Source organism: Klebsiella sp. D5A (assembly GCF_001620885.1).
GTDB lineage: Bacteria > Pseudomonadota > Gammaproteobacteria > Enterobacterales > Enterobacteriaceae > Klebsiella > Klebsiella variicola.
On sequence record NZ_LOAR01000012.1, the window covers coordinates 57168 to 114457 of the forward strand.

Sequence of the window (57290 nt, forward strand, 5' to 3'; positions counted from 1 at the left end):
GCATCCTCCGGCGGGTAGCTGGTAAACGCCGGCCGACAGGCGGCCATCCCCAGCAGATGTCCCCCCGCCGAAAAACCGAGCACGCTGACCTGCGATTCCCGGGCGCGGATCAGCCGCAGGGCCCGCTGCGCATCCTGCAGCGGCGCCAGCGCACCGGCCTGCCAGCCCTCCCCCGGCAAGCGGTAGCTCAGGACATAGGCGGTATAGCCGTGCGCCGTCAGCCAGTGCGCCGCAGGCCAGGCCTCACTGCCCATCTCGATCCGCTGGTATCCGCCGCCGGCCGCCACCAGCACTCCGTGGCCAGTGGCCCGGGCGGGTTGCCAGACCGTCAGCACAGGACGAGGGATATGGCTCAGCGCGCCGCGGGCGGATAACCGAGCCTCGCCCCCCGGCCCGCCTCCCCCCGGCGGTTGATCCGGCCACAGCGGCAGCGTCAGCGCCGGAGCAGTGGCCGCCGCGCCCAGCACCGCAGACAGCGCAGCGGCGCTAAACAGCAGAAATTGACGTCGATTCATGACTGGCTCCCGGGCGCGTTGGCTTGCCTGTAAACCAAACCGCTTTGCCGGTGGTTATATCAGAAAACCTGGCAGGTAAATCCTCTGTTTTCGCGCAAAATGTTACCCCTGACACGCGCAGCGGCAGATATTCGTCTAAGGTTTCTGGATGGCCAAACGTCGTGGCCCGCAGTCGATAATGATAAGGAGAACTCCCCATGACGAGTACTGATGCACATCGTCCCGCTGCTTTGCCCTGTACCCTGCGCCTGGCGATCGGCGGCGCCCTGCTCGCCCTGATGAGCCTGAATGTCCAGGCGGAAGACGGCAAAACCGCGCCGCCCCCCTCGCCGGATATTCTGCTGGGCCCGTTGTTCAATGATGTCCAGAGCGCGAAGCTCTTTGCCGATCAAAAAACCTTCGCCGACGCGATCCCTAACAGCGATCCGCTGATGATCCTTGCCGATTACCGGATGCAGAAAAACCAGGCCAGCTTTGACCTGCGCCACTTCGTCGAGCTGAACTTCACGCTGCCGAAAGAAAATGACACCTATGTGCCGCCTAAAGGGCAAACCCTGCGTCAACATATCGATGGCCTGTGGCCGGTCCTGACCCGCAGCACCGTCGAGGTGGAAAAATGGGACTCGCTGCTGCCGCTGCCTAAGCCCTACGTGGTCCCCGGAGGACGCTTTCGCGAAGTCTATTACTGGGACAGCTATTTCACCATGCTGGGTCTTGCCGAAAGCGGTCACTGGGATAAAGTCGAAGATATGGTCGCCAACTTCGCCGCGGAAATTGACACCTGGGGCCATATCCCCAACGGCAACCGCACCTATTACCTCAGCCGTTCGCAGCCCCCCTTCTTCTCCTTTATGGTGAGCCTGCTGGCGACGCACGATGGCGACCAGGTACTGAAAACCTACCAGCCGCAGCTGGAGAAGGAGTATCGCTACTGGATGGCCGGAGCGGACGCGCTGGCCCCCGGCAGCGCTGACAAACGGGCGGTGCGGATGGCGGACGGCGCGCTGCTCAACCGCTACTGGGACGATAACGACACCCCGCGCCCCGAGTCCTGGCTTGACGACGTCAAAACCGCCAAAAGCAACCCGAATCGTCCGGCAACCGAGATCTATCGCGACCTGCGCTCCGCCGCCGCCTCCGGCTGGGATTTCAGCTCCCGCTGGATGGATAATCCGCAGCAGCTCGCCACCATTCGCACCACCTCGATTGTCCCGGTCGATCTCAATGCCCTGATGTTCCATCTGGAGAAAACCCTCGCCCGCGCCAGCAAGGCATCCGGGGACAGCGCCGGCGCTACGCAGTACGATGCGCTGGCTAATGCCCGCCAGCAGGCCATCGAGAAATATCTGTGGAATGATAAAGAGGGATGGTACGCCGATTACGATCTGAAAACCCACAAGGTGCGCAATCAGCTGACCGCGGCGGCGCTGTTCCCGCTGTACGTCAATGCGGCGTCACGCGAGCGGGCGACGAAAGTGGCCGCCGCCGCTGAGTCGCGGCTGCTCAAACCCGGTGGGCTGACCACCACCACCGTCAACAGCGGTCAGCAGTGGGACGCCCCGAACGGCTGGGCGCCGCTGCAGTGGGTGGCGGTCGAGGGCCTGCAAAACTACGGCCAACAAAAGATCGCCATGGAGGTCAGCTGGCGCTTCCTGAGCAACGTTCAGCATACCTATGACAGCAAGCAAAAGCTGGTGGAGAAGTATGACGTAAGCTCGACCGGGACCGGCGGCGGCGGTGGCGAATATCCGCTACAGGATGGCTTTGGCTGGACCAACGGTGTCACCCTGAAGATGCTGGATCTGATCTGCCCGCAAGAGAAACCCTGCGATGCCCTGCCCGCCACGCGCCCGGCGGCGGCCCCTTCCGCGCAGAGCAAGCCAGCCGCCAACGACCCCGCACCGGCGGCAGCGCAAAAAACCGGCGCCTGACGCTTTTCCGGCCCGTCCCTCCCCCTACCAAAATCAGTAGGGGGAGTTATCTCCCTGCTGACAACGTCCCCGTGCAGCCCCGCTCTGCGGCCCGCGGGAAGCATGTCACTCCCCCCATCGCCCTGAACCGGTCACCTTTCGCTTGATCACATAAATACAAACAATAATAATTCGCATTACTTTTTAACGAACAATGACAGATTCGTTTTTCCCGCGGCGGCGTACAGGAGTACCAGACCGCGTTGGTTCAGGATGATCTTATGAACGTGGCTATTTTCCGAAAACGCCCGAGGCTGCTGTACGCCCTCGTGGTCGCCCTTCCCCTCACCGCGCAAGCTGAAGAGACCGTGGTGGTCACTGCCAGCCCGCCGGCGTCCGCCAGCGCGCCGACTGAAGGCTACAGCGCCAGCACTTCGCTCGGGGCGACGAAAACCGACCAGCCGTTAATCACCACCGCCCAGTCGGTATCGGTGGTCACCCGCCAGCAGATGGCGGACCAGGGGGCGAATACCATCAGCCAGGCGCTGGAATATACCCCGGGGGTCTACTCCAGCTTCGGCGGCGGCGCGACCCGGTTCGACGCTATCTCCCTGCGCGGCTACCACGGCGGCGACGTCGATAACCTGTTCCTCGACGGTATGCGCCTGATGAGCGACGGCGGCAGTCATAACGTTGTGCAAATCGACCCGTGGTTTATCGAACGCGTCGATGTGATCCGCGGCCCCTCCTCCGCGCTCTACGGGCAGAGCGTGCCGGGCGGCGTGGTCAACCTGACCTCCAAACGCCCGCAGTTTAGCCAGCAGGGCCACGTCCGCCTGACCGGCGGTACGCAAAATACCAAAGGCGCGGCCTTCGATTACACCGACGCCATCAACGAGCAGTGGGCATGGCGGCTGATCGGGATGACCCGCAGCAGCGACACGCAGTATGACCATACCCGCGAAGAGCGCTACGCGATTTCGCCTTCCCTGCTATGGCAGCCGGACAGCGACACCTCGCTGCTGCTGCGCGCCTATCTGCAAAAAGATCCTTCCGGCGGCTACCACGGCTCTTTGCCGCTGGACGGCACCCGCTACGCGCATAATGGTCGTAAGCTCTCCCCCAGCACCAACGAGGGCGATCCGGGAGATGGCTATCAGCGCCGCCAGCAGATCTACAGCTATGAGTTTGACCACCAGTTCACCGACGTCTGGTCGGTCTATTCCGCCGGGAGCTACACCCACACCAACGTCTCCCTCGATCAGGTCTACCAGGTCGGCTGGATAGATGACAGCGACATGCTGACCCGCGGCTACAGCGGTTCGCGCGGTTCGCTGGACGGCTGGTCGACCGATAACCGCCTGCGCGCCGATTTCAATACTGGCGACCTGGCGCATACCCTGATCCTCGGCGCCGAATATCATCGCTTCCGCAACGATCTGTGGACCGGCGCCGGCGGTGCGGCGCCGCTAAACCCGTTTACCGGCTATACCGCGCAGACCGGGCATACAGTTACCTACAGCGACGACAATAATCGCCGCTACTACCAGACCGGGCTGTATCTGCAGGATGAGATGGTCTGGAACCGCTGGCATGTGGATGTTTCCGCACGCTACGACCGCATCGTTTCCCAGCAGGTCAGCGATACCTTCGGCACCTCAAACCGCCGTTCAGACGACCATATCAGCGGCCGCGCCTCGCTGTTGTACGCCCTGGATAATGGCCTTTCGCCTTATCTGAGCTACAGCCAGGCGATCACCCCGGCGATGCTGCCGGGCGCGGACGGCAAACCGCTGAAACCGACCACCGCCGAGCAGGTCGAAGCCGGTCTGAAGTTCCAGCCGCCGGGCAGCCGCGACCTCTATAGCATTGCAATTTACGACCTGACGCAAAAGGATGTCGCCACCCGCGACCCGAACATCGCCACCGCCACCTATATTCCGGCGGGTAAGGTCCATTCCCAGGGCGTTGAGCTGGAAGCACACCACCAGATCACCCCGCAGCTGAGTACTATCGCCTCGTATACCTGGAATCGTCTGCGCTTCCAGGACACCAGGGACGGTACCGATAACAACACGCCGCAGCTGACCCCGGATCAGATGGCCTCCTTCTGGGCGCGCTATCAGTTCCCGGCGGGGATCTCGGTGGGCGCTGGCGTCCGCTACATCGGCAAACAGTGGGCGGATGATGCCAACACCGCGCGGCTGCCGTCGGTCACGCTGATGGATGCCATGATGCGGGCCGACCTCGGTGTCTGGTCGCCAACGCTGAAAGGCGCTTATGTGCAGGTTAACGCCAACAATATCGGCGACCGCGAGTATATTTCCGGCTGCTACGGCACCGGCAACTGCTACTGGGGAGCAGAGCGCAGCGTCATGGCCACCGTGGGCTACGACTTTTAACTGACCGCAGCAATATAAGCCTCCGGCCATGACGGCGGAGGCTTTCATGAAGACTTTTGTCTCGCTTTTATTGCTGAAATTAACTTAAAAATGCCACCCCATTATTTCACTTGCCCCCCGTGGATGAGAAAGCTTACTATGCTGGCGCAAACCGGTTATAGCGCTCACAAGGAATAAAAGTGAACCCCGTCATTAGCTATATCGCCAATTTACACCCGTTATCATTTATGGGTTATTATGTATTATCCACCACAGTGATATATATTCTGCTGAATATGATTATTGTGAAGACCCGCCCCGCTAAAAATACCACCGCCGTTCCGGCGCCCTATTCTATCTCCCCCTCTTTTTTAGCCTGGCTACGTCATCGCGCCACCCGCGTCATTCAGCTGGCCATGTTCCGGCTGTTAAGAAAAAACTATGTCACCCTCATCCATTCTGCTGAAGATATTCAGCTCTGCGCCAATCAGCAGTATGCCGAATGCAAAATGACCTGCGTGGAAAAAATACTGTTTGACCATTTCGCTACGCCAAAATCCTGTCACCAGGATCTCCCGCTTTCTCTGCACGTCGCTGAACAAAACCACTGGGCTACCGATCCCCACAGCAGTGGACTACGGCTAAGCCCAACGCACCAAACGTGGAACATGATAGTGATTGCCGCCCCCTCCCTGCTGTTAATCGCTGTGCTCGTCTGGAAAACACTATTTGATCATCAGGCGATAATTCACTCCAGCGTATTGAGCTGGCTGGTGATGTTTATGGTTTCCGGACTGTGGTGGCTGTGGCTATTATGCATCACCTTAAATGCCACCCGGCTCGACCGGGAGGGGATCGCTATTAATATTCTTCACCACTATATTGATACCCTGAAAGAGACGCTTATTGCTGACGCAGATACCCTGACCGATGAAAACGCCGATTATTGCGTGGCGATTGGTACAACCACCCTGCTTCCCGAAAGATTTGCTGAATATGTAAAAATCATCAACCTTATTCAGTATCCCTTTTGTCTGCAGCGCCTGGATTAACGAGGGGACAGTATGTGGAATTTTATGATGCATCTGCATCCACTGCTGTTTCTTGGCGGATTTATGTTTATCGTCCCGGGTATCTATATTGCTATCGGTACGACGATCGTCGTGACACGGCCAGCGGCTCAGCCCCAGCCGCACGCGACGGAGGTCAGTCCATGGCTGCTGGCCTGGCTGACCGGAGAAGGGACCCGGGTGATCCAGCTGGCGATGTTCAGCTTACTCAGTAAAAAGTATCTGTGGATCCCGGAGGCCGGGCAGGTTTTGGCCAACGGACGCTATGCAAACCAGGAAATGAACGTCATTGAAAGAATACTGTTTGACCATTTTGAGGTGCGAAAGCCGTGTCATGAAGATCTGCCCTGCAGCCTGAGTATTGCCGGACGTAACCTCTGGCAGGAACAGATAGCGAGCGCGGGCTTAGCCTTAAGTCCGCTGCGCCGCGGGTGTAATATGCTGGCCATCAGCATCCCTTCGCTCGCCCTCGGCATTATCGTTTTCAGTAAGACCTTTATCTGGCTCGACTTCACCGCGTACAGCATCTTTAGTTGCCTGCTCATGCCCACGGGTTGCGTTTTGTGGGGCGGGTTATGGATAGAAGCCATTAGCAAAACCATTCGTCTCGATATCTGCGGCATCTCACATCATGACGCCCATGCCTGCATCGATGCGTTACGAGAAGCGTTAGCGCTGAAAGGCGATCAGGAAGATGACGCGACAGCCATGCTCTGCGTGGCGGTGAACGGCCCAGGATCCCTTCCCGAGCGCTACCGGGACTATAAAACGCTCATTGCGCCGATGAGCGCTATCTCCTCGCTGCGTACCGAGGATTAGGCGAGTGAGAAGCACTCACCCCGCCAGGTCAGCGGGGTGAGCGTAGGCCTACATGGCGTCCAGCGCTTTCTGCAGTTTCCAGATATAGCGCGGCGCCTGCGGTGCCGGGTGTTTTTTCACCACATGCTCGAAGAACTCATCGGCGTCGAGATCGTTAATCTCATCGATGGCGTCCTGGCGATCCGACGAGAAGGTGCGCAGCAGGGCGCCGGCACCGTTGGCATAGGAGACCACCACCGCGTAGCGCATCACCTGCGGGTCTTTGATCCCCGCCAGCGGACCGTTCTCCAGAATGCTCAGATAGGCGGCCCCCATCGAGATATTACGTTCCGGGTTTTTCAGCTCACTGACCGACGGCTCGCCGCGCCAGCCCATCCGCCGGTAGACATCGCGTCCGGAGGTCGACGGCTTGAGCTGCATCAGCCCGACGGCGCCGGATTTACTCACCACCGCTGGATTACCGCCCGACTCGATGGCGATGATCGCCGTGATCAGCTGCGGGTCCACGCCCCAGGCGGCGCCGGCTTTTTCACTGATCGGCATCCACTGCATCGCCCGCTTCACCGGGACCTCGGGGTTCCACGGCGGGTTAGTGTAATCATGTTTCGAACTACAACCGGCCAGAAAAACGACTAAAATAAGCAACCATCTCAATTTCACACATCTATCCTTATCTACCCAAACGCCATCATGCTGCAGAACGACGGCAGCGGTACGTCCCCCGCCGGCCGACAACCTGAAGGATGACGGGTGCGGACTGAAGTTAGCCACCTGGAGATGACAATCGCCATTCCAGGCGGCATCATAACCCTTTCATTCATAGCAAGGAATTATCATGTCTCAGTTTTATCTGGTCGCGCCATCGGGTTATTGCATCAACCAGCAGGCGGCAGCCCGCGGCGTCGAGCGTCTGCAGCAGGCCGGACATGAGGTGGCCCACCAGCAGGTCATTCCCCGCCGGCAGCAGCGTTTCGCCGGGACTGAACAGGAACGCCTGGCCGATATTAACCAGCTGGCCCAGCTGCCCGGGCGCAACCGTATCGTCCTCGCGGTGCGCGGCGGCTACGGCGCCAGTCGCCTGCTGCCGCATATCGACTGGCAGGGACTGATTGCCCGCCAGCAGCGCGACCCGCTGCTGATTTGCGGCCACAGCGATTTCACTGCTATCCAGTCGGGCCTGCTGGCTACGGGCAACGTCATCACCTTCAGCGGGCCAATGCTCGCGGGCAACTTCGGCGCGGAGACCCTCGATCCGTATACCGAGCACCATTTCTGGCAGGCGCTACGCCAGGCGGAATTTACCCTCGAATGGCCGGGCGAAGGGCCGAACTGCCAGGTGGAAGGCACCCTGTGGGGAGGAAATCTGGCGATGCTGACCTCGCTTATCGGCACGCCGTGGCTACCGGCGATCCGCGACGGCATCCTGGTGGTGGAGGATATCAACGAGCACCCGTTCCGCGTCGAGCGCATGCTGCTTCAGCTGTTGCACAGCGGCGTGCTGGCGGCGCAGAAAGCAGTGATCTTCGGCAGCTTCACCGGCAGCGCGCCAAACGACTATGACGCGGGGTACGATTTGCCGCAGGTCTTTGATTACCTGCGCCAGCAGCTCTCCCTGCCGTTGATTAGCGGACTGGAGTTTGGCCACGAGCAGCGCACGGTGACCCTGCCGCTGGGCGCCCGCGCGCGACTGGTGAATCAGGCAGCTACCACCACTCTGACGATCAGCGGCCACCCGGTGCTGACAGAATAAATTTCCCGGACGCATAGGCGGATCCCCTGCGAATTGTTAAAATAGTGTCACTTTTAGCCATTTTTTCACGCCAGTCAGGGAGTACGTGAACATTGGACGCCGCTGCGGTCATTAGTCTGTTTATTCTGGGTTCTGTTTTAGTAACCTGCAGTATCTTATTGAGCTCCTTTTCTTCGCGCCTTGGCATCCCGATTCTGGTCATCTTTCTGGCCATCGGGATGCTGGCAGGCATTGACGGCATCGGTGGCATCCCCTTCGACAACTACCCCTTCGCCTATATGGTGAGTAACTTGGCGCTGGCGGTGATCCTGCTGGACGGCGGGATGCGCACCCAGGCCAGCTCCTTTCGCGTCGCACTATGGCCCGCGCTATCGCTGGCGACGGTCGGGGTACTGATCACCTCGGCGCTGACCGGGATGATGGCTGCCTGGCTGTTCAAGCTGGATATGATCGAAGGCCTGCTGATCGGCGCCATTGTCGGCTCCACCGACGCTGCGGCGGTTTTCTCGCTGCTCGGCGGCAAGGGGCTCAACGAGCGCGTCGGCTCAACGCTGGAGATTGAGTCAGGCAGTAACGACCCGATGGCCGTCTTCCTGACCATCACCCTGATCGAAATGATCCAGCAGCACCAGACCGGCCTCAGCTGGATGTTCGCCGTGCATATCATCCAGCAGTTTGGTCTCGGGATCGCCATCGGCCTCGGCGGAGGCTACCTGCTGCTGCAGATGATCAACCGTATCGTGCTGCCCGCCGGGCTCTATCCACTGCTGGCGCTGAGCGGCGGGATCATGATTTTTGCCGTCACCACCACCCTCGACGGCAGCGGTATCCTTGCCGTCTATCTCTGCGGCTTTCTGCTGGGCAACCGGCCGATCCGCAACCGACACGGTATCCTGCAGAACTTCGACGGCCTGGCGTGGCTGGCGCAGATCGCCATGTTCCTGGTGCTGGGCCTGCTGGTGACGCCATCCGACCTGCTGCCGATCGCCATCCCGGCGCTGCTGCTGTCGATGTGGATGATTTTCATTGCCCGCCCGCTGTCGGTGTTTGCCGGCCTGCTGCCGTTTCGCGGCTTTAACCTGCGCGAACGGGTGTTTATCAGCTGGGTTGGCCTGCGCGGCGCGGTGCCCATTATTCTCGCGGTATTCCCGATGATGGCCGGGCTGGACAACGCCCGTCTGTTCTTCAATGTCGCCTTCTTCGTGGTGCTGGTGTCGCTGCTGCTGCAGGGCACCTCGCTATCGTGGGCGGCGAAGAAAGCCAAAGTGGTGGTGCCGCCCATCAGCTGGCCCATCTCCCGCGTCGGGCTGGATATTCACCCGGAAAACCCGTGGGAGCAGTTTGTCTATCAGCTGGGCGCCGATAAGTGGTGCATCGGCGCGGCGCTGCGCGATCTGCATATGCCGCCGGAGACGCGGATTGCGGCGCTGTTTCGCAACAATGCCCTGCTGCACCCCACCGGCAGCACCCGCCTGCGGGAAGGCGATATCCTGTGCGTCATTGGTCGGGAGCACGACCTGCCGGCGCTGGGCAAAATGTTCAGCCAGTCGCCGCCGGTGGCGCTCGATCAGCGCTTTTTCGGCGACTTTATTCTTGATGCCGAGGCCCGCTTCGCCGATGTGGCGCAAATCTACGGCCTCGACGGCGGAGAGGAGTTCCGCGAGCATCAGCAGTCGCTCGGGGAAGTGGTGCAGCAGCTGCTGGGCGCGGCGCCGGTGGTGGGGGACCAGGTGGAGTTCGCCGGGATGGTGTGGACGGTGGCGGAAAAAGAGAACGATCACGTGCTGAAGGTTGGGGTGCGGGTCGCGGAAGACGAGGCGGAGTGATCCGCCCCGGAATAGGTTACAGGGTCACAACCGGCACCCGCGGCGCCAGGGCGCACATCAGCTCATAGCCGACGGTGCCGCTGCTGGCCGCCACGTCGTCGATTTTAATCTCTTTGCCCCACAGCTCGACCGGCGCGCCGATCCCGGCCTGCGGACAAGGCGTTAAATCGACCGCCAGCATATCCATCGATACGCGTCCAACGGTAGTGGTGCGTACGCCATCCACCAGCACCGGCGTGCCGCTCGGCGCCACCCGCGGATAGCCATCGGCATAGCCGCAGGCGACGATGCCGATCCGCTGCTCCTGGCTGGTGCGGTACAGGCCGCCATAGCCAATCGCCTCGCCGGGGCGCAGGTTCTGCACGCCGATGATTTCGCTGCGCAGCGTCATGACCGGCTTCAGCCCGGTGTTCGCGATGTCCTGCCACTGCCCGGAAGGCGACGCGCCATACAGCACGATGCCCGGACGCACCCAGTCAAAATGCGCTTCCGGATGCCAGAGGGTCGCCGCCGAGTTGGCCAGCGAGCGCGGGCAATCCAGCCCCTCCGCCGCCTGTTCGATACGGCGCATCGGCTCGACAATCCCCTGCGGGTTCTCCGCCTCCGCGAAGTGCGACATCAGCGTCATTTCGCCGACGTTGCTTATCGCCCGCAGCTGCTGCCAGACGGTATGCACCCGCTCCGGCATAAAGCCCAGCCGGTTCATACCGCTGTTCACCTTGAGATAGATATCCAGCGGCGCGCGCAGCTTCGCCTGCTGCAGCGCCTTAATCTGCCAGTTGCTGTGGACGCTGGTGGTTAAGCGATATTGATCGAGCACCGCCAGCTCATCGGCATGGAAGAAGCCCTCCAGCAGCAGGATCGGACCTTTCCAGCCCTGCTCGCGCAGCAGGATCGCCTCTTCCAGGTTGAGCAAGGCGAAACCATCCGCCCCGCTTAACGCACTCCATACGCGCGCCACGCCGTGGCCGTAGGCGTTGGCTTTGACCACCGCCCACAGGCGCGACCCAGGGGCCGCGCGACGCACTATCTGTAAATTCTGCCGCAAGGCCAGCAGGTCGATGCTGGCCACTACCGGACGGGTCATGCAAGCTCCTTAGTTGTGTGCGCCATGCAGATGCTGCGGACGCGCCGGGGTGAACCCGGGGCTGTAGCGGGCGACCGCCAGATCGTCGTAAGGGATCGCCGGCGTGCGCCCGGAGATCAGATCGCTGATAAGCTGCCCGGAGCCGCAGGCCATGGTCCAGCCAAGCGTGCCGTGGCCGGTGTTGAGCCACAGATTTTTATACGCCGTGCGGCCGACCACCGGCGTGCCGTCCGGTGTCATCGGCCGCAGGCCGGTCCAGAACGTCGCCTGCTCCACGTGGCCGCCGCGCGGGAACAGATCGCGCACCACCATCTCCAGGGTTTCGCGACGCGGCTGCAGCAGCGCTTTGTTAAAACCGACGATCTCGGCCATGCCGCCGACGCGAATGCGCTGATCGAAGCGGGTAATAGCGATTTTGTATGTTTCATCAAGGATAGTGGAAACCGGCGCGCCGTCCTCCTGGGCAATCGGAATGGTCAATGAGTAGCCTTTCAGGGGATAGACCGGTATATCCACCAGCCCTTTAAGCATCGCCGTTGAGTAGGAGCCGAAGGCCATCACATAGGCATCGCCCTTGATAATCTCATCGCCGCATTTCACCCCGGCAATGCGATCGCCCTCCTGTAGCAGGGCGTCCACTGCGGTGTTGAAGCGGAAAGTGACCCCGGCCTGTTCCGCCATTGCCGCCAGACGGGTGGTAAACAGCTGGCAGTCGCCGGTTTCATCGTTGGGCAGGCGCAGGCCGCCGGTCAGTTTATGGCTGACTTCCGCCAGCGCCGGCTCCACCTCCGCCAGCCGCTTCGCTTCCAGCAGCTGGTACGGCACGCCGGCGTCTTCCAGCACCGCGATGTCGCGGGTGGCATTTTCATACTGTTTGGCGGTCCGGAACAGCTGCAGCGTCCCGCCCTGACGCCCTTCATACTGAATGCCGGTGGTGTCGCGCAGCGCTTTCAGGCAGTCGCGGCTGTACTCCGCCAGGCGCACCATACGGCCTTTGTTCTCCATATAGTGGCGGGTGTCGCAGTTACGCAGCATCTGCCACATCCACTTCAGCTGGAACGACGTGCCGTCAAGACCGATCGCCAGCGGCGCATGGCGCTGAAACATCCATTTGATCGCCTTCAGCGGCACCCCCGGCGCCGCCCAGGGCGCCGCATAGCCGGGAGAAATCTGCCCGGCGTTGGCCGCGCTGGTCTCCTCTGCCGGACCAGGCTGACGGTCGATAACCGTCACCTCATGACCCGCCTGACTCAAATACCACGCGCTGGCTACCCCAACCACCCCACTTCCCAGTATGACGACACGCATAGCGACTCCGTAACAGTTAAAGAACAATCATCTAATTACAAATTGATAACTCAGTTGAAAATATTATTCAACATACGCTTTATTTATGGTGACTTAACTCACAGCAAACCGCACCAGCCCTGCGCTGCGAGATTTACGATCTCATGCTGCGCTTTATTTTTACCCAGCATTAAATTCTGTAAATAAGCGCAAAAAACGGCTTTGAGATGGGGAAATCGCGAAGAAAAGAAATTGTCTGACGATACAGTTTGCCATCCGGTGTTCTATGCTTGTTTAGAGGTTTTCCGTTCAGAGAAAACCAACAACAACGAGGGCGCGCTAATGGCTACGATTGACTCCATGAACAGGGACACCACCCGTTTAAGCGATGGACCCGACTGGACGTTCGAGTTACTGGAGACCTACCTGGCCGAAGTGGACCGGGTCGCCAAGCTCTATCGTCTTGACACCTACCCGCACCAGATCGAAGTCATTACTTCCGAGCAGATGATGGACGCCTACTCCAGCGTCGGCATGCCCATCAACTATCCGCACTGGTCGTTCGGCAAGAAATTCATTGAGACCGAGCAGGCCTATAAGCACGGCCAGCAGGGCCTGGCGTATGAGATAGTCATCAACTCCAACCCCTGTATCGCCTACCTGATGGAAGAAAACACCATCACCATGCAGGCGCTGGTCATGGCGCACGCCTGCTATGGGCACAACTCATTCTTTAAAAATAACTATCTGTTTCGCAGCTGGACCGACGCCAGCTCGATCATCGATTACCTGATCTTCGCCCGCAAATACATTACCGAGTGTGAAGAGCGCTATGGTGTCGACGAAGTGGAGAAACTCCTCGACTCCTGCCACGCGCTGATGAACTACGGCGTCGACCGCTATAAACGTCCGCAAAAAATCTCCTTGCAGGAGGAGAAAGCGCGGCAGAAAAGCCGGGAAGAGTATCTGCAAAGCCAGGTGAATATGCTGTGGCGCACCCTGCCGAAGCGCGAGGAAGAAAAAGCGATTGAGTCCGCCCGTCGCTACCCTTCCGAACCGCAGGAGAACCTGCTGTACTTTATGGAGAAGAACGCCCCGCTGCTCGAATCGTGGCAGCGCGAGATCCTGCGCATCGTGCGTAAAGTCAGCCAGTATTTCTACCCGCAGAAACAGACCCAGGTGATGAACGAGGGGTGGGCCACCTTCTGGCACTACACCATCCTCAACCATCTCTATGATGAAGGGAAAGTGACGGAGCGCTTTATGCTGGAGTTTCTCCATAGTCACACTAACGTGGTGTTCCAGCCGCCGTACAACAGTCCGTGGTATAGCGGGATTAACCCCTACGCGCTGGGCTTCGCCATGTTCCAGGACATCAAGCGCATCTGTCAGTCGCCCACCGAAGAGGACAAGTACTGGTTCCCGGATATCGCCGGTTCTGACTGGCTGGAAACGTTGCATTTCGCCATGCGTGACTTCAAGGACGAGAGCTTTATCAGCCAGTTCCTGTCGCCGAAGATCATGCGCGATTTCCGCTTCTTTACCGTGCTCGACGACGATCACAACAATTATCTTGAGATCTCGGCGATTCACAACGAAGAGGGCTATCGCGAGATCCGCAACAAGCTCTCGGCGCAGTATAACCTCAGCAATCTTGAGCCGAACATCCAGGTGTGGAACGTTGACCTGCGCGGCGACCGCTCGCTGACCTTGCGCTATGTGCCACACAACCGCGTCCCGCTGGACAAAGGCCGGCGCGAAGTGCTGAAACATGTGCATCGTCTGTGGGGATTCGATGTGCTGCTGGAGCAGCAGAACGCCGACGGCAGCATTGAGCTGCTGGACCGCTGCCCGGCGCGCCCGAACGCGCTATAACATTGCGGGACGATGAAAACGACGAAGGGGGCCACTGGCCCCCTTATTGTGTTTATCGATCGCCAATATCCGGCTTAACGCATATTCATGGCTAAATCGCCGGGCAGCGATTTCTGCATCCGATGCCAGATCTCCCCGCTGTCATGGCCGTAGCGACGGACCAGCTCGTACACCTGATCGTGCAGGCCGCCTTCGCACACCTTCGCCAGCTGATGATAAAAGCCCAGCGCCAGGCTGCGCGCTTCCGGGCTGGAGAAATAGTGGCGGCCGATGCGGGTATACAGCCCCTTCATGCCGTTGAGGATCAGGCCGTAAATCGGGTTGCCGGAGGCAAACGCCAGACCGCGGAAGATATTGTAATCGAGGTCGGCAAAGGCGTCGGCGTGATCTTCCACTTCCCGGGCGCTGTCCAGTACCGCCAGCGCTTTATCCGGATGCTGACGGAACGCGGTGCGAATAAAAATCGTGGAAATATTGGTGCGTACGGAGAGCAGGTTATCAATCAGCTGCGGCACGCTGTCGTGATCGAGGCGCGCCAGCGTTTCGAGAATATTCAGCCCGGAGGTCTCCCAGAAGTTATTCACTTTGGTGGGCTTGCCATGCTGAATGGTCAACCAGCCGTCACGCGCCAGACGCTGCAACACTTCGCGCAGAGTGGTGCGGGTGACACCGATCAGCTCAGAAAGCTCGCGTTCAGCGGGGAGAATCGATCCAGGTGGGAAGCGGTTATTCCAGATGCTCTCAATGATATACTCTTCCGCGAAACCCGCAGGGCTCTGCGCCTTAATGACCATAATAATATTTCCATTACACATTGTTGCAATTGCACTCATCATACCAGAGCCGCTATAGCGCAGATAGCATCGCAAGTGAATTAAAAAGGGATCGCCGTTTCATTTTCCGTTTTTACTTTGCGCTTTTCCTTATCACCCGTCACCGCCGCCGCGGTGCGAAGAAAGTTGCTTCTCATTTTGCTCAACTGATACTCTTGCCAATAGTTACGCACAAAATCATGTACTAATTGACGGGGAAGGATTCTGTCGTGGAAATTTCATATGGCCGCGCGCTGTGGCGCAATTTTCTTGGCCAGTCGCCGGACTGGTACAAGCTGGCATTAATCATTTTCTTAATCGTAAACCCGCTGGTGTTTGCCGTGGCGCCGTTTGTCGCCGGCTGGCTGCTGGTGGTTGAGTTTATCTTTACCCTCGCCATGGCGCTGAAGTGCTACCCGCTGCTGCCGGGCGGCCTGTTGGCGATTGAAGCGCTGCTGATCGGCATGACCAGCCCGGCGCATGTGCGGGAAGAGATCGCCGGCAACCTTGAAGTGCTGCTCCTGCTGATCTTCATGGTCGCGGGCATCTACTTTATGAAACAACTGCTGCTGTTCGTCTTCACGCGCCTGCTGCTGGGGATCCGCAGCAAGATGCTGCTGTCGCTGGCCTTCTGCCTGGCGGCCGCCTTCCTCTCCGCCTTTCTCGATGCGCTTACCGTGGTGGCGGTGGTGATTAGCGTCGCCGTTGGGTTCTACGGCATCTACCACCGCGTCGCTTCAGCTCGCCCTGATGATAACGATCTGCTGGACGACAGCCATATCGAGCAGCACTACCGCGAGGTGCTGGAGCAATTCCGCGGCTTTCTGCGCAGCCTGATGATGCACGCCGGCGTCGGGACCGCCCTCGGCGGAGTCATGACCATGGTTGGCGAACCGCAAAACCTGATTATCGCCAAAGCGGCGGGCTGGCATTTTGGCGAGTTCTTTATCCGCATGGCACCCGTCACCGTGCCGGTGATGGTGTGTGGGCTGTTGACCTGTCTGCTGGTCGAAAAGTATCGCCTGTTTGGCTACGGCGAACCGCTGCCGCCCGCGGTGCGGAAGGTACTGCAGGACTTTGACGACCGCAGCCGCGCCCAGCGCAGCCGTCAGGAGCAGTTGCGGCTGATTGCCCAGGCGGTGATTGGTGTCTGGCTGATCGTCGCCCTCGCCTTTCATCTGGCCGAAGTCGGGCTCATTGGTCTGTCGGTGATCATCCTCGCCACCACGTTTTCCGGGGTGACTGATGAGCACGCCATTGGCAAGGCGTTCACCGAGGCGCTGCCCTTCACCGCGCTGCTGACGGTGTTCTTTGCCATTGTGGCGGTGATCATCGACCAGCGGCTGTTCACCCCGGTCATTGAATTTGTGCTGCAGGCCTCGCCGCACGCGCAGCTGTCGCTCTTTTACCTGTTTAACGGCCTGCTGTCGTCCATTTCGGATAACGTTTTTGTCGGCACGGTCTACATTAACGAAGCGAAAACCGCCCTCGAACATGGCGTTATCAGCCTGCCGCAGTTTGAGATGCTGGCGGTGGCGATCAATACCGGCACCAACCTGCCGTCGGTCGCCACCCCCAACGGCCAGGCGGCATTCCTGTTCCTGCTGACCTCCGCGCTGGCGCCGCTTATCCGACTCTCCTATGGCCGCATGGTATGGATGGCGCTGCCCTACACTCTCGTACTGACGCTGGTCGGCCTGCTGTGCGTCGAGTTCACCTTGATGCCGGTCACCAACTGGCTACTGGCGCACGGCTGGGTGACCACGCCCACGCTGCCCTGACCCGATCCTGGCCCGGATTCATCCGGGCCATTCAATAACCCGTTACGTAATATTTTCTGCCGGGCCGCTGGCGTCGGTTCGGTTTTCGTTTACACTGCCATGATTTAGCATCTTCCAGGGAAATGATTATGTTGCAATATTTAAACCAGTGCTCAAGGGGACGCGGTGCCTGGCTCCTGATGGCATTAACCGCTTTTATTCTCGAACTCGTTGCGCTGTGGTTCCAGCATGTGATGCTGCTGCAGCCGTGTGTGATGTGTATTTACGAACGCTGCGCACTGTTCGGCATCATGGGCGCGGGGCTGGTCGGCGCCATCGCCCCCAAAACGCCGCTGCGCTATGTCGCCATGGTGATCTGGTTGTACAGCGCAATACGTGGACTGCAGCTGGCGTGGGAGCATACGATGATCCAGCTGCACCCTTCGCCGTTCCAGACCTGTGATTTCGCCGCCCGCTTCCCAACCTGGCTGCCGCTGGATAAATGGCTGCCGCAGGTTTTCGTCGCGTCCGGCGACTGTTCAGTGCGTCAGTGGCAATTCCTGTCGCTGGAGATGCCGCAATGGCTGGTCGGTATTTTTGCTGCCTATCTGCTGGTCGCCATCCTGGTGATCATTGCTCAGCCTTTCAAAGCGAAAAAACGCGATCTGTTTGGCCGCTAAGCCGCTGCGAGTACCGCACACAATGAAACGCCCTGCGGGGCGTTTTTTTATGTCTGCTGCGCATCGTTGCATCGTTTCCTGCCTGTGGTTGACCACAGCCCCTAAAAGGTGCATATTAAATACATCTTTTAAAGCCCCACAGGAGCTCACATGTCATCTTTACTGATCCCCGCAGACTGGAAAGTTAAACGCTCCACCCCGTTCTTTACTAAAGAGAACGTCCCCGCCGCCCTGCTGAGCCATCACAACACCGCGGCCGGCGTCTTCGGTCAGCTGTGCGTCATGGAGGGAACGGTCACCTATTACGGTTTTGCCAATGAGCAGGCGACGGAGCCGGAAAAGAAAGTGGTCATTCATGCCGGACAGTTTGCCACCAGTCCGCCGCAGTACTGGCACCGCGTCGAACTCAGTGACGACGCCCGCTTCAATATTCACTTCTGGGTGGCCGAAGAAACCGACGGTGAAAACGGGCTGTTTCACGCGAAGAAAGCGTGATCCGGCGCTTAACGCGCCCTGTCAGGCAGATTGAGGATATGATCCTGCCAGTCGACGACGGTGGACTCGGGCACCGCAATATGGCGAACAGAGATGCGTTCGCCATGCATCGCCGCTTTTGAGCCGGTCAGCAGCGGATGCCAGGCCGGCAGCGATTTGCCCTCCGCCAGCAGGCGATAGGCGCAGGTCGGCGGCAGCCATTCGAAGGTTGGCAGGTTTTCGCGGGTAAGCTTGATGCAGTCTGGCTCGTACTCGAAGCGACGTTCGTAGTTACGGCACTGGCAGGTTTTGATATTAAGCTGACGGCAGGCGACGTTGGTGAAGTAGATCTCATCGGTGTCTTCATCCATCAGCTTGTGCAGGCAACACTGGCCGCAGCCGTCACACAGCGATTCCCACTCCGCGTCGGTCATTTCATCCAGTGTTTTTTGTTGCCAGAAAGGTTGTTCGCTCATCGGAGTGTCCGTCGTTGCCAGTTAAGGGTGCACCTTATAACCAGTCTGGCACGCCGATGCAAGTTTTGCCGCCCCAAGAGGCGGCAAGCAGCGCTTACAGCACGCGGGTGGTGAGCGACAGGCCGTTGAAGCCAACTTCCAGTTCGTCACCGCTATGCAGCGGCCCCACCCCTTCCGGGGTGCCGGTGAGGATCACATCCCCGGCTTTGAGGGTAAAGAAGCGCGACATATAGGCGATCAGCGGCACAATCTTATGGATCATGTCGGCTGTGGTTCCCTGCTGGCGCACTTCACCGTTAATCTTCAGGCTTAACGGCGTATTCTGCGGGTCGCCGTGGAACTCAGCGGCCGGGATAAAGCCGGAGATTGGACTGGCGTTATCGAAGCCTTTCGCCTTCTCCCACGGTTGCCCGGCCTTTTTCATCTTAGCCTGCAGGTCGCGCAGGGTGAGATCCAGCGCGACGCCATAGCCGGCGATCCCTTTCTGCACATGCTCTTCCGTCGCCTGACGCAGCGTGCTGCCGATCAGCACCGCCAGCTCGACTTCGTGGTGCACTGAGCCCAGCCCTTCAGGAAGCACCAACGGCTGACGGAGATCGCACAGCGCGGTCTCAGGTTTAATAAACAGCACCGGCTCTTCCGGCGTCGCACTGCCCATTTCCTTGATGTGTTTTGCATAATTACTGCCGACGCAAACCACTTTGCTCACTGGATAATCCAGAAGCGCACCCTGCCAGTTATGATGTTGGTACATTATTTTCCCTCGTGGGTTAATCGGATTGTTTCCCCTGTTCCGCCAGGTGTTTCTTGAGTAGATTTTCAGATGGCGGGGGAAGTTGCAGGTAATAGCCCTGCTCGCTCAACGCCTGTTTCACTTTTTCCAGGTCGGCGTTAACCAGCTTTTTGCGCCCATCCAGCGGCAGCAGCATCGCCATTTGCGGCGTGCCGAAGCCGCGCATTAGCTCGTCAGGAACGCGTGAGAAATCGTCTTTTTTTTCGACGTATAAATAGGTTTGTTCACGTTTAGTACTTCGATAGATCACACAAAACATAGTTTTACTCGGAATTAGACCCGTGGTCACTTGCCTCAATATATGAGTGACTATAACATGCCTTTTAGTCTTCGGAATATCACCGCACTTCTGCGGTTGATAAACAGCAAATTGAGTAAGGCCAGGATGTCAAATACGCCAATCGAACTTAAAGGCAGTAGCTTCACGTTATCTGTCGTTCATTTGCACGATGCAAATCCCGAGGTTATTCGTCAGGCGTTAGAAGACAAAATCGCCCAGGCTCCCGCCTTTTTACGCCATGCGCCGGTGGTGGTGAATATCGCCAGCGTGGAGGAGGAGGTCGAATGGCGCGCCATTAACGAGGCCATCGCCGCGACCGGTTTACGCATTATGGGCGTCAGCGGATGCAAAATCCCGCGCCTGAAAACCGAAATCGATCGCGCCGGGATCCCGTTATTAACCGAAGGGAAAGAGAAAGCCCCTCGTCCGGCACCGTCCGAACCCACCCCTCCGCCGCCGCCAGTTGCTAACCAGATCACAAAAACGCGTTTGATTGATCAGCCGGTACGTTCCGGTCAGCGCATTTATGCGCCACACTGTGATCTTATTGTTACAAATCATGTGAGTGCCGGTGCGGAACTTATCGCTGACGGCAATATCCATGTATATGGCATGATGCGAGGACGCGCGCTGGCAGGCGCCGGTGGCGACAGAGACGCCCAGATATTTTGTACCCACCTTGCGGCGGAGCTGGTCTCCATCGCCGGGGAATATTGGCTGAGCGATAACATCCCGGCCGAATTTTATGGCAAAGCGGCACGCCTGCGTTTAGGTGAAAGCGCTTTGACAGTTCAACCGTTGAATTAATCCCTTTTTAACAAGGAATTTCTATGGCACGCATTATTGTTGTGACTTCGGGTAAAGGGGGCGTTGGCAAGACCACCTCCAGCGCGGCCATCGCTACAGGTTTGGCCCAGAAGGGAAAGAAAACCGTCGTTATCGACTTCGACATCGGCCTGCGTAACCTCGATCTGATTATGGGCTGCGAACGTCGCGTCGTTTATGATTTTGTCAACGTCATCCAGGGCGATGCCACGTTGAACCAGGCGCTGATCAAAGATAAGCGCACGGAAAATCTCTACATTCTCCCGGCCTCTCAGACCCGGGATAAAGACGCCCTGACCCGCGAAGGCGTCGACAAAGTTCTCGAAGAACTGAAGAAAATGGACTTCGATTTCATCGTCTGTGATTCACCGGCAGGTATCGAAACCGGTGCGCTGATGGCGCTCTATTTTGCTGATGAAGCCATCATCACCACCAACCCGGAAGTCTCCTCCGTTCGCGACTCCGACCGTATCCTTGGCATTCTCGCTTCGAAATCCCGTCGTGCGGAAAATGGCGAAGAGCCGATCAAAGAGCATTTACTGCTGACCCGCTACAATCCAGGCCGCGTCAATAAAGGCGATATGCTGAGCATGGAAGACGTGCTGGAAATTCTGCGCATTAATCTGGTGGGCGTGATCCCGGAAGACCAGTCAGTCCTGCGCGCATCCAACCAGGGTGAGCCCGTGATTCTGGATGCCGCGTCGGACGCAGGCAAAGCCTATGCCGATACCGTTGAACGTCTGCTCGGAGAAGAACGCCCTTTCCGCTTCATTGAAGAAGAGAAGAAAGGATTCCTCAAACGCCTGTTCGGAGGATAAATTATGGCTTTACTCGACTTTTTTCTCTCGCGAAAAAAGAACACGGCTAATATTGCGAAAGAACGCCTGCAAATCATCGTCGCCGAGCGTCGCCGCGGCGACGCGGAGCCGCACTACCTGCCGCAGTTGCGCAAAGATATTCTGGAAGTGATCTGTAAATACGTGCAGATCGACCCGGAGATGGTCAGCGTGCAGCTGGAGCAGCGGGATGGTGATATTTCGATTCTTGAGCTGAACGTGACCCTACCCGAAACGGAAGAGTCGAAACCCTGACCCTGTTGTTCCGCCCCGAAAAAAACCGGCAACGCCCTGCGCTGCCGGTTTTTTTATGACCTGAACCAGACCGCCCGCTAGCGCGGATAGTCGTTTAACAGCGACTTCAGCCGCCCGGCCATCAGTTCGCCACGCCAGCCGGAAATCAGCTCAGGCTCACCGGCTTGCGTTTTCAACTGCCAGTGCCAGTTCAGCAGCTGGTTGATCTGCCGACGCGACGCCAGCAGTTCCGCGCTCACGCCCTTGTCGGCACTCACTTCCTGCACCAGCGCTTTAATATCTTTAAAGGCTTTACGGTAACCCGGCATGTCAATGAGGTTCTGCAGCGGCGCCGGCAGGGCCGATTCCGGCAGCGCCTGGGCTTTCTCGACCAGGCTAATCAACGTCTTGCCGTGGAAGCGAATTTCACTGCCGGACAACCCGAGGCTGTCGAGCTCGCCGAGGCTGGTGGGCATATAGCGCGCCACGCTCCACAGATGCTCTTCCCGCACCACAAAGTTCACCGCCAGGTCGCGCTCACGCGCTTTGCGCAGACGCCACTCTGCCAGCAGCTGCAGGCAGCCCAGCTGGCGGGTACGCAGCTGCCAGGCGTTGCCGATGTCGCGCCAGGCCTCGGCCGGGTCGACCACCTCCTGACGGCGCTGCTGCATCAGACGACATTCGTCCAGCGCCGCCGACAGCCAGCCTGCGCGGTCGGTCTCCGCCATTAATTGGCTGGCGATCGGCAACAGATACCAGACATCGGCTGCGGCGTATTCACACTGACGCTCGGTCAGCGGGCGCGCCAGCCAGTCGGTGCGGGATTCACTTTTATCCAGCGCCACTCCGGAATATTCTTCCACCATAGAGGCAAAGCCCCAGGACATCGGGCGGCCGCAGAACGCCGCCAGGATCTGGGTGTCAATCAGCGGCTGCGGCATCAGGCTGAACGCGTTGAGGAAGACTTCTAAATCTTCGCTGCCGGCATGCAGGTATTTAGTCACATCCTGGTTGAGCAGCAGCTCGCGCATCGGCGCCCAGTCGCTAATCGTCAAGGGATCGATCAGAGAGACCTGGGTGCCGTCGAACAGCTGCAGCAGGCCCAGCTGCGGATAGTAGGTACGGGTACGGACAAATTCCGTATCCAGAGCGACGGCGGAGGCCGCGCTTGCCGCTTCGCACACAGCGCGCAGGCCATCGTCGGTGGTGATCATCTGATAGTTCAAAGCATACTCTCTTAACTTGCGCCCATAAAAAACGCCGGCGTAGCCGGCGTCAGGCGACTCATTCGTTACTTAGCCTTTATTGTCCACTTTAGCGCGCGCTTCGTCACGCAGTTCTCGCCGCAAAATTTTCCCGACGTTGGATTTCGGCAGTTCGTCACGGAATTCCACCAGCTTCGGCACTTTGTAGCCGGTGAGATGGCGGCGGCAGAACGTAATCAGCGCCTCTTCGGTTAATGCGGCCTCTTTCTTGACCACGAAAATCTTCACCGCTTCACCGCTGCTGCCGGACGGCACGCCGATGGCCGCCACTTCGAGGACGCCGCTGTGCTGCATAACCACATCTTCGATTTCATTCGGATAGACGTTAAAACCCGACACCAGGATCATATCTTTTTTCCGGTCAACGATGCGCAGGAATCCCTCTTCATCCATCACCGCGATGTCCCCGGTGTGCAACCAGCCGTCTTTGATAATCTCATCCGTCGCGTCAGGACGCTGCCAGTAGCCCAGCATCACCTGCGGCCCCTTGATACAGAGCTCGCCCGGCTGACCCGGCGCCACTTCGTTATCGTCGTCGTCCACCAGTTTGGCTTCTGTGGAAGGCACCGGCAGGCCAATGCTGCCGCTGTGGTAGTCGATGTCGTGCGGGTTGACGCTGACCAGCGGCGAACACTCGGTCAGGCCGTAGCCCTCCAGCAGATATTGTCCGGTCAGTTTTACCCAGCGCTCGGCCACCGCCTGCTGCACCGGCATCCCACCGCCGGCGGAGAGGTGCAGCGAGGAGAAATCAAGCTGCTGAAACTCTTTGTTGTTCAGCAAGGCGTTGAACAGGGTATTGACCCCGGTCATGGCGGTGAAAGGATATTTCGCCAGCTCCTTCACCAGCCCGGGAATGTCGCGTGGGTTGGTGATCAGCAAATTTTGCCCGCCCAGTTCGATAAACAGCAGGCAGTTCATGGTCAGGGCGAAAATGTGATACAGCGGCAGCGCGGTCACCACGAACTCTTTGCCGCGATGCAGCAGCGGGCCGTAGGTGGCATTGACCTGCTCGAGGTTCGCCAGCATGTTGCGGTGGGTCAGCATCGCCCCTTTGGCCACGCCGGTGGTGCCCCCGGTGTACTGCAGAAACGCCAGATCTTCCGCAACGATCTCCGGCTTCACGTACTGCATGCGGTAGCCATGCTGCAGTGCGCTGCGAAACGAGATGGCATCCGGCAGGTGGTACTTAGGCACCAGGCGCTTGATGTACTTGACCACGAAGTTCACCAGCGTGCCTTTGGCGGTGGAGAGCTGATCGCCCATGCGCGTCAGGATCACGTGCTTAACCTGAGTTTTCGCCACCACTTTTTCCAGGGTATGGGCAAAGTTGGAGACGATGACGATCGCCGCCGCGCCGCTGTCGTTGAGCTGATGCTCCAGTTCACGCGGGGTATACAAGGGGTTGACGTTAACCACGATCATCCCGGCGCGCAGGATGCCAAACAGAGCCACCGGATACTGCAGCAGGTTAGGCATCATCAGGGCCACGCGATCGCCCTTCTGTAATCCTAACCCCTCCTGAAGGTAAGCGGCAAAGGCGCGACTACGCTCTTCAAGCTTACGGTAGGTCATCACTTCACCCATATTGATAAACGCCGGTTGGTCGGCGTAGCGGGTGGTGGCATGCTCAAACAGTTCAACCAGGGATTGATAGCGGTCAGGGTTTATCTCCGCAGGAACATCTGCGGGATAACGGTTTAGCCAAACCTTTTTCACTGCATCACCTCTGAAATAGTTATTCGTCGTCATCACAGCCCCTGGCAAATACATTTTGTTAACATTATATTAACTCAGCGTACCAGTTTATTAATTAGGCAATAAGCAGGTTGCGAAGCGCGTCACTATTTTTTTTCTTATTCGACTGAAAACAAAGAAACAGCGGACCGGCCGCTGTTTCTTTGAACTAACATAAACAACAAAATCATTCGGTTACGACGTTTCTCACCTCAGCAGGGCCGGGGTTGTACCAGCCCCAGCCGCCATAGCCGTAACCCCAGGGGCGCGGACCCAGCATCCACGGATCGATGGGCTGCGGGGGCATCACCACCTGCTGCACCACGTTCCAGCGTTTGTAACCGATGGCGTTCATCAGCATAAATTTATACGGCGTGCTGCCCACTTTGCCGTCGACCACGCCGGCAATCGGCCCGACCACGGTGACCAGCTGGCCGCGGTAGTCGACCGGATCGAGGAAGCCGTTAACGTCGGCATAGATCCGCCCACGAGACGGTTCGCCCAGCACAGGCCGTGCGCCGCTGTCCAGCGGTACGGTGGCGATTTCTAAGCGGGTTTTACCCTGCTGGTTCTGCACATTGACCACTTTGCCGCCAAAGCGTGCTTCCTGGCCAACGTACAGCTGCGGGGCGTTCATCACCCGCACTAAATCCTGCTGCGGCGTAGGGCTGGTGCCTTTGATGGCATCCGGCACTGACACGCAGCCGCTTAGCGCAACGGCAACCGCCGCGGCTAACAGCCAGCGAACGCCCTGTTTTTGACCCGCCATGATGCGACTCCTTTTCTCAGTCTTCTTGTTACTGAGATTCACTCGCGGCCTGGAAGTTTCTTCCACGCCACCTCGTTTCGCAAATAAACCGGCTCCGCTTTCTCCACGGCCACGGTTTTCCCCGCCGCCAGCAGGTAACAGGCTAACGGCAGCATATCCTCCGCCGCCGGCAGTGCAATTTCGCCGCTGCTTAAGGTCAGTCCGCTCGCTTTCGCCAGATCCGGCCACGCCTGCCAGCCGGTGCCGACGGTGGCCCATTCGCCGGAAAGCTGTGCCAGCCGTTCGGCTACCGCTTCCGGTTTGAGCACCGCTTCCGTCTCTTCGCCATGCCAGACGCCCTGCTCGTCACGCTGGTACTCGGCCCAGTAGACTTCGCCCATTCGTGCGTCAATGGCCGCCAGCACGCGGGTGGCGCCGGTTTTGCGCCAGGCGCCCTGCGCCATGGTGGCCAGCGTGGAAACGCCGATCATTGGCAGCTCAGCGCCCAGCGCCAGCCCCTGAGCGATACCGATGCCGATGCGCACGCCGGTAAAGCTACCCGGACCGCGGCCAAAGGCCAGCGCGTCCAGCTCGGTCAGCGTGGCGCCGCTCTCGGTGAGGACCTCCTGCACCAGCGGCAGGATACGTTGGGTATGTTCGCGGGGACAAATTTCGAAATGAGCACTAAGGGTGCCATCATTCCACAGCGCCGCGGAGCAGGCCTCTGTGGCGGTATCGATAGCCAAAATTCGCATGGGTGGTCACGCTCTCGTTACATAGTTCAGGCCTTCAGGCAGCCTGTTTTCCGGCAAACGGCCAACCCGCCGCCATACCGCCCGAAGTCTATTGGGAACCGCTAATTAACAAAATGGCGCGCAGCTTAACACATTTTAGTGCGGATTACCTTGCCGGCGGCACGGCGAGGAAGCGCACCGCCCGGCGGATATCGCGGGTCCGCGGCGCGGGCGGCAGGCTGGCCAGGAACACCGCGCCGTAGGGGCGCATCACCAGCCGGTTGTCGCAGATCACCAGCACCCCGCGATCGTCGATATCGCGGATCAGACGCCCCACCCCCTGTTTGAGGGTGATGACGGCTTCCGGGAGCTGTACTTCATCGAACGGATCGCCGCCGCGCAGCCGACAATCTTCCATGCGCGCTTTCAGCAGCGGGTCGTCTGGCGAAGTAAACGGCAGCTTATCGATAATCACCAGCGACAGCGCATCACCGCGCACGTCGACCCCTTCCCAGAAGCTGCTGGTGGCCACCAGCAGGGCGTTGCCGGCGCTGACGAATTGCTGCAGCAGTTGGCCTTTGCTGGTTTCCCCCTGCAGCAACACCGGTAGCGTCATGGTGGCGCGGAACTGCTCCGCCAGATCGCGCATCATGGCGTGCGAGGTACACAGCATAAAGCAGCGACCGTCGTTGGCCTCGATCAGCGGCTTGAGCATCGCCGCCAGGTGGCGCGCCGCGCCAGGCTGGTTCGGCAGAGGCAGATTGCGCGGCACGCAGAGCAGCGCCTGATGTTGATAATCAAAGGGGCTCGGCAGCAACAGGGACTGCGCCTCATCGATCCCCAGCCGGGCAGTGAAGTGATGCAGATCGTCGTTGACTGACAGCGTCGCCGAGGTAAAGATCCAGCTTCCCGACTTCTGCGCCATCACCTCTTTAAACTTCTCGGCCACGGTCAACGGCGTCAGGGCGAGAGTAAAGTGGCGCGAGGTGCACTCATACCAGTAGCTGTAGCCCGGCTGGTTAATCTCTTTCAGCCGCTTTAAGCGCCCGCGATAGAGGGTGGCGCGCTCAAAGGCGGCATCGAGCAGCGCCGAGCGGCCCAGCGAAAGTTTGGCGACGTCATAGCATAGCTCGAGCGCGTCATCGAGCAGCAGCAGCGCGCGCTGAATGTGGCTATCCGCCAGCAGTTCGCGCAGGTTGCCGCGATAGCCGGGATCCCCCAGCTGCAGGCGAAAATCCTGAGCGCTTTGCGCCAGGCGGTCGGCGCATTTTTGCAACTGCTGGGTGTCTTTCAGTTCGGTGCGGTAGGCAATGGTGATGTCTTTCGCCAGATCCAGCAGCTGGCGGCTGGAGAGCGACTGACCAAAGTACTGACTGGCGATATCCGGCAACTGATGGGCTTCATCGAAGATCATCACTTCCGCCTCGGGGATCAGCTCGGCAAAGCCGCTCTCTTTGACCACCATATCGGCCAGGAACAGGTGATGGTTGACCACCACCACGTCGGCGTCCATCGCTTTTTTACGCGCCTTCACCACGAAGCAATCTTTATACAGTGGGCAGTCGCTACCGAGACAGTTATCGTTGGTGCTGGTGACCAGCGGCCAGGCCTGGGAGTCTTCCGCGACGCTGGCGCAAGTGCTGATATCGCCATCCTGGGTTTGATTCGACCAGGAGCGCAGGAGGATCACATCGCTGAGGGTTTGTACCGGCAGATCGCCGCCCGCCAGCGCCTGCTGCTCAAGACGTTCAAGGCACAGGTAGTTGGAGCGCCCTTTAAGCAGCGCCAGTTTACCGGTGAATTTGAGCGCCTTGGCGACGGTGGGCAGATCGCGGCTATAGAGCTGATCCTGCAGCGCTTTCGAGCCGGTGGAGATAATCACCTTTTTTTTCGCCCGCAGCGCAGGCGCCAGGTAAGCGTAGGTTTTACCGGTTCCGGTCCCCGCTTCCACCACCAGCGGTCGGGAGGCCTCAATCGCTTCGCTCACCGCTTTCGCCATCTGGCGCTGCGGCTCGCGCGGCTTAAATCCCGGTATGGCTTTGGCTAACTGGCCGTCTGCTGCAAAATCGTCGATCACATTGCCCCCTGGTTATTTGGACAGTGATTATGTCAGGGAGGACGGCGTTTCGCCAGTCCAGGTAGTGACGCGAGCGGAACATTATGGCAGTCTTGCCGCAGCCGAATGGAATGCTCAAAGAGGAAAAAGAAATGACAATTACGCGTATTGATGCCGAAGCCCGTTGGTCAGACGTGGTGATCCACAACCAGACGCTGTACTACACCGGCGTGCCGGCAAATCTTGATGCCGACGCCTTCGAGCAGACCGCCAATACCCTGGCGCAGATTGACGCGGTGCTGGAAAAACAGGGCAGCGACAAGTCGCGTATTCTTGACGCCACCATCTTCCTCGCCGATAAAAGCGACTTTGCGGCAATGAATAAAGCCTGGGACGCGTGGGTGGTGGCCGGTCACGCCCCGGTGCGCTGCACGGTGGAAGCGACGCTGATGAACCCGCAGTATAAAGTTGAGATCAAAATTATCGCCGCGGTGTAATTAGTCGTCCTCATCTTCGTCTTGATCTTCATCCTCATCTTCAAAGCGCGCGACGATCTGCTCGCCGGTATGCGTTGCGCGCAGCTCTTCCGCCACCAGGGCAATCGCCTGGCCGCTGCTCATCCCCTGGGCCATTAGCTCATGGATACGTTCGACCGCTTTTTGCTGTTGCTCGTGGCTCAGCGAAGGTAAACCTGCAAACATCTTTTACTCCTGCTACATTGTGGGGCGTAATTATTTCACGCCGTCCCCGCCTACGCCAGAGGGACGGCAACGTTCAGGATCGAGAAAGATGTTGTCCCCCGCGATTATTACCCTGCCCTGGCGCCCGGATGCGGCCGAACACTATTTTGCGCCGTTAAGCGCCCTGCCCTGGGCGATGCTGCTGCATTCCGGCTTTGCCGACCATCCGCATAACCGCTTTGATATTCTGGTGGCTGCCCCGCGCGCCACGCTGCTGACGCGCGGTGAACAGACGTGGGTCGATGACGGCGAAACCGCTTTTGTCTCCGCGGAAGATCCGCTGCAACTGCTTCAACAGCAGTTGGATCGTCAGCCGTTCACGCCGCAGCCCCATGACGATCTGCCGTTTCTTGGCGGCGCGCTGGGACTATTCGGGTACGATCTGGGCCGCCGCTTTGAGCGTCTCCCTTCGCACGCGCAGGCCGATATCGCGCTGGCGGATATGGCGGTGGGGATCTATGACTGGGCGCTGGTCGTCGACCACCAGCGCCAGCAAATTTCGCTGCTCAGCTATGACGATCCGCAGCAGCGCCTGCAGTGGCTGCAGGCGCAATCCCGTCCGGCGATGAAACCTTTCGCCCTGACCTCTGCCTGGCAGTCAAATATGAGCCGCCAGCAGTACGGCGAGAAATTTCGCCAGGTGCAGGCCTATCTGCACAGCGGCGACTGCTATCAGGTCAACCTCGCCCAGCGTTTTCAGGCCCGCTACGTCGGTGATGAATGGCAGGCCTTCCGCCAGCTGAATACCGCCAACCGCGCCCCCTTTAGCGCCTTTATTCGCCTCGAGGAAGGGGCGATTTTAAGCCTGTCGCCGGAGCGCTTTATTCAGCTGCGCCAGGGGGCGATCCAGACGCGCCCAATAAAAGGTACTCTGCCGCGGCTCGATTCGCCGCAGGAAGATGCGCGGCAGGCTGAGAAGCTGGCGAACTCCCCGAAAGACCGCGCCGAGAATTTAATGATTGTCGACCTGATGCGCAACGACATCGGCCGCGTCGCCGTGCCGGGCAGCGTGCGGGTACCCGAGCTGTTCGTGGTGGAGCCGTTCCCGGCGGTCCATCATCTGGTCAGCACCATCACCGCCCGCTTACCGGCGACGCTGCATGCCAGCGATCTGCTGCGCGCCGCCTTCCCCGGGGGATCTATCACTGGCGCCCCGAAGGTCCGGGCGATGGAGATTATCGATGAACTGGAACCTCAGCGACGTAACGCCTGGTGCGGGAGCATTGGCTACCTGAGCTATTGCGGCAATATGGATACCAGCATCACCATTCGCACCCTGACGGCCTGGCAGGGGCAACTGTATTGCTCCGCTGGAGGCGGTATCGTCGCGGACAGCGAGGAAGATGCGGAATATCAGGAAACTTTTGATAAAGTTAATCGTATCCTGCACCAACTGGAGAACTAGACCATGGCGGACCACGCCCTCAATCTGGATGATTTTCTGTCCCGCTTCCAGCTGCTGCGCCCCCAGCCTTCGCGCCATGCGCTCAATCAGCGGCAGGCGGCGGTGCTGGTGCCGATCGTGCGCCGACCGCAGCCCGGCCTGCTGCTGACCCAGCGTTCGCCGCTGCTGCGCAAGCACGCCGGTCAGGTCGCCTTTCCCGGCGGCGCGGTAGATAATACCGATGCGACGCTTATCGCCGCCGCCCTGCGCGAAGCCCAGGAAGAAGTCGCGATCCCCCCGGAAGCCGTCGAGGTGATCGGCGTTCTGCCGCCAGTGGACAGCGTCACCGGTTTTCAGGTGACGCCGGTGGTGGGCATTATTCCCCCCAATCTGCACTATCACGCCAGTCAGGACGAAGTCTCAGCGGTATTTGAAATGCCGCTCGCCGAAGCCCTGCGCCTGGGGCGCTACCATCCGCTCGACATCCACCGTCGGGGTAACGACCACCGCGTCTGGCTCTCCTGGTACCAGCATTATTTTGTCTGGGGAATGACCGCCGGGATCATTCGCGAGCTGGCGTTGCAGATAGGCGCTCGACCTTAGCTATACTGTTTATGAGAGAGCGCTCTCACTATTAGTAAAATCGCGGTTATCCATTAGTTTAATTCATGTGAATAGTTCAACTGGCAGCGCGCTTCCCTCTTACACTATGCGCAGTTATTACATCGTTACCGCACCCGCGGTAACCCTGTCAGGAGTATTATCGTGATTAGTCTATTCGACATGTTCAAGGTGGGGATTGGTCCCTCATCTTCCCACACTGTTGGCCCGATGAAGGCCGGTAAACAGTTCGTCGATGACCTGGTCGAAAAAGGATTGCTTAATGCGGTAACCCGTGTGGCGGTTGACGTCTACGGCTCGCTGTCATTAACCGGCAAAGGCCACCATACGGACATCGCCATTATCATGGGACTGGCGGGCAATCAGCCCGATACGGTCGATATTGACGCGATCCCGGCATTTATCCGTGACGTCGAGGCGCGCGGCCGACTGCTGCTGGCCAACGGCCAGCACGAGGTCGACTTCCCGGCGGATGACGGCATGCGTTTTCGCAGCGACAACCTGCCGCTGCACGAAAACGGCATGACCATTCATGCCTGGGCCGGCGAGAAAGAGATCTACTGCAAGACCTATTACTCGATTGGCGGCGGCTTTATCGTCGATGAAGAGCACTTCGGCAAAGAAAACGCCAATGAATTGCAGGTGCCCTACCCGTTTAAATCGGCGCAGGAAATGTTGGCGTATTGTAAAGAGACCGGCCTGTCGCTCTCCGGGATGGTGATGCAAAACGAGCTGGCGCTGCACAGCAAAAAAGAGATCGAGGACTATTTCGCCAACGTCTGGCAGACCATGCGCGCCTGTATCGACCGCGGGATGAACACCGAAGGCGTGCTGCCTGGTCCGCTGCGCGTGCCGCGTCGCGCCTCGGCGCTGCGTCGTCTGCTGGTGGCCAGCGATAAGCTCTCCAGCGATCCGATGAACGTCGTTGACTGGGTCAATATGTTCGCACTGGCGGTCAATGAAGAGAACGCCGCCGGCGGTCGCGTGGTGACCGCGCCGACCAACGGCGCCTGCGGCATCGTTCCGGCGGTACTCGCCTATTACGACCACTTTATCGAATCCGTCAGCCCGGAAATTTATATCCGCTACTTTATGGCCTGCGGGGCGATCGGCGCGCTGTACAAGATGAATGCCTCCATTTCCGGAGCGGAAGTCGGCTGTCAGGGTGAAGTGGGCGTTGCCTGCTCGATGGCGGCGGCGGGCCTGGCTGAACTGCTCGGCGCCAGCCCGGAACAGGTTTGCGTGGCGGCGGAGATCGGCATGGAACACAACCTCGGCCTGACCTGCGACCCGGTCGCCGGCCAGGTGCAGGTGCCATGCATTGAACGTAACGCCATCGCCTCAGTCAAGGCAATCAACGCCGCGCGAATGGCGATGCGCCGTACCAGCGAACCGCGCGTCTCGCTCGACAAAGTGATCGAGACCATGTACGAAACCGGTAAAGACATGAACGCCAAGTACCGCGAAACCTCCCGCGGCGGCCTGGCGATTAAAGTTCAGTGTGACTAAACTGTTCGTCCCCCCCTGCGCCCGCAAAGCGCGCAGGGGGATAACCCTGGTGACTGAAATCTCCCTGATGCGCCTTCAACGGCGCATTTTCTTTTTTCTATACCTGGCGATATTCTGCCACTACAATTGCTCTATTAAATAAGCCACGCTTAACCACTCGTCCTGTCGACAGGGTGTCGCACATGCAGACTGCACAAAAAGTCATTACGGCCTATCGTCGCAAACGCATTATTGTCTGCCTGCTGGTAGCCCTGCTAACCCTGGGTACCACCTTAGCTATCCGATTTATTTCACAGCGTAGCGTAAATGAAGAGTACATTCGCACTGCCGCCAGCCAGCGGGTCACGGCGCTGGATAACATCCTGCGTCCACTGAGCGCAGAGCGGGCGACGCTACTCTCCCTGGTCGACAAACCCTGCATGGATATTCATCTCACACTGCGCAAAATGGCGGCCTCGCTGCAGACGGTCCGCTCCGTCGCGCTGGTGGCGTCAGGGATGATCTACTGTTCCAGTATCTTTGGGCAACGGCAGGCGGATCTGCACCAGCTGCAGCCCGCGCTTCCGGCTCACCACCCCTTACTGCTCTTTTCTACCGACAACTCACTGCTCAAAGGCACACCGGTGCTGATCCAGTGGTATCCAGCCTCGGAAAGCGGCTTCGACGGCGTGATGTTAATTGTCAATATCGAGCTGCTGGGAACCTTAATTCTCAAGGAAAAATCGCCCCTGATCAGCGACGTCAGCCTGCAGGTCGGCGACCATTATTTTATCAGCGGCCTCGGCCTGATTGACAAAGCGCACGCCCCGCAGGCGTCGGTGATTTATCGCCAGCGCTCCACAGAATTTCCCTTTACCATCAACATTAACGGTCCGGGTGCCGCGACTATCGCGCTGGAGGAGCTGCCCGGTGAGCTGCCGCTGGCCCTCATCTTCAGCCTGTTGATGACCGGCATCGCCTGGCTGGCCACCGCCGGCAGAATGAGTTTCTCGCGAGAGATAAGTCTCGGCATCACGGCCCGGGAATTTACCCTCTGGTGCCAGCCGCTGCAGGATGCGCGCAGCGGACGCTGCTGCGGGGTGGAGATCCTGCTGCGCTGGAACAACCCCCGCCGCGGCGAGATTTCGCCCGAGGTATTTATTCCCATCGCCGAAGGGGACAATCTGATTATTCCCCTCACCCGCTATGTGATCGCCGAAACCGCCCGCCGCCTGGATGCCTTCCCCAGCGAGCCGCATTTTCATATCGCGATTAATGTCGCTGCCCGTCACTTTGCCCACGGTTTGCTGCTGCATGACCTGCACAATTACTGGTTTAGCGTCAATCCGGTACAACAGCTGGTGGTTGAACTCACCGAACGCGATGTCCTGCAGGATGGCGACCAGCACATGGCCGAACATTTGCATTTAAAAGGGGTCCAGCTGGCGATAGATGATTTTGGCACCGGTAACAGCTCGCTCTCGTGGCTGGAAAAACTGCGGCCGGACGTGCTGAAGATCGACCGCTCGTTTACCAGTTCCGTCGGGATAGACAGCGTCAATGCCACGGTGACGGATATTATTATAGCCCTCGCCGACCGTCTGAATATCGTTACCGTGGCCGAAGGGGTGGAGACGCTGGAGCAGGAAAGCTATCTCCGGGGCCACAGCGTCGATGTGCTGCAGGGATTTTATTATGCCCGGCCGATGCCGATAGAGGCGTTTCCGGCGTGGCTGGCAGACAGAGAGGGGCAGAAAAGCGAGGGGGGAGAATAGCTCGCCGGCCACAGGGGCCGACGAGCAGGGCAATTACTCTTCTTCGTCGCTCAGCGGACGGGTGACCACCGCGCGGACCAGGTCGACCCGGTAATCATTCGCTTCCACCACGGTAAACTGCAGCGGCGGTAGCGACACGGTGTCGCCAATGCGCGGGATATGGCCATTGACGGCGATCACCAACCCGGCCACCGTGGCAATATCCTCATCTTCATTGACCAGCGCATCCAGTCCAAGCGCCTGCTGCAGCGCATGCAGGTCGGTCGAGCCTTTGATCAGCCAGCCATCGCCGTCAATGACGATCTCCGGCGTCTCATCGGCATCCGGGAATTCACCGGCGATGGCTTCCAGGACGTCCAGCGGCGTCACCAGCCCCTGTACCATGCCAAACTCGTTGGTCACGATGACAAAGCTGCCGCGCGCGCGGCGCAGAACGCCGAGCAGATTGATCGGGTCCAGCGTTTCCGGGACGACAATCGCCGGGGAGGCAGAGGCCAGCGCCGCAACGTTTTCGCCCGCCTCAAGGGCCACCAGCAACTCTTTCGCCCGCACGATACCGATGATTTCATCCAGCTCTCCGCGGCAGACCGGGAACAGACTGTGCGGCGACGAGAGCAGCTGACGACGAATTTCGTCATCACTCTGTTCGGCGTCGACCCAGCTGATTTCACCGCGCGGGGTCATAATACCGCGCAGGGAGCGCTGGGCCAGCGTCAGCACGCCGTTAATCATGTAACGTTCTTCTTCGGCAAACGCCCCTTCCGGCACCGGTATGGCTGCCGGGCTGTCGGCGTCATGGCTGACGGAGGTCTGTTTCCGGCCGCCCATAAGGCGCAGGATCGCATCCGCGGTACGGGCACGCAGAGGCAGCGTCGACTGATGTCGGACAAAGTTGCGTCGCGCCACCTGGTTGAAGAACTCGATGATGATCGAGAAACCGATCGCCGCGTACAGATACCCTTTCGGAATATGGAAGCCAAACCCTTCCGCCACCAGGCTCAGGCCGATCATCAACAGGAAGCTCAGACAGAGCACCACCACCGTCGGGTGCTGGTTGACAAAGCGCGTCAATGGCTTCGACGCCAGCAGCATCATGATCATGGCGATCACCACCGCCGCCATCATCACCGGCAGATGGTTAACCATCCCGACCGCCGTGATCACCGCATCCAGAGAGAAGACGGCGTCCAGCACCACGATCTGCAGTACCACCACCCAGAAACTGGCATACCCTTTACCGTGACCGCTATCGTGCTGGCGGTTTTCCAGCCGCTCATGCAGTTCAGTCGTCGCCTTAAACAGCAAGAAGATCCCGCCGAGCAGCATGATAAGGTCGCGCCCGGAAAAGGAGAAATCAGCGATAGTAATCAGCGGCTTCGTCAGGGTCACCATCCAGGAGATCACCGACAGCAGCCCCAGGCGCATCACCAGCGCCAGCGAAAGGCCGATCAGTCGCGCTTTATCGCGCTGCTTCGGCGGCAGTTTGTCCGCCAGGATGGCAATAAACACCAGGTTGTCGATACCGAGCACAATCTCCAGAACGATAAGCGTCAACAGGCCAGCCCAGATTGAGGGATCCATTAACAATTCCATGTACGACTCCGGTTAGCGGCAAGCTGAGTCATCGCCATGTCATGCATGGGCGCGACAATAGGTGCTGAGAGAAAAGCGTGATGCGTGGAGGTGGCAACCAGGTGCCAGAAAGTGAAAAGACGTCGATGACGGTCCATACTGCGGGCTATGCCCTATACTCCTGAGTAATTAAACGGAAGTTAAACATAGCAAAATATAGATCGAAATTGGAAAAAATTTACCTGAATTTGCAATAACTAAGGCTATTTTTTGCGCTGCAAAATTATTACCAGGCGATGCCTGATTAACGGATCTTCATCACATTAATTATTTTTTCACTGTCTAAAATAATTCGCGGTAGTAACTATTTTCTATCTTACACCCTAACTGAATCGATTTTGTCCTCAAGAGTGATTCAGGATGTATCAAAGCAGATGATGCATTCACGATAATAAAGGAGGTAGCAAGTGACGATTGCTATTGTAATAGGCACACATGGTTGGGCTGCAGAACAGCTGCTGAAAACAGCAGAGATGCTGTTGGGCGAGCAGGAAAACGTTGGCTGGATCGATTTCGTTCCGGGTGAAAACGCCGAAACGCTGATCGAGAAATACAATGCCCAGTTGGCAAAACTGGATACCAGTAAAGGCGTGCTATTTCTCGTCGATACATGGGGAGGCAGCCCGTTCAACGCTGCGAGCCGCATTGTCGTCGATAAAGAGCATTACGAAGTTATCGCTGGCGTCAACATCCCGATGCTGGTGGAAACCTTCATGGCCCGCGATGATGACCCTTCGTTTGATGAACTGGTCGCCTTAGCGGTGGAGACCGGTAGCGAAGGCGTGAAAGCGCTGAAGGCCAAACCGGTGGAAAAAGCGGCTCCCGCGCCAGCCCCTGCCGCGGCGCCAAAAGCCGCCGCGCCGGCCAAACCGATGGGCCCGAACGACTACATGGTGATTGGCCTCGCGCGCATTGACGACCGCCTGATCCATGGTCAGGTCGCCACCCGCTGGACCAAAGAGACCAACGTCACCCGCATCATCGTCGTCAGCGACGAAGTGGCCGCGGATACGGTGCGCAAAACCCTGCTGACCCAGGTTGCACCACCGGGCGTCACCGCCCACGTGGTGGACGTCGCCAAAATGATCCGCGTTTACAACAACCCGATGTACGCCGGGCAGCGCGTCATGCTGCTGTTTACTAACCCGACCGACGTTGAGCGTATCGTCGAGGGCGGCGTGAAAATCACCAGCGTCAACATCGGTGGTATGGCGTTCCGCCAGGGCAAAACCCAGGTTAACAACGCGATTTCGGTCGATGCCAAAGATATTGAGGCGTTTAACAAGCTGAACGCACGCGGTATCGAGCTGGAGGCACGTAAAGTGTCCACCGACCCGAAACTGAAAATGATGGATCTGATCGCCAAGGTTGATAAATAACCCGGCCGATCGCGCCCCAGTTTTCACTTTAAGACTTAATCAACAGGAGAAGTACAATGGAGATTACCCTTCTTCAGATTGTGCTGGTGTTCATCGTCGCGTGTATTGCGGGTATGGAGTCGGTGCTTGATGAATTTCAGTTCCACCGTCCTCTGGTCGCTTGTACGCTGATCGGTGCCGTTCTCGGCGATATGAAAACCGGTATTATCATCGGCGGTACGCTGGAAATGATCGCTCTGGGTTGGATGAACATCGGTGCGGCGGTTGCACCTGATGCCGCGCTGGCGTCCATTATTTCCACCGTTCTGGTTATTGCCGGCCATCAGAGCATCGGTGCCGGTATCGCGCTGGCTATCCCGCTGGCGGCGGCAGGCCAGGTGCTGACCATTATCGTTCGTACCATCACCGTAGCCTTCCAGCACGCGGCAGATAAAGCGGCGGAGAATGGCAACCTGACCGCCCTGTCGTGGTTGCACGTCTCGTCCTTGTTCCTGCAGGCGATGCGTATCGCTATCCCGGCCGTCATCGTCGCCATTTCCGTCGGTACCAGCGAAGTCCAGGGCCTGCTGAACGCGATCCCTGAAGTGGTCACCAGCGGTCTGAACATCGCCGGCGGTATGATCGTGGTTGTCGGTTATGCGATGGTCATCAACATGATGCGCGCAGGCTACCTGATGCCGTTCTTCTACCTCGGCTTCGTCACCGCCGCCTTCACCAACTTCAACCTGGTAGCCCTGGGTGTGATTGGTGCGGTCATGGCTATCCTCTACATCCAGCTGAGCCCGAAATATAACCGCGTCGCCGGTGCGCCGGCTCAGGCGGCTGGTAACAACGATCTCGATAACGAACTGGACTAACAGGTGAGCGAAATGGTTGATATGACTAAAAATACCACCGAGAAAAAACTCACTCAGAGTGATATTCGTGGCGTGTTCATTCGTTCTAACCTGTTCCAGGGGTCATGGAACTTCGAACGTATGCAGGCGCTGGGCTTCTGCTTCTCTATGGTTCCGGCAATCCGTCGCCTGTACCCGGAGAACAATGATGCGCGTAAGCAGGCGATTAAACGTCACCTTGAGTTCTTCAACACCCATCCTTACGTTGCCGCTCCGGTACTGGGCGTAACCCTGGCGATGGAAGAGCAGCGCGCCAATGGCGCAGAGATTGACGATGGCGCCATCAACGGCATCAAAGTCGGTCTGATGGGGCCGCTGGCCGGCGTCGGCGACCCGATCTTCTGGGGTACCGTGCGTCCGGTGTTCGCGGCCTTAGGCGCTGGGATCGCGATGAGCGGTAGCCTGCTCGGTCCTCTGCTGTTCTTTATCCTGTTCAACGCAGTGCGTCTGCTGACCCGTTACTATGGCGTCGCCTATGGTTACCGCAAAGGCGTGGACATCGTTAAAGATATGGGCGGCGGTTTCCTGCAGAAACTGACTGAGGGGGCGTCAATCCTCGGCCTGTTTGTCATGGGGGCGCTGGTTAACAAGTGGACGCACGTGAATATTCCGATGGTGGTGTCAAAAATCACCGGTTCTGACGGACAGGTTCACGTCACCACGGTGCAAACCATCCTCGACCAGTTGATGCCGGGCCTGGTACCGCTGCTGTTGACCTTCGCCTGTATGTGGCTGCTGCGCAAGAAAGTTAACCCACTGTGGATCATCGTTGGCTTCTTCGTCATCGGTATCGCGGGCTACGCTGTCGGCCTGCTGGGTCTGTAATTTCCAGGTTGTACGCCGGGGGCTTGCCCCCGGCTTTTTTTTATCAGGAGGAACGCAAAGCAATGACATTCACGGACCTGGTGATCATCCTGTTTATCCTTGCGCTACTGGCCTACGCGGTGTATGACCAGTTCATTATGCCGAGGCGGAACGGCCCGGTGCTGCTGGCCATTCCCCTGCTTCGCCGCAGCCGCGTTGACGGTCTGATCTTTGTCGGCCTCACCGCCATTCTGATCTATAACAACATTACCCAGCACGGCACCCCGATCACCACCTGGCTATTATCTGCCCTGGCGCTGATGGGTCTCTATTTATTCTGGATCCGTACGCCGAAAATCATTTTTAAACCGCGCGGTTTTTTCTTCGCCAACGTGTGGATAGAATATCAGCGAATTAAAGAGATGAATTTATCCGAGGACGGCGTGCTGGTGATGCAATTAGAGCAACGGCGGCTGCTTATTCGCGTACGAAATATCGACGACCTGGAGAAAATCTACAAACTTCTCGTTTCAACTCAATGAGTTATAAATATAGCCAGCGCTATATTTTCCAGTTTTTCTCTGGAAAAACATATAGCCATGGCTATATTTCCCCTGCCTCCTCTTCCCTTTTTTATTAACTATTTATTTACTTATAAATTTAAATGAAAATCGTTATCATTTGGTTATTAAAATAGCCGTCTTCTGTTATTGTTTTATATTCTAAAAATATGTTAAGGTTGCGCCCGTCGTTGGGGAGTAGCCGATTTCCTGTTTGCCAGGAAATGTACGTGTCAACATACTCGTTGCAAAACGTGGCACGTACGGGTTGAAGTGATTCAATCAGGCGAGACCATAGATACATCACTGCTGTACGTATTGCTCAGCCATTGAGCGGCTCCGCGTATATTTACTGGGGGCAGCGATGTGTCATATGGATTATCCCCGGTCAGGACACGCACATGAATTTATCCGCTACCATTCTTCTCGCCTTCGGCATGTCTATGGACGCCTTTGCAGCCTCTATCGGCAAGGGTGCCACCCTGCACAAACCTAAATTCTCAGAAGCCGTCCGCACCGGGCTGATTTTTGGCGTGATTGAAACCCTGACCCCGCTGGTCGGCTGGGGACTCGGCATGTTGGCCAGCCAGTTTGTCCTCGAGTGGAACCACTGGATTGCCTTTATTCTGCTGGTGTTTCTCGGCGGGCGAATGATCGTGGAAGGTGTTCGCGGCGACAGCGACGAGGCGTGCGACGCGCCTCGCCGTCATGGTTTCTGGCTGCTGGTCACCACCGCCTTCGCCACCAGCCTTGACGCGATGGCCGTTGGTGTGGGTCTGGCCTTCCTGCAGGTCAGCATTGTGACCACCGCACTGGCGATCGGCTGCGCGACGTTTCTTATGTCGACGCTGGGGATCATGGTCGGTCGCTTTATTGGCCCGCTGTTGGGCAAACGGGCCGAAATCCTCGGCGGTATTGTGCTGATTGGCATCGGCAGCGAAATCCTCTGGAGCCATTTCGCCGGTTAAGCCTTACGCCTCGCGCTGCCAGCAATGGATCATGAAGTCGGTCTGGCAGCCAAACGTCGCCTGCTGACGCAGCGCGGCGTGCACCTCAGGCTTAGCCCGCCACGCGAACGGCGTCATCTGCAGCAGCGCCTGCGCTTCACTTCCCGTCAGGGTCATCGGATAGGCCAGCTGCTGCTGAGCGTCCAGGCGGAATCCCGGCATCGCTTCCGTCTTCAGCTCATGCAGGCGTACCTCATCGTAAATCAGCCCTTTTAGCTCCAGCAGATGGCGGGGTCCCGGCGTGGCGGTGATCACCCATCCGCCAGACCGCACCACCCGCGCCAGCTCTTCGGCGTTGCAGGGGGCGTAAATGCGCACTACCGCATCGAAGCTGTTATCGGAGAACGGCAGACGCTGGCTGGAGGCGACGCAAAAACTGACCTGCGGGTAGCGTTTTGCCGCCGCGCGGATCGCTGGCTTCGACACGTCCAGCCCCCAGCTATGGCTGGCGATGGTGGCAAACGCGTGGGTGTAATACCCTTCGCCACAGCCGATATCCAGTAAATCCGCAGGGGCGTAGTGCAGCAGCCGTTCGGCGATCGCCTCCCGTAGCGGCTGATAATGACCCGCATCCAGAAACGCCCGCCGGGCCTGCATCATCTCAGCGCTATCGCCGGGATCGCGCGACCGCTTGAACTGCACCGGTAGCAGATTGACGTACCCCTCTTTCGCCAGATCGAACTGGTGCCGCTGCGGGCAGGAATAGTGGTTGTCGCCTTGGCTTAACGGCGCGTGGCAAAGGGGGCAACTGTATGACATGACGGCTCCGGTGTTGCTAAAGGGCGAAAGTGTAGCGCTATTCGCCCCTGCAGACCACTGTTACAGCGCCGGCGCCAGCGGATGGCTGTCGTGCATCACGATCAGATTCTCCGCCCCTTGCGGCATGCCGTCCGGCATGACGTTCTCCAGCCGCAGGACATCCCCCATGATCTGGCTGAAGACCGGCGCGGACACCGCCCCGCCGTAATAGGAGCCATTACTCGGATCGTTCATCACCACCACCAGCGCAAACTGTGGACGACTGGCGGGCGCCACGCCGGCGGTGTAGGCCACATATTTATCGATATATTTGCCGTCCGGACCGATTTTCTTCGCCGTCCCGGTTTTTACCGCCACCCGGTAGTCGCGCACTGCCGCTTTGGTCCCGCCCCCCCCCGGGAGCGCCACGCTCTCCATCATATGCTCTACGCTGTGCACGATGTTCTCCGGCATCACCCGCGTACCTATCACCGGCGGATCGATGCGGGTTATCGATAACGGTCGTTCAATACCGAAACCGCCGATAGTCGCGTAGACGTGCGCCAGCTGGAGCGGCGTCACCATTAACCCATAGCCGAACGCGAAGGTAGCGCGATCCAGCTGCCCCCAGTAGCGGCGATGCGGCATCAGCCCGGCGCTTTCCCCGGTCAATCCCAATCCGGTCGGCTCGCCGAACCCAAATGCCTGATAGGTATCAAGCAGATGCTGCACCGGCATAGCGAGCGAGAGATGCGACACGCCGGTATCACTGGATTTTTGCAGGATCCCGGTCAGACTCAGCTCCGGATAATAGCCAACATCGCGGATGCGGTGGCCGTCGAGGACAAACGGATGGGTGTCCACCACGCTATCCGGCTGGACAATCCCCTGCTGGAGCGCGGTCATGATCACCAGCGGTTTGACGGTCGACCCGGGTTCGAAGGTGTCGCTGATGGCGCGGTTGCGGAAATCATCCAGCGTCGCGCTGTCGCGATTGTTCGGATTGAAGTCCGGGTAGCTGGCCATCGCCAGAATCTCACCGGTATCAATTTTGATCAATACCGCCGCCCCGGATTCCGCCTTATTCCAGCGAACGGCATTATCCAGCGCATCTTCGGTCACCGTCTGCAGACGTTCATCAATACTCAGCTGCAGATTATGCGCCGGGACTGGCGGCACTTCGGTAATATTTTCAATAACATTGCCATGTTTATCTTTGCGCACCAGGCGTCGTCCGGGTTTGCCGGTCAGCTGGGCATTAAAGCTTTTCTCCACCCCTTCGATGCCCTGATTATCGACGTTGGTAAAGCCCAGCAGATTGGCAGCCACATGACCAGCCGGATAGAAACGTCGCGATTCATCGCGCAGATAGACGCCCGGGAGATGCAGTTTATCAATCCACTCCGCCTGCTCCGGATTGATCTGACGCGCCAGATAGAGAAAACGGGCGTGAGGATGACTTTGTACCCGTTGGGCCAGCTCCCCGAGGTTGAGATGCAGTGCTTCGGCCATTGCCTGCCAGCGAGGACCATAACCAACACCACCCTTCTCCATGGTGGTCTGCGGGTCGATCCAGATAGCGCTGACCGGTACGCTCACCGCCAGCGGTCGTCCTTCGCGGTCGCTAATCATGCCGCGCTCCACCGCCACGGGCTCTTCGCGCAGAGAACGCATGTCTTCTTGTTTTACCAGGTTATCGGGAGAGACAATTTGCAGCCAGCCCACGCGGGCCAACAGCAGTCCCAGACAACCAAGAATGGCCACACAGAGTAACCCGAAGCGAATCGGGGTAAAGCTGGCGGCGGACTTCATTTTTTTCTTTAGCACCATAGCTCCGGCATCATTTTGCAACCATCTGATTTAACAGAAAATTAGCAAAACAGACTGCTACACAATGCTAATAAAGTTGACTATTTGCAACAAGACGCGACGGAAGGGGGTAAAATGACATGCTTTGCAATAAAAACGCAAAAGCCCCGCGCAGGCGAGGCTTTTATACAAGAAGAGTGGTCTTGTATCAGATAGCAGTTACGTTAACTGCAGCCGGACCTTTCTGGCCGTCCTGAATTTCGAACTCAACGTTCTGGCCTTCAGCCAGAGTTTTGAAGCCGTTACCCTGGATAGCGGAGAAGTGTACGAACACGTCTTTGCTGCCATCAGCCGGAGTAATGAAACCAAAACCTTTAGACTCGTTGAACCACTTAACTTGACCTTTAATCTTTGCCATTTGCAAAATTCCTTAGACTGTTTTCTTCGCCTGCTGGCGTTTACATAGATAAAACTGACACATAACTGCATGAGGCACTAATTTAAGGTTCGGCAGAGAAGCGGTATTCAACGACAACGTGTTTACTCAGGACTTCTTTACTGAAAATGCCACACATAAACAGAACTGTACCTCGTTTAACCCGAAACGTGTTATCACATACTACGTAAATAATGGCAAGCCATTTTTAAACGTGTCACGATCGTTCGCACAAATTATAAGGTAATCATTTGATCGCCTGCACATTTATGCGTCTTTGCCGCTCCTGGCAAGGCGTTATAGCATTCGCTAATATCACCTGGTTGCTGCCTCATTACTGCAACTTTTTTACCATAGCTCAACAACTTCGCTTCGTCCAGGTATGTACGTATACGAACCGCCATGCTGACGGCGCTTCGCTGAAGGCGATGAATATTAATGCGCATAATTACTCATAACAGCAGACGAAAAATCGCTAAAGCCGTACCAGTGTAGTGATAATAAAACCTGTTAGTCGTCACGCTAAAAATAGAGCTAATTCTGCACCTTAATAATGAAAAAATGATGACAGTGTCACATTCCAGGGCAATAAACGCGGCGGGAATGACTTTATTTACAGCGTGTAAAAAAGGGAATAATGCGCGGGGAAAGGAATAATGGAATAAGAATAAGCTATTACTGCCAGCTATCATGCAGGTGCGCATCTTATGATGCACACCTGTGGAGGTACTTAGCGCTCTGCCACCAGGCGGATAAACTCATCCTCTCCTTTCGCCTTGCCTGCGACGGTCGGCTCGGCCACGTCCTCTTTTTCCGGCGCATTAGCTTCGCAAAGGCGACGTAACAGCGCATTCTGCCGCTTTTGCTGATCCAGCAGCGCTTGCAGCAGTTCTATCTGCTCGTTCGCCCGCGAACTGGCGCGGTTGACGAAGAACCATAACAACAGACCGACAAGCAGCAACGCGACGGATACAGCCAGCGAAGCCAGATTTAAGATCCCAGGATTTAGTAACTCACTCATTTCACCACCTCAAAGAGAAGGCGTTCATTCTACCACCCACACCGCAGAAGGAAATCAGTCGTCAGAAAAATGTCTTACCACGGGATGAATTTATTGATAGTGCAAATGCCGCTGAAAAACTGAACATCCTGGTCGCACATTACGTTAAGCATCTGAGTCCACAGCAACAGGCAGCCTGCTATGATGACTATCAGTAAAACCCACCGTAATTTTTTCACTCCACTCTCCGCATTAGTACTTTATCTCACCAGGATAACACGGCCTTCTTAAACCGCGGCTAACTGTAATACGAACGGCAAGTTTAGGAATCATCGACTTGTTTCAAAACGTGTTCGTGTCAAAATCACGGCAAGGATCATACAAATAATGAGGCATCAATGCGATTAATCATTCGTACTATTGTCGTCGTGGCTATCTTATGGATTGGCGTATTATTAAGCGGCTATGGCGTATTATTCCACAGTGAAGAAAACGTCGGTGGTCTGGGCCTTAAGTGTCAATATCTCACCGCCCGCGGGGTCAGTACCGCACTTTATGTGCATTCCAACAGCGGTGTGATCGGCGTCAGCAACTGTCCGGTTCTGCGTAAAAGCGCAACCGTGGTTGATAACGGTTAAAATCACTCCGGCGAGCGCGACAATAGCACCGCGCTCGCCGGATGTTTCAGCTACCGCGTCAGAACGGGTAGTTGTTGTATCCCATTTGCTCAGAAATCTTGCGCGCCGCCTGATGCAGCATCGCCACATACTCATGCAAACGTTCTTCTGAGAAACGTAGCGTCGGGAAAGAGATGCTCAGTCCGGCGATAACCACGCCGAAACGATCGAACACCGGTACCCCGATGCAGCGTAGTCCCTCTTCCTGCTCTTCGTTATCTTCGCCATATCCCTGCTCGCGTACGCCATCCAGCACCTTCAGCAGCGCTTCCGTGCTGGTGATGGTCCGCTCGGTGCTGCGTTTATACTCCACGCCCTCGAGGATCTGCTCCACTTCGCTGCGATCGCGCCACGCCAGCAGTACCTTACCAATCGCGGTACTGTACAGCGGATTGCGACGGCCGATACGCGAGTACATCCGCAGATTGTACATCGAGTCAATCTTGTGGATGTAGACGATGCTGTCTTCATCCAGCGCCCCGAGGTGAATAGTCTCTTTCGTCAGCCGGGAGAGTTCGCGCATCTGAATATCGGCGCTGCGTACCAGGTCGACGTTCTGCAGCGCACGAGCGCCCAGCTCGAACAGCTTGAGCGTGAGGGAGTATTTCTCTGACTCGCCTTCCTGCGCCACATAGCCCAGTGATTTCATGGTCTGTAAAAAGCGATAAACGGTGCTTTTCGACATCATGACGCGCTGGGACAGTTCGGTAATGCCAATTTCACGCTCTTCACCCAGCGCCTGTAAGATGCCAAAAACCTTCAATACCGAAGAGACAGAATCTGGCTGTTTATCCAAATCTGCACCTGCCATTTATCACCTCGCCGTAACTGTTTTATAAAATTTAGAACCGGTTTTTATTATAAATTCGCCGCCACTGCGCCGCAATCATTCTTCTGCCACTTCGTTACAAATCTGCGACATACTGCGGAATAATCAATGCTAAACTCATCATTCAAAAAACCGTTGCATTTAAGACTTATATTCACCATGGATAAAAATTCTTCCGATGGCGTGCCGCTGCCGCAACGCTATGGCGCCATTCTGACCATCGTGCTGGGGCTGACCATGGCCGTGCTCGACGGGGCTATCGCCAACGTCGCGCTCCCGACCATCGCCAGCGATCTTAACGCCTCGCCGGCGGCCTCAATCTGGATCGTTAACGCCTACCAAATCGCCATTGTCATCGCCCTGCTACCGCTCTCTTTCCTCGGCGATATGGTCGGCTATCGCCGCATCTATAAGATAGGCCTGGTGGTGTTTATCTTTACCTCGCTGGCCTGCGCCCTGTCGCGCAGTCTCGACATGCTGACCTTCGCCCGCGTCGCCCAGGGGCTGGGCGGCGCCGCGCTGATGAGCGTGAACACCGCGTTGATCCGCCTGATTTATCCGCAGCGCTTTCTCGGCCGCGGCATGGGCATCAACTCCTTTGTCGTCGCCGTCTCTTCGGCAGCAGGCCCGACGATCGCCGCGGCGATCCTCTCCCTTGCCTCATGGCAATGGCTGTTTTTAATTAACGTTCCCCTCGGGATCGTCGCTTTTGTTCTGGCCATGCGCTTTCTGCCACCCAACAGCGCGCGCAGCAAAATCATCCGCTTCGATCTGCCGAGCGCCATCATGAACGCCCTCACCTTCGGGCTGCTGATCACTGCGCTCAGCGGGTTCGCCCAGGGACAGTCTGTTCAGCTGGTGCTGGCGGAAGTGGCCGCCATGCTGGTGGTGGGCTTTTTCTTCGTTCGCCGCCAGCTCAGCATGCCCGTCCCCCTGCTGCCGGTCGACCTGCTGCGCATCCCGCTCTTCTCACTCTCTATCTGCACCTCCATCTGCTCCTTCTGTGCGCAGATGCTGGCGATGGTCTCCCTGCCCTTCTTCCTGCAGACGATGATGGGGCGCAGCGAAGTGGAGACCGGCCTGCTGCTGACGCCGTGGCCGCTGGCGACCATGGTGATGGCGCCGCTGGCCGGTTATTTGATTGAGAAATGCCATGCGGGACTGCTGGGGGCCATTGGGCTGCTGGTTATGGCCTGCGGCCTGTTCGGCCTGGCGCTGCTGCCCGAGTCGCCTTCCGATCTGGATATTATCTGGCGTATGGCGCTGTGCGGCGCCGGTTTCGGGCTGTTTCAGTCGCCGAATAACCACACTATTGTCGCCTCGGCTCCGAGCCATCGTAGCGGTGGCGCCAGCGGGATGCTGGGTACCGCTCGCCTGCTCGGTCAGAGCACTGGCGCGGCGCTGGTCGCCCTGCTGTTCAACCTGCTCGGCAACAGCGGCACCCATACCGCCCTGCTGCTGGCCGGCATTCTGGCGACCGTTGCCGCACTGATTAGCGGTCTGCGCGTCACCCAGCCGCGCGCGGCCTGATAAACGGCGGCAAAAAAAATCCGCAGCTTTCGGGCTGCGGATTTTTATTTTTAGCGTCGAACCGACGGATTACTTCAGATACTCACCGCTACGCAGGGCTTCAATACGTTTATCCAGCGGCGGGTGAGTCATAAACAGCTCGCTCATGGATTTCGCTTTACCATTGATGCAGAACGCCATCATGCTGCTGGCTTCCTGTGGCTCATAGCTGGTTTTCAGACGCTGCAGGGCAGCAATCATCTTCTCGCGGCCCACCAGTCGCGCCGAGCCGGCGTCAGCGTGGAACTCGCGATGACGAGAGAACCACATGGTAATAATGCTGGCCAGAATACCGAACACCAGTTCCAGCACCGTGGCGACAGCGAAGTAGATCAGCGGGTTACCATTGCTGCTCTCCCCTTCATCTTCCCGGTTGCCGCCGAGGAAACCGGCCGCAATCTGGGCAATCACGCGCGAGATAAAGATAACGAAGGTGTTCACCACCCCCTGAATCAGCGTCATGGTCACCATATCGCCATTAGCGATGTGGCTGATTTCATGGGCAATGACCGCTTCCGCTTCATCACGGCTCATGTTTTGTAGCAGCCCGGTGCTGACGGCGACCAGCGAGGCGTCGCGACGCGCGCCGGTAGCAAAAGCGTTGATATCAGGCGCGTGATAGATAGCCACCTGCGGCATGGCAATGCCCGCCTGCTGCGCCTGTTGGGCGACGGTGTGCATCAGCCAGCGTTCCGTTTCGTTGCGCGGCTGCTCGATCACTTCCCCACCCACAGACTTCAGGGCCATCCATTTCGACATCATCAGCGAAACGATAGAACCACCGAAGCCGAACAGCAGGGCCATAATCAACAGACCGGTCATGCTGCTGGATTGGATCCCCGTGAGGCTTAACACCAGCCCGAACACGACCATTACTGCCAGGTTCGTCAGCAGGAAAAGCGCGATTCGCATCATAATTTTCTTTTTACCTCAATTTAACAAAACGCACTATGCGATTACCCACATCGTATGGGTCAGGCTGCAATTTTCAACCATCAACCCCCGCTAAGTCACGATAAAAACACAACTTTACATTTTGTAGCATCTTGCTGACAGCGGCCGGACAGGTTGACATTTTGTTAGTTGAGCTGAAAGGTGATGACAAAAGCACAAAATAAAACGGGCACCCTCTGAGGTGCCCGTTTGTTATTTATTTACTGGCTGGCGGTTCCACCGCCGGGCGCGCTTTTTCAAGATGCGCCAGGTCTACCGCGATATGGACCGTTTCATCAAGATACGGATCCGGCTCCTGGTAATCCTTCGGCAGGTCATCCAGTTTTTTCAGCAGCGGTTTGCCTTCGCGTTTCAGGCGATCGTTAATCCGCGCCAGACGAATCGCATCATCCTCTTCGTTCTCTTTCTCACGCTGGGCGTAGTTCAGAGAGACGATGTTACGCTTGTCCTTCATCGCGTTATAACGGGCAATATCCTTCATGATGTACTGGAACTCTGGATCCTGCGCGATACGCTCATCATGGCGCTTGAGCAGTTCCGGTCCAAACGGGGTCAGATTCCCGGACTTCACGTAGGTGGCTGCGTTGATGCTATCCCACGGCAGTGCGTTGTCTTCATACTGCTCGCCGGTCTCACGATCTTCATTACCGGTTGGCATCATGATATCCGGCGTCACGCCTTTACGCTGCGTACTGCCGCCGTTAATACGGTAGAACTTCTGGATGGTGTACTGGACGGAACCTAACGCCGGCCAGTCCGGACGCAGCATCTGATCGTAGATACGATTCAACGAGCGATACTGCTGTACCGTCCCTTTACCGAAGGTCGGCTCGCCAACGATCAGCGCACGGCCATAATCCTGCATCGCCGCGGCGAAGATTTCAGACGCCGAGGCGCTAAAGCGGTCAACCAGCACCACCAGCGGCCCTTTGTAATAGACCACGCCATCGTTGTCGCTGTCTTCGCGGACCTTGCCATTGTTATCACGTACCTGCACTACCGGGCCGGACGGAATAAACAGACCCGAGAGCGATACCGCCTCGGTCAGCGCCCCGCCGCCGTTGCTGCGCAGATCAATGACGATGCTGCTGACGTTCTGTTTTTCCAGCTTCTGCAGTTGCACCTTCACATCATCGGTGAGACCAACGTAAAAGCCCGGAATATCCAGCACGCCGACTTTTTCTTTACCAACGGTTTTCACCGACATCTTCACCGCACGGTCTTCCAGACGGATCCGCTCGCGGGTCAGGGTCACGATACGCGTCTTGGCCCCTTTGCCTGCCGGCAGGATCTCAAGGCGCACTTTGCTGCCCTTCGGTCCTTTAATCAGCGCGACCACGTCATCCAGACGCCAGCCGATGACATCAACCATCGGCTTCCCGGTCTGGCCAACGCCAACGATACGGTCGCCGACGCTGATCGCTTTGCTCTTCGCGGCCGGACCGCCCGCCACCAGCGAATTGATGACGGTGTAGTCATCATCCATTTGCAGGACAGCGCCGATCCCCTCAAGAGAGAGGCTCATCTCCGTGTTGAACTGCTCGGTATTACGTGGAGACAGGTAGTTGGTGTGCGGGTCGATTTCGCGAGCGAAGGCGGTCATCGCCAGCGAGAAGACATCTTCGCTGTTGGTTTGCGCCAGACGACGGATCGCGAACTTATAGCGACGCGTTAAGGTGTCGCGGATCTCTTTATCGTCTTTACCCGCCAGCTTCAGGCTTAACTGATCAAACTTCACCTTGGCGTCCCACAGCGTGTTCAGCTCGGCCTCATCTTTTGGCCACGGCGCTTTGGAGCGATCAAGGTTAAAATTATCGTTGCCGGTAAAGTCCATCGGACGTTCCAGCACCTTCAGCGCATACTGATAGCGCTCAAAGCGACGCTGCTGCGCCAGGTTGTAGAGGTCGTAGAAGACGTCCAGTTTCCCGGTGCGCAGTTCGTCGCCGATTTGGTCTTTTTTGGCCGCGAACTTCGCCACATCGCTGGCCAGCAGCACATTGTGGCTGTAGTCCAGCAGGTTCAGATAACGGTCAAAAATCTTTGCCGAGAAGGCGTTGTCGAGATCAAACTGACGGTAGTGAGAACGGGTAAAGCGCGACGTCACGCGCTCGCTCACCGTCGCGTGCTGCGGCTCTTCTTTCAGCACGGGTATTTGATCTGCACGGGTTATTTCATCAACAGCGAAAGCATGGCCTGCTATTGCCAGCAGGCCCGCAAGCGCGGTGATTTTAAAAAATGTGTTCATGCCTGGCCCGGCCTCCGTTTCAGAACACCAGGTGTTCTGCGCGTACAATCATTGACATACCAGAAGTCAGCTGTACACGAACGCCATCTTTGGTGATTTCCAGAACGGTGGCGTCCATTGCGTTATTGCCTGCTTTTACCTTCAGCGCCTGGCCGACGGTCAGAACGGAAACATCCGAAACCGGAGTATGACGCTCTTCACGCGGGGCTTTGGCCGCAACAGGACGCGGTTTACGCTGTTCAGCGCCTTCTTTACGACGCGGCTGCTGAGGACGCGGTTTACGCTCGCGGCGACCCCCTTCATCCTGCTGACCTGCGGCGGCGGCGGCTTCGCGTTTTTTCGCCTGCTGGGCAGCGCGCTGCGTCTGAACGCGAGCTTTCGCTTCTTCCAGCTGCTGGCGCGCATGGACAATGTGCTGTTCTTCCAGTTCGCCGCACGGGTTGCCGTCCAGGTCAACGCGGATAGCGCCGGCTTTCACGCCGTACAGATAACGCCAGCTGGACGTGTAGAGACGTAATGCAGCGCGAAGCTGGGTTTTGCTGAGATTCATCTCACCACCCACTCGCTCAACGAGATCCTGAAAAATACCAATTTTCAGGGGGCGCGCTTCGCCTTCAGCGCTAAAGCACTGCGGGAAACGTTCGGCCAGAAAGGCGATAACTTCTTTACTGCTATTCAACTTAGGTTGATTTTCCATGAAATTTCCTGATTACAACGGACGTAGCCAACAAGCCGCAGGCATGAACAGGCGACATTATAATGACGTCCTCGCTAAATGCTACGTTATCCGTTGATTATCCCACGACACGGGTAAAGATTTTTTGATAATCAGTGGCCGCGATAAGTTTTTCCAGTTGCTCGACCAGCGTGCGCAACCCCTGCTCATCTTCAGCTGTGAAGCGGCCGTACGCCGTGCTGTCGATATCCAGCACGCCGATAATCTGGTCGTTCACGCGCAGGGGAAAGACAATTTCTGAATTACTGGCCGCATCGCAGGCAATGTGACCATCAAACGCATGCACGTCCTCTACGCGCTGGACCTGGGCTTGCGCCACCGCGGCGCCGCAGACGCCGCGGCCAACCGGAATGCGCACACAGGCCAGTTTGCCCTGGAACGGCCCCAGTACCAGGGTATCGCCTTCCAGAAGATAGAAACCGGCCCAGTTGACCTCGCTCAGCCGCTCGAACAGCAGCGCGCTGGTATTGGCGATCATCGCCAGAAAACTGGTTTCACCTGCCATTAATGCCTGGAAATCGCGGTTCAGATCCGCGTAAAATTCTGTTTTGCTCATTATATCTTCACTTGGTTGTCTTACTGCCTGATACGTACAGCCTACTAAAATAAGCATTAAATGCGCTTAGGCTCAAGATGAATTCATTCATAGGTTAAGATAGTGGGATACATTCATTCCTGTACGTAATAAATGCCGATAAAAACACCAACGATTAAACCTGCGAAGAAGTTGGTCGTGCATGCCGTCAGCACACCGCTTCCCTATGCGCATTATCAGCGCTGTACGCAGTGTGACATGCTCTTTCGCTTACCGGTGCTTAAACGCAACCAAAGCGCCTGGTGCCCACGCTGCAACGCCAAGGTGCGCGATGGGCGCGACTGGTCGCTGACGCGTTTGGGCAGCATGGCCGTTGCGATGCTGCTGCTCATGCCTTTTGCCTGGTCGGAGCCTCTGCTGCGCCTGCACCTGCTGGGCGTGCGCATCGACGCCAACGTCCTGCAAGGGATCTGGCAGATGACCGCGCAGGGTGACCCGCTTACCGCCGCCATGGTGCTGTTTTGCGCGGTGGTCGCCCCGGTGCTGCTGGTGGTCTCGATTAGCTATCTCTGGCTGGGCAACGTGCTGGGGATGAACCTGCGCCCGGTGCTGCTGATGCTCGGCAAGCTCAAAGAGTGGGTGATGCTGGATATCTATCTGGTGGGTATTGGCGTCGCCTCCATCAAGGTGCAGGATTACGCCTTTCTGCAGCCCGGCATCGGCCTGGTGGCGTTTATCTCGCTGACGCTACTGAGCATCCTGACGCTTATTCACATGAACGTCGAAGAGCTGTGGGAGCGTTTCTATCCTGAACGGCCAGCGACCCGCGCCGATAACAATTTACAGGTGTGCACCGGCTGCCACTACACCGGCTACCGCGACGCGCGTGGCCGCTGCCGACGCTGCCACTCCCCGCTGCATCATCGCCGGCCACAGAGCCTGCAGCGCAGCTGGGCGGCGCTGATTGCCTCGCTGATATTTCTCTTACCAGCCAACCTGCTGCCGATCTCGATCATCTTTGTTAACGGTGCGCGCCAGGACGATACGATCCTTTCCGGGATCATCTCCCTTGCCAGCAGCAATATCGCCATCGCCGGAGTGGTATTTATCGCCAGTATTTTGGTGCCATTCACCAAAGTTATAGTGTTATTTACCCTATTGGTCAGCATACAATTCAAGTGCGAGCAAGGCTTGCGCACCCGCATCCTGCTGCTGCGGCTGATAACCTGGATTGGCCGCTGGTCGATGTTGGATCTGTTTGTTATTTCACTCACCATGTCGCTAATCAATCGCGATCAGCTCCTCGCTTTCACCATGGGGCCGGCGGCGGTTTACTTCGGCGGTGCGGTAATTTTAACTATTCTTGCAGTTGAATGGCTGGACAGCCGCTTACTTTGGGACGCACATGAGTCAGGAATCGCCCGCTTCGCAGACTGAAGCCAGAATAAAAACTAAACGCCGTATTTCGCCATTCTGGCTGTTGCCGGTCATCGCGCTGCTGATTGCCGCCTGGCTCATCTGGACCAGCTTTGACGACCGCGGATCGACGATTACCATCGATTTCCAGTCCGCTAACGGCATTGTGCCGGGGCGGACGCCTATCCGTTATCAGGGGGTCGAGGTCGGCACCGTCCAGGATATTAGCCTCAGTAAAGATCTGAGTAAGATTGAAGTTTCCGCCAGCATCAAACGCGATATGAAAGATGCGCTGCGCAAAGAGACCCAGTTCTGGCTGGTCACCCCAAAAGCCTCTCTGGCGGGGGTCTCCGGGCTGGATGCGCTGGTGGGCGGGAACTACATTGGCATGATGCCTGGCAAGGGTGAGCCCGAAGATCACTTCGTGGCCCTCGACACTCAGCCGAAATACCGCATCAACAACGGCGAGCTGATGATCCACCTGCAGGCGCCGGACCTTGGCTCCCTGAACAGCGGCTCGCTGGTCTATTTCCGCAAGATCCCGGTCGGGCGCGTGTATGATTTCACCCTGAATGCCAATAATCAGGGGGTCACCATCGATGTCCTGATCGAGCGCCGGTTTACCAACCTGGTGAAAAAAGGCAGCCGATTCTGGAACGTCTCCGGGATCAAAGCCGACGTCGGCCTGAGTGGGGCAAAAGTGCAGCTGGAGAACCTTTCTGCGCTGGTGAACGGCGCTATCGCCTTCGATTCACCTGCCGATTCGCAGGTTGCGGCGCAAAACGATGACTATCATCTGTACGAAGATCTGGCGCATAGCCAGCGCGGTGTGCTGGTCACCCTCGACCTGCCCGACGGCGATGGGCTGAAAGCAGGCTCGACGCCGCTGATGTATCAGGGGCTGGAAGTGGGTCAGTTAAGTAAGCTGAATCTTAACCCCGGCGGCAAAGTGACCGGCGAGATGACCGTCGACCCGAGCGTGGTGACGCTGCTGCGTGAGAAGACGCTGATTCAGATGAAGAAGCCGAAGATTTCCCTCGATAACCCCAGCGTCAGCGCCCTGCTCACCGGCAATACCTTTGAACTGGTACCCGGTGAAGGCGAGCCGCGCAACCACTTCTCCGTCATGCCAGCAGATAAAGCGCTGCTGGAGGAGCCCAACGTCGCCACCGTCACGCTCTCGGCGCCGGAAAGCTACGGGATTGACGGCGGCCAACCGCTGGTGCTGCACGGAGTAAAAGTCGGCCAGGTGCTGGAGCGCAAACTGACGGCCAAAGGGGTGACCTTCCAGGTCGCGATTGCCCCCGAATACCGCGATCTCATTCGCGGTGACAGTAAGTTTGTGGTTAACAGCCGTCTGGATGTCAAAGTGGGACTCGATGGCGTGCAGGTGCTGGGGGCCAGCGCCAGCGAATGGGTTAATGGCGGGATCCGGGTCATTCCGGGAGAAAAAGGCGAAATGCAGAGCAGCTACCCGCTGTACGCCAACCTCGAAAAGGCCCAGGAAAACAGCCTGAGCGAAGTGCCGACCACGACCTTAAGCCTCTCAGCCGAGACCCTGCCTGACGTTCAGGCCGGCTCGGTGGTGCTGTATCGTAAATTCGCCGTCGGCGAGATCATCGCCGTCAAACCGCGCAAAGACGCTTTCGATATCGATTTGCATATCAAGCCGGAGTACCGCTACCTGCTGACCAACAACAGCGTCTTCTGGGCCGAAGGGGGGGCGAAGGTCAAACTTGACGGCAACGGACTCACCGTTCAGGCCTCGCCGCTGGCGCGCGCCATTAAAGGGGCGATCAGTTTCGATAACCTCAATGGCAGCAGCGCCAACGCGCGGCTGAATAACAAACGTATCCTTTACGCTTCGGAAACGGCGGCGCGCGCCGTGGGCGGCCAGATAACCCTGCACGCGTTTGACGCCGGGAAGATGGCGGCCGGGATGCCGATTCGTTATCTCGGCATCGATATCGGTCAGATCCAGTCCCTGGAGCTGATCACCGCCAAAAACGAAGTGCAGGCGAAAGCGGTGCTCTACCCGGAATACGTCGGTACCTTCGCCCGGGCCGGGACCCGCTTCTCGGTGATCACCCCGCAAATCTCCGCCGCGGGCGTCGAGCATCTCGACACCCTGTTCCAGTCCTATATTAACGTTGAGCCGGGACGCGGGCCGGCGCGCCGCGACTTTGAGATCCAGGATACGACGATCAGCGACTCACGTTATATCGACGGCCTGAACATCGTGGTGGAAGCGCCGGAGGCGGGGTCGCTTGGCATCGGTACGCCGGTCCTGTTCCGCGGCCTTGAGGTGGGGACGGTCACTGGCCTGTCGCTGGGGTCAATGTCCGATCGGGTGATGGTGAAACTGCGTATCAGCAAGCGCTACCAGTATCTGGTACGCAATAACTCGGTGTTCTGGCTGGCCTCAGGTTACAGCCTCGACTTCGGCCTGATTGGCGGCGTGGTGAAAACCGGGACCTTCAACCAGTTTATCCGCGGCGGGATCGCCTTTGCCACGCCACCGGGGACACCGCTGGCGCCGAAGGCCCAGGATGGCAAGCACTTCCTGCTGCAGGAGAGCGAGCCGAAAGAGTGGCGGGAATGGGGCACCGCCCTGCCGCAGTAACCCTCACAACGCCTTCTCCCGCACCGGCCAACGCCGGGGGCGGGAAGATGACTCACCGCACGCCCCGGTGTCCTGCACCGGGGCGTTTGTGCTAAACTGCGCACCCTTTTTTTCTGTGGTGCGCTGCCTGTGGCTGAAAATACTGTCTATTTCCCTGAAGCGTTTCTCGCTCAAATGCGTGCGGCAATGCCCGCGCATCTCTCTTTCGACGACTTTATCGCCGCCTGCCAGCGCCCGCTACGCCGCAGTATTCGCGTCAACACGCTGAAAATCAGTGTGGCCGATTTTCTGTCTCTGGTCGCCCCGTATGGCTGGCAGCTGACGCCGGTCCCCTGGTGTGAAGAGGGATTCTGGATCGAGCGGGACGGCGACGATGCCCTGCCGCTGGGCAGCACCGCCGAACATCTCAGCGGGCTGTTCTATATTCAGGAGGCAAGCTCGATGCTGCCGGTCGCCGCTCTGTTCGCCGATAACCCGCAGCCTGAACGGGTGATGGATGTTGCCGCCGCGCCGGGGTCGAAGACCACCCAGATTGCCGCCCGAATGGGTAACGCGGGCGGCATTCTGGCCAATGAGTTCTCCGCCAGCCGGGTGAAGGTGCTGCATGCCAACATTAGCCGCTGCGGCATCAGTAACGTCGCCCTGACTCACTTCGACGGCCGGGTTTTCGGCGCGGCGCTACCCGAAGCTTTCGATGCCATCCTGCTTGATGCCCCCTGTTCGGGCGAAGGCGTGGTGCGTAAAGATGCTGACGCACTGAAAAACTGGTCGCCGGAGAGCAACCTCGACATTGCCGCCACCCAGCGCGAACTTATCGACAGCGCCTTCCATGCCCTGCGTCCTGGCGGGACGTTGGTGTATTCGACCTGTACCCTGAATCGCGAGGAAAACCAGTCGGTTGTTCAGTGGCTGCTGTCCCGTTATCCGCAGGCGGTGGAGATCCTGCCGCTGGGAGATCTGTTTTCCGGGGCGGCCGATGCCTTAACCGCAGAAGGATTTTTGCACGTGTTCCCGCAGATCTACGATTGCGAAGGCTTCTTTGTCGCTCGCCTGCGCAAGACCGCGGCGATCGATCCGCTCCCGGCGCCAGGCTATAAGGTCGGCAAATTCCCGTTTACGCCGCTGAAGAGCCGGGAGGCCGCCGCGGTAACTGCCGCCGCCAACGCTGTTGGCCTGGCGTGGGACGCAGGCCATACGCTGTGGCAGCGGG

Annotated in this window: 53 protein-coding genes, 3 pseudogenes and 1 riboswitch (2 of these 57 cut by a window edge); of the genes and pseudogenes, 28 read left to right on the plus strand and 28 right to left on the minus strand. The window is 57.9% G+C overall.

The genetic code is table 11. The annotated features are described in order from the left end of the window. On the minus strand, positions 1 to 515 hold the 5' portion of the coding sequence (locus tag AS136_RS17840; protein WP_023322876.1) for an alpha/beta hydrolase. It extends 400 nt beyond the left edge of the window; 515 of the gene's 915 nt are visible here — the first part of the coding sequence; the start codon lies at positions 513 to 515; its stop codon lies off the left edge, out of view. 197 nt (positions 516 to 712) lie between these two features. On the opposite strand from AS136_RS17840, the gene AS136_RS17845 reads away from it, so the two are divergent. The 4 genes from AS136_RS17845 to AS136_RS17860 all read left to right on the plus strand — a co-directional run bounded on the left by AS136_RS17845 (position 713) and on the right by AS136_RS17860 (position 6695). Continuing rightward, entirely contained in the window at positions 713 to 2446 is a 1734-nt protein-coding gene (locus AS136_RS17845) for an alpha,alpha-trehalase (protein WP_008804317.1), read from the plus strand. Positions 2447 to 2706: 260 nt separating this feature from the next. Next, positions 2707 to 4827, plus strand: a complete 2121-nt coding sequence (locus AS136_RS17850) for a TonB-dependent siderophore receptor (protein ID WP_023322877.1) — start codon at positions 2707 to 2709, stop codon at positions 4825 to 4827. Between the two features lie 179 nt (positions 4828 to 5006). After that, positions 5007 to 5858, plus strand: a complete 852-nt coding sequence (locus AS136_RS17855; RefSeq protein WP_023322878.1) for a DUF2207 domain-containing protein — start codon at positions 5007 to 5009, stop codon at positions 5856 to 5858. 12 nt (positions 5859 to 5870) lie between these two features. Next, positions 5871 to 6695, plus strand: coding sequence for a TIGR04222 domain-containing membrane protein (locus tag AS136_RS17860; RefSeq protein WP_023297865.1), 825 nt, complete (start codon positions 5871 to 5873; stop codon positions 6693 to 6695). Positions 6696 to 6743: 48 nt separating this feature from the next. Here the strand turns inward: AS136_RS17860 and emtA are convergent, their stop codons facing one another. Then, positions 6744 to 7355, minus strand: coding sequence for a membrane-bound lytic murein transglycosylase EmtA (gene emtA / locus AS136_RS17865; RefSeq protein WP_008804313.1), 612 nt, complete (start codon positions 7353 to 7355; stop codon positions 6744 to 6746). A 175-nt stretch (positions 7356 to 7530) separates the two neighbouring features. On the opposite strand from emtA, the gene ldcA reads away from it, so the two are divergent. After that, the gene (gene ldcA / locus AS136_RS17870) at positions 7531 to 8445 is read left to right on the plus strand and encodes a muramoyltetrapeptide carboxypeptidase (RefSeq protein ID WP_023322879.1); all 915 of its coding nucleotides are present in this window, start codon (positions 7531 to 7533) and stop codon (positions 8443 to 8445) included. A 92-nt stretch (positions 8446 to 8537) separates the two neighbouring features. Next, positions 8538 to 10271, plus strand: coding sequence for a potassium/proton antiporter (locus AS136_RS17875; protein ID WP_008804311.1), 1734 nt, complete (start codon positions 8538 to 8540; stop codon positions 10269 to 10271). Between the two features lie 16 nt (positions 10272 to 10287). Here AS136_RS17875 and dadX read toward each other — a convergent pair whose 3' ends face one another. The 3 genes and pseudogenes from dadX to AS136_RS28770 form a co-directional block, all read right to left on the minus strand. Beyond that, complete coding sequence (gene dadX / locus AS136_RS17880) at positions 10288 to 11358, minus strand: catabolic alanine racemase DadX (RefSeq protein WP_012967778.1); 1071 nt, start codon at positions 11356 to 11358, stop codon at positions 10288 to 10290. Between the two features lie 9 nt (positions 11359 to 11367). Further along, positions 11368 to 12666, minus strand: coding sequence for a D-amino acid dehydrogenase (locus tag AS136_RS17885; protein ID WP_008804309.1), 1299 nt, complete (start codon positions 12664 to 12666; stop codon positions 11368 to 11370). Positions 12667 to 12764: 98 nt separating this feature from the next. Then, positions 12765 to 12899: pseudogene (locus AS136_RS28770) on the minus strand (hypothetical protein); the annotation flags it as partial. Positions 12900 to 12987: 88 nt separating this feature from the next. On the opposite strand from AS136_RS28770, the gene AS136_RS17890 reads away from it, so the two are divergent. Beyond that, positions 12988 to 14520 carry a SpoVR family protein gene (locus tag AS136_RS17890; RefSeq protein WP_004203310.1) on the plus strand — a complete coding sequence of 511 codons (1533 nt, stop codon included), beginning with the start codon at positions 12988 to 12990 and terminating at the stop codon, positions 14518 to 14520. 74 nt (positions 14521 to 14594) lie between these two features. Here the strand turns inward: AS136_RS17890 and fadR are convergent, their stop codons facing one another. Continuing rightward, positions 14595 to 15314: a fatty acid metabolism transcriptional regulator FadR gene (gene fadR / locus AS136_RS17895; RefSeq protein WP_012541278.1), complete on the minus strand. Its 720-nt coding sequence runs from the start codon at positions 15312 to 15314 to the stop codon at positions 14595 to 14597. Positions 15315 to 15562: 248 nt separating this feature from the next. On the opposite strand from fadR, the gene nhaB reads away from it, so the two are divergent. The 3 genes from nhaB to AS136_RS17910 all read left to right on the plus strand — a co-directional run bounded on the left by nhaB (position 15563) and on the right by AS136_RS17910 (position 18267). Beyond that, positions 15563 to 17113: a sodium/proton antiporter NhaB gene (gene nhaB, locus AS136_RS17900; protein WP_023322880.1), complete on the plus strand. Its 1551-nt coding sequence runs from the start codon at positions 15563 to 15565 to the stop codon at positions 17111 to 17113. Positions 17114 to 17241: 128 nt separating this feature from the next. Continuing rightward, positions 17242 to 17772: a disulfide bond formation protein DsbB gene (gene dsbB, locus AS136_RS17905; protein ID WP_008804305.1), complete on the plus strand. Its 531-nt coding sequence runs from the start codon at positions 17242 to 17244 to the stop codon at positions 17770 to 17772. Positions 17773 to 17922: 150 nt separating this feature from the next. Continuing rightward, on the plus strand, positions 17923 to 18267 hold the full coding sequence (locus AS136_RS17910; protein ID WP_002910895.1) for a TehB family protein: 345 nt from the start codon (positions 17923 to 17925) through the stop codon (positions 18265 to 18267). An 8-nt stretch (positions 18268 to 18275) separates the two neighbouring features. Here AS136_RS17910 and AS136_RS17915 read toward each other — a convergent pair whose 3' ends face one another. The 3 genes from AS136_RS17915 to AS136_RS17925 all read right to left on the minus strand — a co-directional run bounded on the left by AS136_RS17915 (position 18276) and on the right by AS136_RS17925 (position 19774). Next, positions 18276 to 18722 carry a YcgN family cysteine cluster protein gene (locus AS136_RS17915; protein WP_008804304.1) on the minus strand — a complete coding sequence of 149 codons (447 nt, stop codon included), beginning with the start codon at positions 18720 to 18722 and terminating at the stop codon, positions 18276 to 18278. 94 nt (positions 18723 to 18816) lie between these two features. After that, positions 18817 to 19476 carry a fumarylacetoacetate hydrolase family protein gene (locus AS136_RS17920; RefSeq protein WP_012967776.1) on the minus strand — a complete coding sequence of 220 codons (660 nt, stop codon included), beginning with the start codon at positions 19474 to 19476 and terminating at the stop codon, positions 18817 to 18819. Positions 19477 to 19492: 16 nt separating this feature from the next. Beyond that, positions 19493 to 19774: a YcgL domain-containing protein gene (locus AS136_RS17925; RefSeq protein WP_004203320.1), complete on the minus strand. Its 282-nt coding sequence runs from the start codon at positions 19772 to 19774 to the stop codon at positions 19493 to 19495. 126 nt (positions 19775 to 19900) lie between these two features. On the opposite strand from AS136_RS17925, the gene minC reads away from it, so the two are divergent. From minC to minE, 3 genes are read left to right on the plus strand one after another with little or no spacing between them, the layout of a single operon-like run. After that, on the plus strand, positions 19901 to 20602 hold the full coding sequence (minC, locus tag AS136_RS17930) for a septum site-determining protein MinC (RefSeq protein ID WP_008804301.1): 702 nt from the start codon (positions 19901 to 19903) through the stop codon (positions 20600 to 20602). Positions 20603 to 20625: 23 nt separating this feature from the next. Beyond that, a complete protein-coding gene (minD, locus tag AS136_RS17935) occupies positions 20626 to 21438 on the plus strand; it encodes a septum site-determining protein MinD (protein WP_008804300.1) in 813 nt (270 codons plus the stop codon). Positions 21439 to 21441: 3 nt separating this feature from the next. Beyond that, positions 21442 to 21711, plus strand: a complete 270-nt coding sequence (minE, locus tag AS136_RS17940) for a cell division topological specificity factor MinE (protein WP_004103270.1) — start codon at positions 21442 to 21444, stop codon at positions 21709 to 21711. Between the two features lie 77 nt (positions 21712 to 21788). Here minE and rnd read toward each other — a convergent pair whose 3' ends face one another. The 5 genes from rnd to AS136_RS17965 all read right to left on the minus strand — a co-directional run bounded on the left by rnd (position 21789) and on the right by AS136_RS17965 (position 28248). After that, entirely contained in the window at positions 21789 to 22904 is a 1116-nt protein-coding gene (rnd, locus tag AS136_RS17945) for a ribonuclease D (protein WP_023297868.1), read from the minus strand. Between the two features lie 81 nt (positions 22905 to 22985). Further along, positions 22986 to 24671 carry a long-chain-fatty-acid--CoA ligase FadD gene (gene fadD / locus AS136_RS17950; RefSeq protein ID WP_032701002.1) on the minus strand — a complete coding sequence of 562 codons (1686 nt, stop codon included), beginning with the start codon at positions 24669 to 24671 and terminating at the stop codon, positions 22986 to 22988. A gap of 205 nt (positions 24672 to 24876) precedes the next feature. Then, positions 24877 to 25458, minus strand: coding sequence for a Slp family lipoprotein (locus AS136_RS17955; protein ID WP_008804297.1), 582 nt, complete (start codon positions 25456 to 25458; stop codon positions 24877 to 24879). A 38-nt stretch (positions 25459 to 25496) separates the two neighbouring features. Next, a complete protein-coding gene (gene tsaB, locus AS136_RS17960) occupies positions 25497 to 26192 on the minus strand; it encodes a tRNA (adenosine(37)-N6)-threonylcarbamoyltransferase complex dimerization subunit type 1 TsaB (protein ID WP_023322882.1) in 696 nt (231 codons plus the stop codon). Between the two features lie 145 nt (positions 26193 to 26337). After that, entirely contained in the window at positions 26338 to 28248 is a 1911-nt protein-coding gene (locus AS136_RS17965; RefSeq protein ID WP_008804295.1) for an ATP-dependent DNA helicase, read from the minus strand. Positions 28249 to 28379: 131 nt separating this feature from the next. On the opposite strand from AS136_RS17965, the gene AS136_RS17970 reads away from it, so the two are divergent. Then, the gene (locus tag AS136_RS17970) at positions 28380 to 28724 is read left to right on the plus strand and encodes a RidA family protein (RefSeq protein ID WP_002910910.1); all 345 of its coding nucleotides are present in this window, start codon (positions 28380 to 28382) and stop codon (positions 28722 to 28724) included. Here AS136_RS17970 and AS136_RS17975 read toward each other — a convergent pair whose 3' ends face one another. Continuing rightward, positions 28725 to 28928 carry a YoaH family protein gene (locus tag AS136_RS17975; RefSeq protein WP_008804294.1) on the minus strand — a complete coding sequence of 68 codons (204 nt, stop codon included), beginning with the start codon at positions 28926 to 28928 and terminating at the stop codon, positions 28725 to 28727. An 88-nt stretch (positions 28929 to 29016) separates the two neighbouring features. On the opposite strand from AS136_RS17975, the gene pabB reads away from it, so the two are divergent. The 4 genes from pabB to AS136_RS17995 all read left to right on the plus strand — a co-directional run bounded on the left by pabB (position 29017) and on the right by AS136_RS17995 (position 34235). Beyond that, positions 29017 to 30372 (plus strand): aminodeoxychorismate synthase component 1, encoded by a 1356-nt coding sequence (gene pabB, locus AS136_RS17980; RefSeq protein ID WP_023322883.1) that lies wholly within the window; start codon positions 29017 to 29019, stop codon positions 30370 to 30372. 3 nt (positions 30373 to 30375) lie between these two features. Further along, positions 30376 to 30954 carry a CoA pyrophosphatase gene (locus AS136_RS17985; RefSeq protein WP_008804292.1) on the plus strand — a complete coding sequence of 193 codons (579 nt, stop codon included), beginning with the start codon at positions 30376 to 30378 and terminating at the stop codon, positions 30952 to 30954. Between the two features lie 162 nt (positions 30955 to 31116). After that, positions 31117 to 32481 (plus strand): L-serine ammonia-lyase, encoded by a 1365-nt coding sequence (gene sdaA, locus AS136_RS17990; protein WP_004151445.1) that lies wholly within the window; start codon positions 31117 to 31119, stop codon positions 32479 to 32481. A 182-nt stretch (positions 32482 to 32663) separates the two neighbouring features. Beyond that, on the plus strand, positions 32664 to 34235 hold the full coding sequence (locus AS136_RS17995; RefSeq protein WP_063266887.1) for an EAL domain-containing protein: 1572 nt from the start codon (positions 32664 to 32666) through the stop codon (positions 34233 to 34235). A 33-nt stretch (positions 34236 to 34268) separates the two neighbouring features. On the opposite strand, the gene yoaE is transcribed toward AS136_RS17995, so the two are convergent. Beyond that, positions 34269 to 35828, minus strand: coding sequence for a CNNM family cation transport protein YoaE (gene yoaE / locus AS136_RS18000; RefSeq protein WP_008804290.1), 1560 nt, complete (start codon positions 35826 to 35828; stop codon positions 34269 to 34271). A 446-nt stretch (positions 35829 to 36274) separates the two neighbouring features. On the opposite strand from yoaE, the gene manX reads away from it, so the two are divergent. The 5 genes from manX to mntP all read left to right on the plus strand — a co-directional run bounded on the left by manX (position 36275) and on the right by mntP (position 40474). Further along, complete coding sequence (manX, locus tag AS136_RS18005) at positions 36275 to 37246, plus strand: PTS mannose transporter subunit IIAB (protein ID WP_008804289.1); 972 nt, start codon at positions 36275 to 36277, stop codon at positions 37244 to 37246. Between the two features lie 56 nt (positions 37247 to 37302). Next, positions 37303 to 38103, plus strand: coding sequence for a PTS mannose/fructose/sorbose transporter subunit IIC (locus AS136_RS18010; RefSeq protein ID WP_004203359.1), 801 nt, complete (start codon positions 37303 to 37305; stop codon positions 38101 to 38103). Positions 38104 to 38115: 12 nt separating this feature from the next. Beyond that, a complete protein-coding gene (locus AS136_RS18015) occupies positions 38116 to 38967 on the plus strand; it encodes a PTS mannose transporter subunit IID (protein WP_004145526.1) in 852 nt (283 codons plus the stop codon). 62 nt (positions 38968 to 39029) lie between these two features. Next, the gene (locus AS136_RS18020; RefSeq protein WP_008804288.1) at positions 39030 to 39488 is read left to right on the plus strand and encodes a DUF986 family protein; all 459 of its coding nucleotides are present in this window, start codon (positions 39030 to 39032) and stop codon (positions 39486 to 39488) included. 199 nt (positions 39489 to 39687) lie between these two features. Continuing rightward, positions 39688 to 39790: riboswitch (yybP-ykoY riboswitch) on the plus strand. Positions 39791 to 39907: 117 nt separating this feature from the next. Further along, on the plus strand, positions 39908 to 40474 hold the full coding sequence (mntP, locus tag AS136_RS18025) for a manganese efflux pump MntP (RefSeq protein WP_008804287.1): 567 nt from the start codon (positions 39908 to 39910) through the stop codon (positions 40472 to 40474). A 3-nt stretch (positions 40475 to 40477) separates the two neighbouring features. Here mntP and rlmA read toward each other — a convergent pair whose 3' ends face one another. From rlmA to mgrB, 7 genes and pseudogenes are all read right to left on the minus strand, one after another. Further along, complete coding sequence (rlmA, locus tag AS136_RS18030; RefSeq protein WP_023322886.1) at positions 40478 to 41272, minus strand: 23S rRNA (guanine(745)-N(1))-methyltransferase; 795 nt, start codon at positions 41270 to 41272, stop codon at positions 40478 to 40480. A 60-nt stretch (positions 41273 to 41332) separates the two neighbouring features. Further along, positions 41333 to 43081 carry a peptidoglycan glycosyltransferase FtsI gene (gene ftsI / locus AS136_RS18035; protein ID WP_008804285.1) on the minus strand — a complete coding sequence of 583 codons (1749 nt, stop codon included), beginning with the start codon at positions 43079 to 43081 and terminating at the stop codon, positions 41333 to 41335. Positions 43082 to 43268: 187 nt separating this feature from the next. Beyond that, complete coding sequence (cspE, locus tag AS136_RS18040; RefSeq protein WP_001062678.1) at positions 43269 to 43478, minus strand: transcription antiterminator/RNA stability regulator CspE; 210 nt, start codon at positions 43476 to 43478, stop codon at positions 43269 to 43271. A gap of 85 nt (positions 43479 to 43563) precedes the next feature. Next, a pseudogene (locus tag AS136_RS27075) lies at positions 43564 to 43635 on the minus strand (DUF2627 domain-containing protein); the annotation flags it as partial. Between the two features lie 97 nt (positions 43636 to 43732). Then, the gene (locus AS136_RS28495) at positions 43733 to 43942 is read right to left on the minus strand and encodes a hypothetical protein (protein ID WP_153242727.1); all 210 of its coding nucleotides are present in this window, start codon (positions 43940 to 43942) and stop codon (positions 43733 to 43735) included. Positions 43943 to 44226: 284 nt separating this feature from the next. After that, on the minus strand, positions 44227 to 44517 hold the full coding sequence (locus AS136_RS18045; protein WP_002911374.1) for a YebO family protein: 291 nt from the start codon (positions 44515 to 44517) through the stop codon (positions 44227 to 44229). 74 nt (positions 44518 to 44591) lie between these two features. After that, a complete protein-coding gene (mgrB, locus tag AS136_RS18050) occupies positions 44592 to 44735 on the minus strand; it encodes a PhoP/PhoQ regulatory lipoprotein MgrB (protein ID WP_002911375.1) in 144 nt (47 codons plus the stop codon). Between the two features lie 159 nt (positions 44736 to 44894). Here mgrB and AS136_RS18055 point away from each other — a divergent pair, with 159 nt between their 5' ends. Continuing rightward, the gene (locus tag AS136_RS18055; protein ID WP_023322887.1) at positions 44895 to 45134 is read left to right on the plus strand and encodes a YobH family protein; all 240 of its coding nucleotides are present in this window, start codon (positions 44895 to 44897) and stop codon (positions 45132 to 45134) included. A gap of 58 nt (positions 45135 to 45192) precedes the next feature. On the opposite strand, the gene kdgR is transcribed toward AS136_RS18055, so the two are convergent. Next, positions 45193 to 45984, minus strand: coding sequence for a DNA-binding transcriptional regulator KdgR (kdgR, locus tag AS136_RS18060; RefSeq protein WP_023322888.1), 792 nt, complete (start codon positions 45982 to 45984; stop codon positions 45193 to 45195). A 177-nt stretch (positions 45985 to 46161) separates the two neighbouring features. Here kdgR and AS136_RS18065 point away from each other — a divergent pair, with 177 nt between their 5' ends. Then, positions 46162 to 47532 (plus strand): MFS transporter, encoded by a 1371-nt coding sequence (locus tag AS136_RS18065; RefSeq protein WP_032731027.1) that lies wholly within the window; start codon positions 46162 to 46164, stop codon positions 47530 to 47532. Between the two features lie 69 nt (positions 47533 to 47601). Here the strand turns inward: AS136_RS18065 and htpX are convergent, their stop codons facing one another. From htpX to AS136_RS18085, 4 genes and pseudogenes are all read right to left on the minus strand, one after another. Continuing rightward, positions 47602 to 48486, minus strand: coding sequence for a protease HtpX (gene htpX, locus AS136_RS18070; protein ID WP_008804280.1), 885 nt, complete (start codon positions 48484 to 48486; stop codon positions 47602 to 47604). A gap of 235 nt (positions 48487 to 48721) precedes the next feature. Further along, positions 48722 to 50770 carry a carboxy terminal-processing peptidase gene (gene prc, locus AS136_RS18075; RefSeq protein WP_023322890.1) on the minus strand — a complete coding sequence of 683 codons (2049 nt, stop codon included), beginning with the start codon at positions 50768 to 50770 and terminating at the stop codon, positions 48722 to 48724. A gap of 19 nt (positions 50771 to 50789) precedes the next feature. Beyond that, a complete protein-coding gene (proQ, locus tag AS136_RS18080) occupies positions 50790 to 51467 on the minus strand; it encodes an RNA chaperone ProQ (RefSeq protein WP_023322891.1) in 678 nt (225 codons plus the stop codon). A gap of 81 nt (positions 51468 to 51548) precedes the next feature. Beyond that, positions 51549 to 52062: pseudogene (locus AS136_RS18085) on the minus strand (GAF domain-containing protein). Positions 52063 to 52194: 132 nt separating this feature from the next. Here AS136_RS18085 and yebS point away from each other — a divergent pair. The 3 genes from yebS to rsmF all read left to right on the plus strand — a co-directional run. Next, positions 52195 to 53478 carry a membrane integrity lipid transport subunit YebS gene (yebS, locus tag AS136_RS18090; RefSeq protein WP_023322892.1) on the plus strand — a complete coding sequence of 428 codons (1284 nt, stop codon included), beginning with the start codon at positions 52195 to 52197 and terminating at the stop codon, positions 53476 to 53478. Continuing rightward, positions 53447 to 56080, plus strand: coding sequence for a PqiB family protein (locus AS136_RS18095; RefSeq protein ID WP_023322893.1), 2634 nt, complete (start codon positions 53447 to 53449; stop codon positions 56078 to 56080). Before yebS ends, AS136_RS18095 begins: the two co-directional genes overlap by 32 nt. A 129-nt stretch (positions 56081 to 56209) precedes the next feature. Further along, positions 56210 to 57290, plus strand: the 5' portion of a protein-coding gene (rsmF, locus tag AS136_RS18100; RefSeq protein WP_012541265.1) for a 16S rRNA (cytosine(1407)-C(5))-methyltransferase RsmF. The gene runs 353 nt beyond the window's last position; only the first 1081 of its 1434 coding nucleotides appear in the window; its start codon is at positions 56210 to 56212; its stop codon lies beyond the right edge, outside the window.

Excerpts from the sequence above, each read along its gene's own strand:
- AS136_RS17845 (WP_008804317.1), top strand. The coding sequence starts at position 713 with ATGACGAGTACTGATGCACATCGTCCCGCTGCTTTGCCCTGTACCCTG.
- dsbB (WP_008804305.1), top strand. The coding sequence starts at position 17,242 with ATGTTGCAATATTTAAACCAGTGCTCAAGGGGACGCGGTGCCTGGCTC.
- ftsI (WP_008804285.1), bottom strand. The coding sequence starts at position 43,081 with ATGGTGCTAAAGAAAAAAATGAAGTCCGCCGCCAGCTTTACCCCGATT.
- tsaB (WP_023322882.1), bottom strand. The coding sequence starts at position 26,192 with ATGCGAATTTTGGCTATCGATACCGCCACAGAGGCCTGCTCCGCGGCG.
- AS136_RS18015 (WP_004145526.1), top strand. The coding sequence starts at position 38,116 with ATGGTTGATATGACTAAAAATACCACCGAGAAAAAACTCACTCAGAGT.
- pabB (WP_023322883.1), top strand. The coding sequence starts at position 29,017 with ATGTTGTCCCCCGCGATTATTACCCTGCCCTGGCGCCCGGATGCGGCC.
- AS136_RS17970 (WP_002910910.1), top strand. The coding sequence starts at position 28,380 with ATGACAATTACGCGTATTGATGCCGAAGCCCGTTGGTCAGACGTGGTG.
- minD (WP_008804300.1), top strand. The coding sequence starts at position 20,626 with ATGGCACGCATTATTGTTGTGACTTCGGGTAAAGGGGGCGTTGGCAAG.
- mntP (WP_008804287.1), top strand. The coding sequence starts at position 39,908 with ATGAATTTATCCGCTACCATTCTTCTCGCCTTCGGCATGTCTATGGAC.
- minE (WP_004103270.1), top strand. The coding sequence starts at position 21,442 with ATGGCTTTACTCGACTTTTTTCTCTCGCGAAAAAAGAACACGGCTAAT.
- AS136_RS17985 (WP_008804292.1), top strand. The coding sequence starts at position 30,376 with ATGGCGGACCACGCCCTCAATCTGGATGATTTTCTGTCCCGCTTCCAG.
- AS136_RS18065 (WP_032731027.1), top strand. The coding sequence starts at position 46,162 with ATGGATAAAAATTCTTCCGATGGCGTGCCGCTGCCGCAACGCTATGGC.
- AS136_RS18020 (WP_008804288.1), top strand. The coding sequence starts at position 39,030 with ATGACATTCACGGACCTGGTGATCATCCTGTTTATCCTTGCGCTACTG.
- rnd (WP_023297868.1), bottom strand. The coding sequence starts at position 22,904 with ATGATCACCACCGACGATGGCCTGCGCGCTGTGTGCGAAGCGGCAAGC.
- AS136_RS17995 (WP_063266887.1), top strand. The coding sequence starts at position 32,664 with ATGCAGACTGCACAAAAAGTCATTACGGCCTATCGTCGCAAACGCATT.
- AS136_RS17975 (WP_008804294.1), bottom strand. The coding sequence starts at position 28,928 with ATGTTTGCAGGTTTACCTTCGCTGAGCCACGAGCAACAGCAAAAAGCG.
- AS136_RS17885 (WP_008804309.1), bottom strand. The coding sequence starts at position 12,666 with ATGCGTGTCGTCATACTGGGAAGTGGGGTGGTTGGGGTAGCCAGCGCG.
- fadR (WP_012541278.1), bottom strand. The coding sequence starts at position 15,314 with ATGGTCATTAAGGCGCAGAGCCCTGCGGGTTTCGCGGAAGAGTATATC.
- AS136_RS17850 (WP_023322877.1), top strand. The coding sequence starts at position 2,707 with ATGAACGTGGCTATTTTCCGAAAACGCCCGAGGCTGCTGTACGCCCTC.
- AS136_RS17955 (WP_008804297.1), bottom strand. The coding sequence starts at position 25,458 with ATGGCGGGTCAAAAACAGGGCGTTCGCTGGCTGTTAGCCGCGGCGGTT.
- AS136_RS17915 (WP_008804304.1), bottom strand. The coding sequence starts at position 18,722 with ATGAGCGAACAACCTTTCTGGCAACAAAAAACACTGGATGAAATGACC.
- prc (WP_023322890.1), bottom strand. The coding sequence starts at position 50,770 with ATGAACACATTTTTTAAAATCACCGCGCTTGCGGGCCTGCTGGCAATA.
- cspE (WP_001062678.1), bottom strand. The coding sequence starts at position 43,478 with ATGGCAAAGATTAAAGGTCAAGTTAAGTGGTTCAACGAGTCTAAAGGT.
- AS136_RS17860 (WP_023297865.1), top strand. The coding sequence starts at position 5,871 with ATGTGGAATTTTATGATGCATCTGCATCCACTGCTGTTTCTTGGCGGA.
- AS136_RS18095 (WP_023322893.1), top strand. The coding sequence starts at position 53,447 with ATGAGTCAGGAATCGCCCGCTTCGCAGACTGAAGCCAGAATAAAAACT.
- yebS (WP_023322892.1), top strand. The coding sequence starts at position 52,195 with ATGCCGATAAAAACACCAACGATTAAACCTGCGAAGAAGTTGGTCGTG.
- htpX (WP_008804280.1), bottom strand. The coding sequence starts at position 48,486 with ATGATGCGAATCGCGCTTTTCCTGCTGACGAACCTGGCAGTAATGGTC.
- AS136_RS18055 (WP_023322887.1), top strand. The coding sequence starts at position 44,895 with ATGCGATTAATCATTCGTACTATTGTCGTCGTGGCTATCTTATGGATT.
- yoaE (WP_008804290.1), bottom strand. The coding sequence starts at position 35,828 with ATGGAATTGTTAATGGATCCCTCAATCTGGGCTGGCCTGTTGACGCTT.
- minC (WP_008804301.1), top strand. The coding sequence starts at position 19,901 with ATGTCAAATACGCCAATCGAACTTAAAGGCAGTAGCTTCACGTTATCT.
- proQ (WP_023322891.1), bottom strand. The coding sequence starts at position 51,467 with ATGGAAAATCAACCTAAGTTGAATAGCAGTAAAGAAGTTATCGCCTTT.
- AS136_RS17920 (WP_012967776.1), bottom strand. The coding sequence starts at position 19,476 with ATGTACCAACATCATAACTGGCAGGGTGCGCTTCTGGATTATCCAGTG.
- AS136_RS17925 (WP_004203320.1), bottom strand. The coding sequence starts at position 19,774 with ATGTTTTGTGTGATCTATCGAAGTACTAAACGTGAACAAACCTATTTA.
- rlmA (WP_023322886.1), bottom strand. The coding sequence starts at position 41,272 with ATGTCATACAGTTGCCCCCTTTGCCACGCGCCGTTAAGCCAAGGCGAC.
- AS136_RS18010 (WP_004203359.1), top strand. The coding sequence starts at position 37,303 with ATGGAGATTACCCTTCTTCAGATTGTGCTGGTGTTCATCGTCGCGTGT.
- dadX (WP_012967778.1), bottom strand. The coding sequence starts at position 11,358 with ATGACCCGTCCGGTAGTGGCCAGCATCGACCTGCTGGCCTTGCGGCAG.
- kdgR (WP_023322888.1), bottom strand. The coding sequence starts at position 45,984 with ATGGCAGGTGCAGATTTGGATAAACAGCCAGATTCTGTCTCTTCGGTA.
- AS136_RS28495 (WP_153242727.1), bottom strand. The coding sequence starts at position 43,942 with ATGCGCATTAATATTCATCGCCTTCAGCGAAGCGCCGTCAGCATGGCG.
- AS136_RS17890 (WP_004203310.1), top strand. The coding sequence starts at position 12,988 with ATGGCTACGATTGACTCCATGAACAGGGACACCACCCGTTTAAGCGAT.
- AS136_RS17910 (WP_002910895.1), top strand. The coding sequence starts at position 17,923 with ATGTCATCTTTACTGATCCCCGCAGACTGGAAAGTTAAACGCTCCACC.
- ldcA (WP_023322879.1), top strand. The coding sequence starts at position 7,531 with ATGTCTCAGTTTTATCTGGTCGCGCCATCGGGTTATTGCATCAACCAG.
- AS136_RS18045 (WP_002911374.1), bottom strand. The coding sequence starts at position 44,517 with ATGAGTGAGTTACTAAATCCTGGGATCTTAAATCTGGCTTCGCTGGCT.